This is a genomic window from Paenibacillus xylanexedens, from assembly GCF_017874615.1.
Taxonomy (GTDB): Bacteria; Bacillota; Bacilli; order Paenibacillales; family Paenibacillaceae; genus Paenibacillus; species Paenibacillus xylanexedens.
Genome location: NZ_JAGIKV010000003.1, coordinates 173,014 through 230,684 on the forward strand (window position 1 = coordinate 173,014; position 57,671 = coordinate 230,684).

50 protein-coding genes are annotated in these 57,671 nt (G+C 46.5%); 35 read left to right on the forward strand and 15 right to left on the reverse strand.

Annotation, left to right across the window (positions count from 1 at the left end; all coding sequences use genetic code 11):
• Positions 1-44 precede the first annotated feature (44 nt).
• From J2Z28_RS05250 to J2Z28_RS05310, 14 genes are all read left to right on the forward strand, one after another.
• Positions 45-1,214 (forward strand): glucose-1-phosphate adenylyltransferase, encoded by a 1,170-nt coding sequence (locus J2Z28_RS05250; protein ID WP_017688884.1) that lies wholly within the window; start codon positions 45-47, stop codon positions 1,212-1,214.
• Positions 1,215-1,240: 26 nt separating this feature from the next.
• Positions 1,241-2,344, forward strand: a complete 1,104-nt coding sequence (glgD, locus tag J2Z28_RS05255; RefSeq protein ID WP_211081482.1) for a glucose-1-phosphate adenylyltransferase subunit GlgD — start codon at positions 1,241-1,243, stop codon at positions 2,342-2,344.
• Between the two features lie 314 nt (positions 2,345-2,658).
• Complete coding sequence (locus tag J2Z28_RS05260; RefSeq protein ID WP_211081483.1) at positions 2,659-5,091, forward strand: glycogen/starch/alpha-glucan phosphorylase; 2,433 nt, start codon at positions 2,659-2,661, stop codon at positions 5,089-5,091.
• A gap of 264 nt (positions 5,092-5,355) precedes the next feature.
• Positions 5,356-5,487: a hypothetical protein gene (locus J2Z28_RS31760; RefSeq protein ID WP_415841509.1), complete on the forward strand. Its 132-nt coding sequence runs from the start codon at positions 5,356-5,358 to the stop codon at positions 5,485-5,487.
• On the forward strand, positions 5,484-6,062 hold the full coding sequence (locus tag J2Z28_RS05265; RefSeq protein ID WP_415841510.1) for a GyrI-like domain-containing protein: 579 nt from the start codon (positions 5,484-5,486) through the stop codon (positions 6,060-6,062). Before J2Z28_RS31760 ends, J2Z28_RS05265 begins: the two co-directional genes overlap by 4 nt.
• 40 nt (positions 6,063-6,102) lie before the next feature.
• Positions 6,103-6,561 (forward strand): VanZ family protein, encoded by a 459-nt coding sequence (locus J2Z28_RS05270; protein ID WP_211081484.1) that lies wholly within the window; start codon positions 6,103-6,105, stop codon positions 6,559-6,561.
• 143 nt (positions 6,562-6,704) lie between these two features.
• Positions 6,705-8,396 (forward strand): glycoside hydrolase family 13 protein, encoded by a 1,692-nt coding sequence (locus J2Z28_RS05275; protein ID WP_211081485.1) that lies wholly within the window; start codon positions 6,705-6,707, stop codon positions 8,394-8,396.
• Between the two features lie 98 nt (positions 8,397-8,494).
• Positions 8,495-9,187, forward strand: a complete 693-nt coding sequence (locus J2Z28_RS05280) for a metal-dependent hydrolase (RefSeq protein ID WP_017688878.1) — start codon at positions 8,495-8,497, stop codon at positions 9,185-9,187.
• Positions 9,188-9,425: 238 nt separating this feature from the next.
• Positions 9,426-10,781 (forward strand): C4-dicarboxylate transporter DctA, encoded by a 1,356-nt coding sequence (gene dctA, locus J2Z28_RS05285; protein ID WP_036670619.1) that lies wholly within the window; start codon positions 9,426-9,428, stop codon positions 10,779-10,781.
• Positions 10,782-11,155: 374 nt separating this feature from the next.
• The gene (gene treC / locus J2Z28_RS05290; RefSeq protein ID WP_211081486.1) at positions 11,156-12,877 is read left to right on the forward strand and encodes an alpha,alpha-phosphotrehalase; all 1,722 of its coding nucleotides are present in this window, start codon (positions 11,156-11,158) and stop codon (positions 12,875-12,877) included.
• A 28-nt stretch (positions 12,878-12,905) separates the two neighbouring features.
• Positions 12,906-14,924 carry a PTS system trehalose-specific EIIBC component gene (gene treP, locus J2Z28_RS05295; RefSeq protein WP_211081487.1) on the forward strand — a complete coding sequence of 673 codons (2,019 nt, stop codon included), beginning with the start codon at positions 12,906-12,908 and terminating at the stop codon, positions 14,922-14,924.
• 228 nt (positions 14,925-15,152) lie between these two features.
• Positions 15,153-16,001 carry a chemotaxis protein gene (locus tag J2Z28_RS05300; RefSeq protein ID WP_211081488.1) on the forward strand — a complete coding sequence of 283 codons (849 nt, stop codon included), beginning with the start codon at positions 15,153-15,155 and terminating at the stop codon, positions 15,999-16,001.
• 154 nt (positions 16,002-16,155) lie between these two features.
• Positions 16,156-16,419 carry a YkgJ family cysteine cluster protein gene (locus tag J2Z28_RS05305; protein ID WP_017688873.1) on the forward strand — a complete coding sequence of 88 codons (264 nt, stop codon included), beginning with the start codon at positions 16,156-16,158 and terminating at the stop codon, positions 16,417-16,419.
• Positions 16,420-16,498: 79 nt separating this feature from the next.
• Positions 16,499-16,702, forward strand: coding sequence for a hypothetical protein (locus J2Z28_RS05310; protein ID WP_017688872.1), 204 nt, complete (start codon positions 16,499-16,501; stop codon positions 16,700-16,702).
• A 311-nt stretch (positions 16,703-17,013) separates the two neighbouring features.
• Here J2Z28_RS05310 and J2Z28_RS05315 read toward each other — a convergent pair whose 3' ends face one another.
• Complete coding sequence (locus J2Z28_RS05315) at positions 17,014-18,324, reverse strand: MFS transporter (RefSeq protein ID WP_211081489.1); 1,311 nt, start codon at positions 18,322-18,324, stop codon at positions 17,014-17,016.
• Between the two features lie 77 nt (positions 18,325-18,401).
• Positions 18,402-19,106, reverse strand: a complete 705-nt coding sequence (locus tag J2Z28_RS05320) for an O-methyltransferase (protein ID WP_211081490.1) — start codon at positions 19,104-19,106, stop codon at positions 18,402-18,404.
• A gap of 141 nt (positions 19,107-19,247) precedes the next feature.
• Between J2Z28_RS05320 and J2Z28_RS05325 the strand changes: the two genes are divergently transcribed.
• Positions 19,248-20,144, forward strand: coding sequence for a LysR family transcriptional regulator (locus J2Z28_RS05325; RefSeq protein ID WP_036608744.1), 897 nt, complete (start codon positions 19,248-19,250; stop codon positions 20,142-20,144).
• 117 nt (positions 20,145-20,261) lie between these two features.
• On the opposite strand, the gene J2Z28_RS05330 is transcribed toward J2Z28_RS05325, so the two are convergent.
• Both J2Z28_RS05330 and J2Z28_RS05335 read right to left on the reverse strand, forming a co-directional pair.
• The gene (locus J2Z28_RS05330) at positions 20,262-20,978 is read right to left on the reverse strand and encodes a YoaK family protein (protein WP_211081491.1); all 717 of its coding nucleotides are present in this window, start codon (positions 20,976-20,978) and stop codon (positions 20,262-20,264) included.
• 85 nt (positions 20,979-21,063) lie between these two features.
• Positions 21,064-21,963 carry an alpha/beta hydrolase family protein gene (locus J2Z28_RS05335; protein ID WP_244988127.1) on the reverse strand — a complete coding sequence of 300 codons (900 nt, stop codon included), beginning with the start codon at positions 21,961-21,963 and terminating at the stop codon, positions 21,064-21,066.
• Positions 21,964-22,187: 224 nt separating this feature from the next.
• Between J2Z28_RS05335 and J2Z28_RS05340 the strand changes: the two genes are divergently transcribed.
• Together J2Z28_RS05340 and J2Z28_RS05345 are read left to right on the forward strand one after the other, a co-directional pair.
• Entirely contained in the window at positions 22,188-22,931 is a 744-nt protein-coding gene (locus tag J2Z28_RS05340; RefSeq protein WP_036608962.1) for a GTP pyrophosphokinase, read from the forward strand.
• Positions 22,932-22,937: 6 nt separating this feature from the next.
• Complete coding sequence (locus J2Z28_RS05345) at positions 22,938-24,173, forward strand: multidrug effflux MFS transporter (protein WP_211081492.1); 1,236 nt, start codon at positions 22,938-22,940, stop codon at positions 24,171-24,173.
• A 137-nt stretch (positions 24,174-24,310) separates the two neighbouring features.
• On the opposite strand, the gene J2Z28_RS05350 is transcribed toward J2Z28_RS05345, so the two are convergent.
• Entirely contained in the window at positions 24,311-24,958 is a 648-nt protein-coding gene (locus J2Z28_RS05350) for a hypothetical protein (RefSeq protein WP_211081493.1), read from the reverse strand.
• 420 nt (positions 24,959-25,378) lie between these two features.
• Here J2Z28_RS05350 and J2Z28_RS05355 point away from each other — a divergent pair, with 420 nt between their 5' ends.
• The 6 genes from J2Z28_RS05355 (at position 25,379) to J2Z28_RS05380 (ending at position 33,299) form a co-directional block, all read left to right on the forward strand.
• Positions 25,379-26,377, forward strand: a complete 999-nt coding sequence (locus J2Z28_RS05355; protein WP_211081494.1) for an ABC transporter substrate-binding protein — start codon at positions 25,379-25,381, stop codon at positions 26,375-26,377.
• A 157-nt stretch (positions 26,378-26,534) separates the two neighbouring features.
• A complete protein-coding gene (locus J2Z28_RS05360; protein ID WP_211081495.1) occupies positions 26,535-27,155 on the forward strand; it encodes a flavin reductase family protein in 621 nt (206 codons plus the stop codon).
• A 199-nt stretch (positions 27,156-27,354) separates the two neighbouring features.
• Complete coding sequence (locus J2Z28_RS05365) at positions 27,355-28,509, forward strand: type III polyketide synthase (protein ID WP_211081496.1); 1,155 nt, start codon at positions 27,355-27,357, stop codon at positions 28,507-28,509.
• Between the two features lie 108 nt (positions 28,510-28,617).
• Positions 28,618-30,864: an MMPL family transporter gene (locus tag J2Z28_RS05370; protein WP_211081497.1), complete on the forward strand. Its 2,247-nt coding sequence runs from the start codon at positions 28,618-28,620 to the stop codon at positions 30,862-30,864.
• A gap of 191 nt (positions 30,865-31,055) precedes the next feature.
• Positions 31,056-32,075 (forward strand): dienelactone hydrolase family protein, encoded by a 1,020-nt coding sequence (locus J2Z28_RS05375; RefSeq protein WP_211081498.1) that lies wholly within the window; start codon positions 31,056-31,058, stop codon positions 32,073-32,075.
• A 108-nt stretch (positions 32,076-32,183) separates the two neighbouring features.
• Positions 32,184-33,299: a rhamnogalacturonan acetylesterase gene (locus tag J2Z28_RS05380; RefSeq protein WP_051153931.1), complete on the forward strand. Its 1,116-nt coding sequence runs from the start codon at positions 32,184-32,186 to the stop codon at positions 33,297-33,299.
• 135 nt (positions 33,300-33,434) lie between these two features.
• On the opposite strand, the gene mnhG is transcribed toward J2Z28_RS05380, so the two are convergent.
• Genes mnhG through J2Z28_RS05410 form a run of 6 tightly spaced genes read right to left on the reverse strand, consistent with a single transcriptional unit; the run spans position 33,435 to position 39,343 of the window.
• The gene (gene mnhG, locus J2Z28_RS05385) at positions 33,435-33,827 is read right to left on the reverse strand and encodes a monovalent cation/H(+) antiporter subunit G (RefSeq protein WP_017688856.1); all 393 of its coding nucleotides are present in this window, start codon (positions 33,825-33,827) and stop codon (positions 33,435-33,437) included.
• The gene (locus tag J2Z28_RS05390) at positions 33,811-34,095 is read right to left on the reverse strand and encodes a Na(+)/H(+) antiporter subunit F1 (RefSeq protein WP_017688855.1); all 285 of its coding nucleotides are present in this window, start codon (positions 34,093-34,095) and stop codon (positions 33,811-33,813) included. Before J2Z28_RS05390 ends, mnhG begins: the two co-directional genes overlap by 17 nt.
• Positions 34,095-34,571, reverse strand: coding sequence for a Na+/H+ antiporter subunit E (locus J2Z28_RS05395; protein WP_211081499.1), 477 nt, complete (start codon positions 34,569-34,571; stop codon positions 34,095-34,097). Before J2Z28_RS05395 ends, J2Z28_RS05390 begins: the two co-directional genes overlap by 1 nt.
• A gap of 6 nt (positions 34,572-34,577) precedes the next feature.
• Positions 34,578-36,056 carry a Na+/H+ antiporter subunit D gene (locus tag J2Z28_RS05400; RefSeq protein WP_211081500.1) on the reverse strand — a complete coding sequence of 493 codons (1,479 nt, stop codon included), beginning with the start codon at positions 36,054-36,056 and terminating at the stop codon, positions 34,578-34,580.
• Positions 36,049-36,387 (reverse strand): Na(+)/H(+) antiporter subunit C, encoded by a 339-nt coding sequence (locus tag J2Z28_RS05405; protein ID WP_017688852.1) that lies wholly within the window; start codon positions 36,385-36,387, stop codon positions 36,049-36,051. Before J2Z28_RS05405 ends, J2Z28_RS05400 begins: the two co-directional genes overlap by 8 nt.
• 1 nt (position 36,388) lies before the next feature.
• Positions 36,389-39,343: a Na+/H+ antiporter subunit A gene (locus J2Z28_RS05410; RefSeq protein WP_211081602.1), complete on the reverse strand. Its 2,955-nt coding sequence runs from the start codon at positions 39,341-39,343 to the stop codon at positions 36,389-36,391.
• Positions 39,344-39,644: 301 nt separating this feature from the next.
• Here J2Z28_RS05410 and J2Z28_RS05415 point away from each other — a divergent pair, with 301 nt between their 5' ends.
• Both J2Z28_RS05415 and J2Z28_RS05420 read left to right on the forward strand, forming a co-directional pair.
• Positions 39,645-41,285, forward strand: a complete 1,641-nt coding sequence (locus J2Z28_RS05415; RefSeq protein ID WP_211081501.1) for a sensor domain-containing diguanylate cyclase — start codon at positions 39,645-39,647, stop codon at positions 41,283-41,285.
• A 71-nt stretch (positions 41,286-41,356) separates the two neighbouring features.
• A complete protein-coding gene (locus J2Z28_RS05420; protein ID WP_211081502.1) occupies positions 41,357-41,878 on the forward strand; it encodes a hypothetical protein in 522 nt (173 codons plus the stop codon).
• 103 nt (positions 41,879-41,981) lie between these two features.
• On the opposite strand, the gene J2Z28_RS05425 is transcribed toward J2Z28_RS05420, so the two are convergent.
• Complete coding sequence (locus J2Z28_RS05425; protein WP_211081503.1) at positions 41,982-43,121, reverse strand: GGDEF domain-containing protein; 1,140 nt, start codon at positions 43,119-43,121, stop codon at positions 41,982-41,984.
• Between the two features lie 304 nt (positions 43,122-43,425).
• On the opposite strand from J2Z28_RS05425, the gene J2Z28_RS05430 reads away from it, so the two are divergent.
• From J2Z28_RS05430 to J2Z28_RS05450, 5 genes are all read left to right on the forward strand, one after another.
• Positions 43,426-43,683 (forward strand): YolD-like family protein, encoded by a 258-nt coding sequence (locus tag J2Z28_RS05430; protein ID WP_211081504.1) that lies wholly within the window; start codon positions 43,426-43,428, stop codon positions 43,681-43,683.
• A gap of 100 nt (positions 43,684-43,783) precedes the next feature.
• A complete protein-coding gene (locus J2Z28_RS05435) occupies positions 43,784-43,903 on the forward strand; it encodes a hypothetical protein (RefSeq protein ID WP_017688846.1) in 120 nt (39 codons plus the stop codon).
• Between the two features lie 156 nt (positions 43,904-44,059).
• Positions 44,060-44,563: a ferritin gene (locus J2Z28_RS05440; protein ID WP_076217026.1), complete on the forward strand. Its 504-nt coding sequence runs from the start codon at positions 44,060-44,062 to the stop codon at positions 44,561-44,563.
• A gap of 471 nt (positions 44,564-45,034) precedes the next feature.
• Positions 45,035-45,775, forward strand: a complete 741-nt coding sequence (locus tag J2Z28_RS05445; RefSeq protein ID WP_211081505.1) for a polysaccharide deacetylase family protein — start codon at positions 45,035-45,037, stop codon at positions 45,773-45,775.
• Positions 45,776-45,819: 44 nt separating this feature from the next.
• Complete coding sequence (locus J2Z28_RS05450; protein WP_211081506.1) at positions 45,820-46,728, forward strand: hypothetical protein; 909 nt, start codon at positions 45,820-45,822, stop codon at positions 46,726-46,728.
• Positions 46,729-46,910: 182 nt separating this feature from the next.
• On the opposite strand, the gene J2Z28_RS05455 is transcribed toward J2Z28_RS05450, so the two are convergent.
• From J2Z28_RS05455 to desA, 3 genes are all read right to left on the reverse strand, one after another.
• Positions 46,911-47,510: a response regulator transcription factor gene (locus tag J2Z28_RS05455; protein ID WP_211081507.1), complete on the reverse strand. Its 600-nt coding sequence runs from the start codon at positions 47,508-47,510 to the stop codon at positions 46,911-46,913.
• Positions 47,507-48,655 (reverse strand): histidine kinase, encoded by a 1,149-nt coding sequence (locus J2Z28_RS05460; RefSeq protein WP_211081603.1) that lies wholly within the window; start codon positions 48,653-48,655, stop codon positions 47,507-47,509. The genes J2Z28_RS05455 and J2Z28_RS05460 overlap by 4 nt, the downstream gene beginning before the upstream one ends.
• Positions 48,656-48,742: 87 nt before the next feature.
• Positions 48,743-49,801 carry a Delta(5) desaturase DesA gene (gene desA / locus J2Z28_RS05465; protein WP_211081508.1) on the reverse strand — a complete coding sequence of 353 codons (1,059 nt, stop codon included), beginning with the start codon at positions 49,799-49,801 and terminating at the stop codon, positions 48,743-48,745.
• Between the two features lie 374 nt (positions 49,802-50,175).
• Between desA and J2Z28_RS05470 the strand changes: the two genes are divergently transcribed.
• The 5 genes from J2Z28_RS05470 (at position 50,176) to J2Z28_RS05490 (ending at position 57,507) form a co-directional block, all read left to right on the forward strand.
• Complete coding sequence (locus J2Z28_RS05470; protein ID WP_017688839.1) at positions 50,176-51,015, forward strand: YitT family protein; 840 nt, start codon at positions 50,176-50,178, stop codon at positions 51,013-51,015.
• 659 nt (positions 51,016-51,674) lie between these two features.
• Entirely contained in the window at positions 51,675-52,880 is a 1,206-nt protein-coding gene (locus tag J2Z28_RS05475; RefSeq protein WP_211081509.1) for an ROK family transcriptional regulator, read from the forward strand.
• Positions 52,881-52,916: 36 nt separating this feature from the next.
• The gene (locus J2Z28_RS05480; RefSeq protein WP_211081510.1) at positions 52,917-53,969 is read left to right on the forward strand and encodes an ROK family protein; all 1,053 of its coding nucleotides are present in this window, start codon (positions 52,917-52,919) and stop codon (positions 53,967-53,969) included.
• A gap of 49 nt (positions 53,970-54,018) precedes the next feature.
• Positions 54,019-55,242 carry an MFS transporter gene (locus J2Z28_RS05485; RefSeq protein WP_243391424.1) on the forward strand — a complete coding sequence of 408 codons (1,224 nt, stop codon included), beginning with the start codon at positions 54,019-54,021 and terminating at the stop codon, positions 55,240-55,242.
• 21 nt (positions 55,243-55,263) lie between these two features.
• The gene (locus J2Z28_RS05490) at positions 55,264-57,507 is read left to right on the forward strand and encodes a helix-turn-helix domain-containing protein (RefSeq protein WP_211081511.1); all 2,244 of its coding nucleotides are present in this window, start codon (positions 55,264-55,266) and stop codon (positions 57,505-57,507) included.
• Positions 57,508-57,671 lie beyond the last annotated feature (164 nt).

The following is a 57,671-nucleotide window of genomic DNA, read 5'->3' on the forward strand; positions in this document are numbered from 1 at the left end:
TCTGAAATGAATCAGAACGAATGCACGTGGAGGAGGCTGTAATGATGGCGAAAAAAGAAGTTGTAGCGATGCTACTTGCCGGAGGGCAAGGTAAGAGGTTAAAAGGATTGACCAAATCACTGGCTAAGCCGGCTGTGTATTTTGGCGGCACGTACCGAATCATTGATTTTCCGCTGAGTAACTGCTCTAATTCTGGTATTGATACAGTGGGTGTATTGACCCAATATGAACCACTTGTCTTACATTCCTATATTGGCATTGGCAGTGACTGGGATCTGGATCGGAAAAACGGCGGGGTATATGTACTTCCTCCACATGAACGTGAAGACGGTAGCAACTGGTACCGGGGTACAGCGGATGCGATCTTCCGTAACCTGAACTTTATTGAACAATTCGATCCTGAGCATGTGCTCATTCTGTCAGGGGATCATATCTATAAGATGGACTACGAAAAAATGCTCCAGTATCACAAAGAAAAAGATGCGGATTGCACCATATCGGTCATCGATGTCTCATTGGAAGAAGCCAGCCGATTCGGGGTGCTGAACACCAACGATGACTATAGCATCTATGAATTTGAAGAAAAACCTCCTGAGCCCAAGAGCACACTGGCTTCCATGGGTATCTATCTCTTCAAGTGGGATGTACTGAAACGTTTCCTGATTCAGGATGAACAACAGGCATCCACCTCCTATGATTTTGGTAAAGATATTATTCCTTTGTTGCTTGAAAATGAAAAATCCTTATATGCGTATCCATTCGAAGGTTATTGGAAAGACGTTGGTACCATTCGCAGTCTGTGGGAATCCAATATGGACCTGTTGGACGAAGACACACCGTTTAATCTGAATGATCCGGACTGGCGTATTTTCACACGTAATCCGAACCAACCTGCACAATACATCTCACCTTCGGGCAAGGTGCGGAATTGTATTATTAGTGAAGGTACTGTAGTGCATGGTGAGGTCAATCATTCTGTTCTGTTCTATGGAATTGAAGTTGGCGAGAACAGTGCTGTTATCGATTCGGTCATCATGCCAAGAGTGAAAATCGGGCAAAATGTGCGCATTTACCGAGCGATTATCGCAGAAGGATTGGTTATTCCTGATGGAACACAGATTTCGCCTGCACCGGGAGATGAGAGTGATATATTGCTCGTGGATCAGGAAGAACTGGAACGTCAGCTTCGCCAAGGAATAACCAGCAAGGCCTAATTGAAGTTAAAAGGACGGTGCATGCGATGAAACAATTGATCGGAGTTATTAACCTTGACCATGAACTTGAAGAATTGAAGGAATTGACGTATTTTCGCTGCGGAGCCGCGGTGCCATATGCCGGGCGTTACCGTCTGATCGATTTTGTTCTATCCAATATGATGAATGCAGGCATTGAGAGTATTGGTGTATTTGTACGGCGAAAATATCGCTCGTTGATGGACCATCTTGGTGACGGTAAACCTTGGGATTTGGATCGCAAGCATGGGGGTATGTTTATTTTGCCACCGGACTGGAACGATCCAACAGATACATCACAAGGGGACTTGCAGCATTTCCATAACAATTTGGACTTTTTCCACAGAGGGGCAGGACAATATGTTGTGCATGCGGGCAGTCGCCATGTGACCAAAGCAGACCTCCAGGATGTCTACAGGTATCACATCAGTAAAGGAGCGGACGTTACACTGGTCTGCAAAAAAGTAGATCAGCTGCTGCCTGAGCATGACGCCTGTGTCAAAGTTGACCATGACGGGGACGGTAACGTGGTGGACATTCACCAAAGCGCTAATCACCCGAATATATATACAGAAATTTTCATCATGGAAAAGGAATTGTTCCTGCGTCAGGTGCAACGCTGCATCGATCATGGCGAGAGCCATTTCTTCCGGGATGTGATTCAAAAAAATCCAGATGGATTGAATATCGCTGCGTATGCATATGATGGCTATCACGCAGTCATCAATTCCATTGACAGTTATTATCGCAACAGTATGGATCTGTTGAATACAGGGCAATATGAACAACTATTCAAGGAAGACCCCGTTCAGACCAAAATTAAATATGAAGCCCCTGCCAAATATCTGGATACCGCCGATGTTAAACATTCCCTCCTTGCTAATGGCTGCATCGTAGGTGGAGAGGTGGAGGACAGCATTTTGTTCCGTGGTGTACAGGTGGCCAAGGGTGCCAAAATAAAAGGTTCTATCATCATGCAGAAATGTTACATTGGTGAGGGGACCGTGCTTGAGAATGTCATTCTCGATAAAGATGTGAAGCTGACCGGAGGACAGACGCTGATCGGCGACCCGTCGAATCCATATATTTTGGCAAAAAGTACTATTATCTAATGCCCGCACGTAACCGATATCTTCTATAAATATATATAAAATAAAAATCCTGTAGGATGGATTTAAAGGTTCATGGACGAAAGTTTTTGGTAAAGAGCGTGGGCAGTAAGTGAAGGGGACGAAATCGATTCTGAAGAAGCATAGCGGTCGCCTTTATCACTGTATTTTCACATCTAAATAATAAATTCAAGAAAATACAGGGGTAACAGCGATCATAAGAACGATTCGTAACCGTAACGGGCGCATGCTCAAACCAAATGTTGAGTGTATGAACCGCCACCACCCTGCAGGATTTCCCCGGGAGGAACCTACTTTTGTTTGACAACAAGGAAACGTTCAAGAGTATCTTTACACGGAATCTGGTCAGCAAATTGGGCAAACCGATTGAAGAAGCAACACAGGAAGACGTGTACCACGTACTGGGAAGCATGATTCGTGAATATGCAGGCCAGGATTGGGCAACGTCGAATCAGGGGTTCAAGCAGCGCCAGGATAAACAGGTCTATTACTTCTCGCTGGAATTCCTGATTGGACGTCTGCTCGGCAACAATCTGTTGAATGTGAATGAATTGGAATTGGTGCGTGACAGTTTAGCTGAGCTGGGCTTCTCCTTGGAAGAGATAGAAGAACAGGAGGCGGATGCAGGACTCGGTAACGGAGGTCTGGGACGACTCGCTGCCTGTTTCCTGGATTCACTCGCATCACTCCGATATGCAGGACATGGTTGCGGGATTCGATATAAATATGGGCTGTTCGAGCAAAAAATCATCAATGGTAATCAGGTAGAGTTACCCGACAATTGGTTGGATAAGGGCAATGAATGGGAAGTCCGCCGTCCAGACAAAAAGGTGGAAGTCCAGTTCTGGGGCCGAGTAGAAGCTCATGAGCAGGATGGAGAATATCAGTTTGTTACAAAAGATGCCGAATCGGTTGTCGCCATTCCCTATGACGTGCCTGTCATCGGTTATGGTCAAACTCATGTGAATACATTGCGTCTATGGAGTGCGGAGCCAAAGCGTGAGACTTCACTCGACACCCCTTCGAACTACTACGGTTATCTGGATTATAGCCGATCGGTTGAATCAATCTCGGAATTCCTGTATCCAGATGATTCCCAGTATGAAGGAAAGCTGCTGCGATTGAAGCAGCAATACTTCATGTGCTCAGCAGGTGTACAGAGCGCCTTGCGTACGTTCAACAAGCTGGAGCTACCGTATGATCGTTTGCCTGATAAAGTGGCCTTCCACATTAATGACACGCATCCAACCTTGGTTATTCCAGAACTGATGCGCATCCTGATTGATGTGAAGGGGTATGGCTGGGATGAAGCATGGGATATCACAACTCGTACTGTATCGTATACCAATCATACAACGCTTAGTGAGGCTCTTGAAAAGTGGCCTGTATCCATGATCAGCAGGCTGCTGCCACGAATCTACATGATCATTGAAGAGATCAACAAACGCTTCTGTGGCATGCTGCTGGACCGGTATCCGGGAGATCAGGATCGCATAGGGCATTTGGCGATTGTTGCAAACGATCAGGTACGGATGGCACATCTGGCGATTGTAGGCAGTCATAGCGTGAATGGTGTTGCTGCTTTGCACACCGAGATTTTGAAAGAGCGCGAGATGGCTCCGTTCTATGAACTGTATCCGGAGCGTTTCAATAACAAAACGAATGGTATCACCCATCGCCGCTGGTTGATGCATGCCAATCCGAAACTGTCGGATCTCATCACGGATACAATCGGTAACGAATGGATAACGGAGCCGGGCAAGCTGGACCAGTTGGCTGGTTTTGCGGATAATGCATCATTCCAGGAGCAGTTCCGTTCAATTAAGCGGGATAACAAAGAGCGACTTGCTGCGTATATTCTGGATCATACCGGGACAGCAGTGAATCCGGATTCCATCTTTGATGTACAGGTGAAGAGACTACACGGGTACAAACGTCAACTGTTGAACATTCTGCATGTTATGCATCTGTATAACCGGCTTAAGAATGATGCTTCGTTTGATATGGTACCACGTACGTTCATCTTTGGTGCCAAGGCAGCGCCGAGTTATTATTTTGCCAAGAAAATTATCAAGCTGATCAACAACGTGGCTGACACGGTGAATCGGGATGCGGCCGTGAATGACCGCTTGAAGGTATTTTTCCTCGAAAATTATTCCGTCTCTCTTGCAGAGAAGATCATTCCCGCTGCGGATGTTAGTGAACAGATCTCAACCGCAGGTAAGGAAGCTTCCGGTACGGGCAACATGAAATTTATGATGAACGGTGCTTTAACGATTGGCACGATGGATGGAGCCAACGTGGAGATGGCGGAGCAGGTTGGGGAAGAAAATATGTTCATCTATGGTCTGCGTGCAGACGAAGTACTTGAGTATTATCGTTCTGGCAGCTATCGTCCGAATGAGATCGTGCAGCACGATGAACGCATTCGCGAGGTCGTGGAGCAACTGGTGCATCCAGGTGCATTCTGTTATCGTGACGGGGAGTTCTGGGATATTTATGACTCCTTACTGGCCCATGGTGACGAATACTTTGTATTGCGTGATTTTGCTGCTTATGCCGACGCGCATGCTGCGATTGACCAGGCGTATCGGGATATTCCGGGCTGGACTCGGAAAGCGATATTAAACACGGCACATTCCGGCATATTCTCCAGTGATCGTACCATTAGTGAGTATGCGACAGATATCTGGGGTATTCATCCCGTGTCCGGGAACTGGAAAGGTTAAGCATAGATTGTTAAACAAACAAGTCCCCTTGTTCACAAGAGCTATCTCTGTTGGTAAATCAACCAGCGTAGAGAGCATCTCCTTGTAGAACAAGGGGTTTTTGGCATACAGTGTATCATAGTGTCATTCAACTTGAAGAGAATCGGAACTCGCGTATCTTTCGTCATACAAGTTCGCACACAAAATCAAAAAAAAGATCTGGATCTCAGTCATACTACATAAGAAATCGTTTGATATTTTGAATTAGATAGGGGAGCCGTCACTATGGATCATTACACACGAATTCAGCTTGCTATTGAGTATTTGGAGCAGCATTTGCAAGATGATTTTAATATCAGAGAGACGTCCGCTGCTGCGAGCTTTTCGGCGTTTCATTTTCAGCCTACTTTGGAATGACACCGGCGAAGCTGCGTAAGCTGGAAGTGGATCAGTTGTCTCTTCTGAAGATGCAACAGAGCATTGATTTTAACGATTATCGAACTCGGCTTGATGGAACTTTCCACATGAACACACCCCGTCTGGTCACACGGGAACCGAACTGGATTGTCGGCTATGAATATAAGACCAACCTGAATGACAATCAGCATTATGCTGAAATACCCGGATTTTATCACGATTTTGGCATGGAACAGAAATTCATGGCGATCCCGGAGAGGACACGCCCTGATATGGCTTATGGTGTGGCCTGTCATTTTGAAGAGGATGGAGCATTTTCTTTTATTGTGGGTGAAGAAAGCAGTGGAGCATCGCAGGTACTTGAACCCGGTTTTACTTCGATTGAAATTCCGGGCGGCTTGTATGCAGAGTTCACCGTGGAAGGCTCCGGGCAGGATATTCGGAAAATGATCTATGGCAGCTGGTTGCCGCAGTCGAACTATGAACGGAGGGAAGGACCAGACTTTGAAGTGACGGATGTCTGGAAATCGACCCTTGAACAACTGGACATGAACATATATATCCCGTTAAAATAGACCTACCGCTTCGCGGAATTCAAGGTCGGAGGACGGATGAATGAGCGAAAAGTCAGGGCTTCACTCCAAGTGGATGTTATTAATCGTTGCTTGCATGGCAGCGCTCTACATACTGATTATGGGCATTTTACTGTTTGTCAGTGGACGAACACCTAGCATGTATTATCAATATAATCTCGTACCCTTCGAGACGATTCGTCCACTTCTTATGGAGAGGGAGAGGTACAATACAGATACCTGGGTCAAAAACCTGTTTGGCAATATCGTATTGTTCATTCCGCTGGGCATCTGGATTCCATGGTTGTTTCGGAGGTGTCGTACGTTCCTGACCTTTACATCTACAGTTGTTTTGCTTCTGCTGTGTGTTGAGGTCACACAATTGATTACACGTGTAGGTTCGTTTGATGTGGATGACATTATTCTGAACACGATCGGTGCCTGGATAGGTTACGCCGGATTTAAGTTAATCTTATGCTCATTAAGAAGGACTCGGAATTGAGCCGCAGATCGCGGTCCATCACCGGGTCTTTTTGCATAAGATACCTTTCAAATGTTTACAAGGGAATCATTTCGGATAAAACATATTAACGGCTTATTTATATCGTGAGTAGAGATTATATAGTACACAATGATGAGAGCGAGGTGGGCGATATCGTTTGGTGGAAAGAGAGTGTGGTATACCAGATTTACCCGAGCAGCTTTAAAGATTCGGACGGGGATGGATATGGCGACTTGCAGGGGATTTATGAGAAGCTCGATTATTTGGAGAATTTGGGCGTAGATGTGATCTGGCTTTGTCCCATTTACGATTCACCAGGACATGATAACGGATATGATATCCGAGATTACTACGGCATTTTACGCAAGTATGGCACGATGGAGGATTTTGATCGATTATTGGCAGAGGCCCACAAGCGTGGTCTCAAGATCATGATGGACCTGGTGCTGAATCATACGTCAGATGAACATGCGTGGTTTGCTGAATCGCGTTCATCAAAGATGAATCCGAAGCGGGATTATTATATTTGGCGTTCAGGCAAAAATGGGCAGGTGCCGAATAATTGGGAGTCCTATTTTGGAGGTTCGGTGTGGAAGCATGATCCCGAGACAAATGAATATTATCTGCATCTGTATTCCGAACAGCAACCGGATCTCAACTGGAACAATGCACAGATGGCAGAAGAGATGTATGAGATGGTGCATTGGTGGCTGGAAAAAGGGGTCGACGGATTCCGTTTCGATGCAGTAGCGCATATCGCCAAGGCAGAGGGTCTACCAAGCGCTCACAACCCGCATAATCTGCCGGTGGTTCCCGCGTATCAGCTCTTTTCCAACCTGGAACAGGTACACTCGATCTTGAAGAAGCTGAATAACATGATCCTGAAACCTTATGGACCCATGACGGTTGGCGAGACTTCGGGACTTGGGCCTGAGCAGGCCTTGGCTTATGTCGGGACGGATCGTGATGAGCTTAATATGGTATTCCAGTTTGAGCATATGTTTATCGATGCTAAATCCTCCGGAATTGGTAAGTGGAACTATAAGGAATGGAAATTGACAGATCTCAAAGAAATTATGAGCCGGTGGCAAACGGTTTTGCATGGTAGAGGCTGGAACGCCAATTATATGGGCAACCATGATCAGCCACGACCAGTTTCCCGTTTTGGTGATGACGGTAAATATCGGGTACGGTCTGCTCAGATGCTGGCGACATGGATGCTTACACTGGAAGGGACCCCCTACATCTATCAGGGAGAAGAGATCGGCATGACCAATGTCGCTTTCCCGGATATCGAACAATACCGGGACATCGAGACCAAAAATTATTACAATCATTACATTGGTCAAGGTAAGTCGAAGCATGAAGTCATGCAGGCGATCTGGCTGAAGAGTCGCGATAATGCCCGCACGCCGATGCAATGGGATGAGACGGAACATGCAGGGTTTACCCAGGGTCAGCCGTGGATTCAGGTGAATGATAATTATCTTGAGATTAATGTGGCTGATGCCGAAAGTGATCCGCAATCCATTTTGCATTATTACCGTAAGTTAATTGCCCTTCGCAAACAACATAAAGTACTTATCTATGGTGCGTATGAACTGCTGCTACCGGATGATCCGGATATCTATGCCTATACCCGAACGCTGGAAGATGAGCAGATGCTGGTCATTCTGAATTTCCGTGGGCATGAGCCTGAGATGCACTGGCCGGAAGGTTGGACTTCCGAGCATGCCAAGCTGATCATCAGCAATGTGAGCAGACGTTATTCTACCGATGAAGGTGCGATTCAGTTTCAGCCGTATGAAGCAAGGGTGTATCGTAAGCAGCGATAACACGGAGGCTAGCGTAATTTTGCGTTGGTGAAGAGCTATGATTTATAATAAATAGTGGTTTTCAAAATAATCAAAACATATGTCGGGAGGAATCCAAGTTGTTGAATATTACGTTCCACGGTCACTCCAGTGTACAGCTGGGCACAGAAGAAAAGTCTCTGATCATTGATCCCTTCCTGCGTGGAAACGAGCTTGCCGTCACAAAGCCCGAAGATATTAAGACCGATGTTGTGTTGCTGACACATGCACATATGGATCACATCCTCGATGCTGAACCTATTGCCAAAGCGAATAACGCCAAAGTTGTCGCTATTGTGGAATTGGCTACATATATGTCCTGGAAAGGTCTGGATACACTCGGCATGAACATGGGCGGAACGGTAGATCTTGACTTTGCTCAAGCTAAAATGATTCAGGCGTTCCATACTTCCGGGATTGTGCTCGAAGAAGAACAACGGATCATGTATGCAGGTTTGCCTGCTGGATATATCATTAATATTGGTGGCAAAACGATTTTGCATGCCGGAGACACAAGTCTCTTCGGGGATATGAAAATGATCGGTGATCGTCATGATATCGATGTAGCCTTCTTGCCGATTGGTGGACATTTCACCATGGGACCTGAGGATGCGCTGCAGGCGGCCGAATGGTTTAATGCCAAACTGACGATTCCGGTTCATTATGATACGTTCCCGGTAATTCGTCAGGATGCGGAACACTTCGTGCAGCAGCTGGCTGCAAAAGGGTTGGAAGGACGTGTGCTGGCCCCGGGAGAATCCATTACCCTGTGATGCACATTTAACCGCTGTTCAATAATAAATGGATTTATGGATAAAGACGAATATCACGTCAAGATAACTGACGTGGTATTCGTCTTTTTTCGGTTTCAGGTTCAATTTTCACCAATATAGTTGGTAGAAATGACAAAAACATTGAAATTCCATTGTTGAAATCCCTTTTAGAATGATATAAAAAGTTACACGGAAACCAAACGGAAATCCGAATTGACCGCAAACAGGGGGAGCGTTCATGTCATTTATGAAATCATTATTTTTTCAAATTATTGTAGCGGTAATCATCGGGATTGGTGTAGGCATCCTGTGGCCGGATCTGGGTAGCTTGCTGCAACCGCTCGGAACAGGTTTCATCAAATTGATCAAGATGATCATCGCACCACTGATTTTCATGGTCATTGTGACAGGTATTGCCAAGATCGGTGATCTGAAGTCGGTAGGTCGCATCGGACTGAAAGCCATCGTGTGGTTCGAGATTGCAACTACAGTGGCGCTGGTACTTGGATTGGGAACAGCCAATCTGCTTCGCCCCGGTGCCGGAATGAACGTGGACCCTTCAACCATAGATGCAAGCGGTATTGAAGCAAAAACCAATGGTTCCGAGTTACCGCATACGGTAGACTTTATCATGAATATTATTCCGACAAGTGTTGTGGATGCCTTTGCACAAAATGCACTTCTGCAAGTATTGCTCGTGGCATGCTTGTTCGGGGTTGCTCTGGCAGCAACAGAGAGTAAGGCAAAAGAGAATGTACTGACGCTGATTGAGAACTTGCTCGGCATTGTGTTCCGCATCATCGGTTATATCATGAAACTCGCACCAATTGGTGCATTTGGAGCCATGGCTTACACGGTAGGTGCCTATGGAGCTTCCACATTGTCGTCCTTTGGTCTGCTGATTCTGGCCTGTTACGGTGCAGCGCTGCTGTTTCTGGTCATGCTGGCATTGGCTGCCTGGTGGATCACCGGGCTGAATTTCCTGCAATTTGTGAAGTATACCCGTTCTGAAGTGATGCTGGCGATTGGAACCGGATCATCAGAAGTGGTGATGCCACGCATGATGGACAAACTAACCAAGGCGGGTTGTGATCGTGCGGTTGTGGGGCTTGTGGTGCCAACGGGGTACTCGTTTAATCTGGATGGCGCTTCGATCTATTTATCGTTGGCCACGGTTTTTGTTGCTCAAGCCGTAGGGATTGAACTGACATTGATGCAGCAGATTACGATTTTGCTGGTGTTGATGTTAAGTTCCAAGGGCATGGCAGGAGTACCTGGCTCTGCATTCTTGGCCCTGTCCGCGACGGCAGTGGCTGTCAATGCTTTTCCGGTAGCGGCGGTTGCTCTACTGCTTGGTGCAGATCGATTCATGGATACAATGCGTGTATTCACCAACCTGATGGGCAACTGTGTCGCAGCATTTGTGGTGGCAAAATGGGAAGGTCTGCTGGATCAAAAGCGAATGCGTGCCGTACTCTCTGGTGAGATCAGTGCCGCTGAACTGGAAAGGGAAGAGCAAGCTGCACTATCTTTATTGAAGTTGAATATGCAGGAAAAACAAGGGAAAGCCGTAGTTTCACCGGAGATGTCGTAAGAGGCGTGTCTACGCTGTGGTGATGAAGTCAAGTGACAGCTACTTTATAATAACAATCCATTACAACAGTAAAAAACAGTAGAATACATTTAAAGTTCAACCAAGTTTAACCAAATTAGACCGTCTGTTGCCCGCACCAATGGTGGGAAGAACAGACGGTTTTTTGTTGTCCCAATACAGATATCATTGGGTTCACGAACGCAGGTTACAAAATAAATGTTACAGAGGAAAGATTTATGGGGAATGTGTAGAAGAGGCGGAGAATATACATATTATAGTTTCAACTTGTATATACATGTTTACTTATGTAATATAGATATGAAGTTATCCGAGAACATCACATGAGAGCATTACAATTTATTGGAGGCGTTAACATGAGTTCTAATAACACAACTCCGTCATCTTGGTGGAAGACATCAACGGTGTATCAGGTATATCCGAAGAGTTTTAATGATACAACCGGATCGGGTACTGGAGATATTCGTGGATTAACCGAGAAGCTTGATTATTTGCAGCATCTGGGTATCGATATTGTGTGGTTGCAGCCGGTATATGTATCTCCGCAGCATGATAATGGATATGACGTAGCGGACTATTACCGGATTAATCCGGATTATGGGACGATGGAGGATTTTGACGAACTGCTGAAAGGTCTGAAGGCTCGTGATATGAAACTGATGATTGATATCGTGGTGAATCACTCTTCTACTGATCATGAGTGGTTCCAGCAATCCCGTTCTTCCAAGGATAATCCGTACCGGGATTATTATATTTGGAAAGATCCTGCGCCGGACGGCGGTGTACCGAACAACTGGCAATCCAAGTTCGGTGGACCTGCTTGGCAGTATGATGAACAGACGGGACAATATTTCCTGACTTTATTTGATAAAACACAGGCAGATCTGAATTGGGAGAATGAAGAAGTACGCAAAGCTGTACGGGATATGATCAAGTTCTGGGCGGATAAGGGTGTGGATGGTTTCCGTATGGACGTGATCAACCTGATCTCCAAAGACCAGCGTTTCCCTGATGATGATGGCAGCGTGTCACCGGGTGATGGACGCAAATATTACACGGATGGACCACGTGTGCATGAGTACATCACCGAGATGTATGATGAAGTATTCGGGCCTCACAACATGGTGACTGTAGGGGAAATGTCCTCCACAACACTGGAACATTGTATCCAATATTCGAACCCGGCTTCCCGGGAGTTTTCGATGACGTTTAACTTCCATCACCTGAAAGTGGATTATCCGAATGGTCAGAAGTGGGAACTGATGCCGTATGATTTCGAAGCGATGAAGCAGCTCTTTAGTGAGTGGCAGACAGGCATGCAAGCTGGTGGTGGCTGGAACGCGCTGTTCCTTAATAACCATGATCAGCCTCGGGCACTGTCCAGATTCGCCGATGATGGTGACTATCGTGCCGAGAGTGCGAAGATGCTTGCAACAACGATACACGGCATGCAAGGTACGCCTTATGTCTACCAGGGAGAAGAGATCGGCATGCCGAATCCGGTCTGGAATGACGTTAGCGAGTTCCGCGATATCGAATCAACGAACATGTACCGCCTGCTTCAGGAAGAACGAGGTAAATCCGCTGAAGAAGCTTTCAACATTGTAAAAGAGCGTTCCCGGGACAACTCCCGCACACCGATGCAGTGGAATGGAAGTAAGAACGCCGGATTTACTACCGGAACACCTTGGCTGAAGGTGGATGAGCGGTATCCTTCCATTCACGTGGAACAGCAGCTGGCTGATCCAGATTCGATCTACTATCACTACCGCAGATTGATTGCCCTACGTAAACAGGTTAACGTGCTGATCGACGGTCTGTATGAACGATTGGACGATGCACATCCGGATGTATTCGCGTACGCACGGACCAATGGAAGTGAAACCCTGATTGTTGTATCCAACTTCAGTAAACGAGACGTCACGTTCTCGCTTCCGGAAGCGGTCTGGAATGATCACATTGCAGGCAAATCAGCAGAGTTACTCATAGGAAATACGGAGGCAGCCCCTGCGCTGACGCAGGAAATCTCTCTCAGTCCGTATGCATCCTATATGTGGCTTGTGCCACAACAGGACTAATAACATTTTATAAATAGGAAGTGACACTATGGCAATCGATAAAAAACAGGTTGAGGAGATCGTCCGGGCAGTCGGTGGCAAAGAGAATATTGAAGCTGCTACGCACTGTGTTACACGACTCCGGTTTGCCTTGTACGATGAGAGTAAAGTGGATACTGAAAGTCTGGATCAGAATGATCTGGTTAAAGGACAGTTCTCTTCCCAAGGACAATTCCAGGTCGTTATTGGGCCTGGTCTGGTGGATAAAGTCTATGATGAGATGATTCAGATTACCGGGGGAGATCGTTCTTCCAAAGATGATGTGAAGGCGGTTGCTGGTAAAAAGCAAAATCCAATCCAGCGAGCGATTAAAACACTCTCGGATATTTTCATTCCGATCTTGCCTGCAATCATTACGGCAGGTCTTTTGCTCGGAATTAACAATATTCTGACAGGTCCAGGCATTTTCTTTGATGGAAAATCACTGGTGGATGTTTATCCAGCCTGGAAGGATCTTGCTTCCATTATTAATACGATCGCAAGTACAGCCTTCACGTTCCTGCCGGCTCTAATTGGTTGGGCCGCTGTAAAAAGGTTCGGCGGCAGTCCGCTGCTCGGGATCGTGCTGGGTCTCATTCTGGTACATCCCGATCTGCTGAGTGCCTATGGTTACGCTGATGCTGTGAATAATGGCACGGTGCCAACATGGAATCTGTTCGGTTGGGAGATTGAGAAGATCGGTTATCAAGGGCAGGTTCTGCCAGTACTGGTATCGGCCTATCTGCTTGCAAAGATGGAAATTTTCCTGAATAAAAGGGTACATGATTCGATCAAACTGCTGGTTGTTGCACCAGTTACCTTGCTGATTACGGGATTCCTGGCATTTACGATTATTGGACCGGTTACATTTGCTATTGCAAATGCAATTACATCTGGCTTGATCTATGTATACGATTCATACGCGGCGCTGGGTGGTCTGATCTACGGTGGTCTCTACGCTTTGCTCGTTATCACCGGTATGCATCACACGTTCCTCGCGGTGGATGTTCAGCTCATTGGTAGTCAGGGCGGTACGTTCCTGTGGCCGATGCTGGCATTGTCCAATATCGCACAGGGTTCAGCAGCACTTGCGATGATGCTTGTCCTGCGTGAGAAGAAAATGAGAGGACTTGCGGCAACGTCTTCGGTATCGGCCTTCCTCGGGGTAACTGAGCCGGCGATCTTCGGAGTGAATATCCGTTACCGTTATCCGTTTATCTTTGGTATGGTCGGTTCCGCGATTGGTGGTGTGTTGCTGACGATGAATAATGTTCAGGCAACCTCCATCGGTGTAGGTGGCGTACCGGGGTTCCTGTCGATTTTCCCTAACAAATGGGGCGTCTTTTTCATCGGCATGGCGATTGTCCTTGTTGTACCATTTGTACTGACCGTCCTTTTTGGCAGAGCCAAACTGAGAAAAGAAGATCGTAGTGCAAGCAATGAAACCGTTAATGAGCCTAAAGCGGCTACATCGCAGTCTGCTTCGGGTGTTACCTCTTCAACTGCAAAAACAGATCCAAACCAGCGCACACGTAGTGCAGCTCAAGTAGGGGACGAAGCAGTGAATACACTGGAAATCATGGCGCCTTTAACAGGCCAGGCCGTGTCACTGGAGCAAGTACCTGATCCGGCTTTTGCCGAGAAACAGATGGGTGAAGGTGTAGCGATTGAACCTTCCGGCAACGTTGTTGTGGCTCCGTTTGATGCTCAGGTGGCTCATGTGATCAAAAGTAAACATGCGGTGATTCTTGAACACGCGAGTGGATTACAAGTTCTGATTCATGTCGGGATTAATACAGTATCCCTCAAGGGTGAAGGCTTCAACATGCACGTGGAAGCTGGCGAGCATGTAAAGGCTGGACAAAAGCTGTTGGAGTTTGATCGTAAGGTAATTGAAGATGCGGGATACCCGCTGATTACACCGATTATCATTCCAGATGGTCAAGATATGGTTGAACGGGTGGAAGTCACGACAGGTGATGTTACATCTAATCAAAATGGTGTGTTGAAGGTTCATCTGAAAGGTTAATTGAATACAACAACAAGAAGGGGCTGCGTGATGTGCAGCTCCTTTTTGCTGTATGATCGTTATTTTCATGACGATCATGGTAAACTGTATATAAAATGGAAGAATCACATTTTTAAAATAATGGTGGTTGGAAAGGTTCTTCTGACAAAGCAAGCTTCAGGCATGTTCGAGTCGTGGCGTTCATATGGTGGAGAAAGAGTTCCTAGTCAATCGATGAGGAGGAGAGCCATGACACGTATTGCCGTGATGGTCATTCATGGGCTGGGTATGCGGAAGGATGGGTACGCGGACAAGTTGATTGCTTGTTTGCATAAGGAATTGGACAAGGTAATGGTCTTGCCTGGAGCCTCCAAACAGATGCTGGATATCGAACCTGTATATTGGGCGGATGTATTTGAGGAGCGGGAAGAGGCTCTCTTTCAACAGCTCGTCAGCTCTCCGGGATTGAACTTTCAGGCGTTGCGCCGATTTGTCATCCATTACCTGGCTGATGCGGTTGCTTATCAACCGGTGGAAAATCAAGGCCATAACTACGATGCCGTACATCGAACGTTGAATCAGGCGATGCATACCCTTTCACAGCGCAATGGACCGGAAGCTCCGCTCTGTGTGGTTGCCCATAGTTTGGGTGCCGTAATCGCCAGTAACTTCTTCTACGATCTGCAATATCCGTCCAGTCGTATTCCGGAGGTTGTGGATGTGAACTCGGCTCTGGAGCGGGGGGACACGCTGACCAATTTTTACTCGTTTGGTACAACCCTGCCCTTATGGAGTTTGCGTTATCATGACTTCAGTTGCCCAATTCAGGTGCCCTCTTCCCATGTGAATCAGTATTATGCTGGGCTGGAAGGGGAGTGGGTGAACTTCTACGATCGGGATGATATTCTGGGTTATCCATTACGCCCCATTGATCCCGCTTATGAGAAAGCGGTCAAAGAAGACATTGAAGTGAACTCTGGCGGCGTGGCTATGAGTTGGAATCCGCTAAGTCATGGGGGGTATTTTTCCAATCGAAATATGAATCGGAGAATTGCTCAGGGGCTGGCTCGAACCTGGACCTGGATAAATCGCTCATAATTAAGAGGTAGTTCAAAAAGTCCGCTTTTGATTACGAAGGGTGCTTAATGGCATCATCAGCATCGAATATGGAATTCATCCCATCTTCTTGGTACTGAAAACCGGTCTTTTTGAACATGTATTGTAAGTGTATTGAAATTAGGAGGGAATATGTATGGAATGCAGGACAGGCTGTGCCGCATGTTGTATCGCGATCTCCATATCATCACCGATACCGGGCATGGCTCATGGCAAGCCGGCAGGTGTACGTTGTGTGCAGCTTACGGATGATAATCGCTGCGGAATTTTTGGCCAAAAAGATCGTCCTGCGGTATGCAGTGGATTGCAAGCTGAGGAAGAGATGTGTGGTAGCACCGATCAGGAAGCATTTGATATTCTAACCTGGTTGGAGCAAGAAACTGCACCAAAGGTAATATGAGAGTGGGTTGTTTTAATGAATTGGGATAATTATACTTAATATGGAAGAAGGTTGATCAGAGAGAGGAGACGCGAATAGAATGGGGCTTGTTAAACGTTTTGTATTGGTTGTTGTGAATATGATCGGAGAGTTATGGATGGGATTTTATCGACGTAACTCCGATTATTATGACCATCAGACTTCGGAGTCCAAAAGTAAGATTGGCTATTATGCATTTATTATAGGGGCAACAGTGGTTACGGTGGGCATTGTAGGATGGATGTACAACCGAATTTATTCATAATTAGTCATTATGCTTAAAATTGAATGAGGCAAAATGCTGAAGTAGAGTCTGTACAAATATAAGAGAGTATCCGCAGGGTGTGACATCAAATGGATACTCTCTTTGGCATGGGATCAGACAAAATATGATCATTGAAGATAGGGCTTAGCTTTCTTTTCTTTCAACATATGTACAAGAATCATCTTCAGTACAGAAGAGAAGATGAAGAAAATAAATAGAATCCGAAACAATTGATACCCGGATACAACCGAAAGATCGGCATTCACTCATGGGCCATGATACTCATCTGATCCATCCGTTTAGCCTACCGGTTAAGATCCTGCTAGAGCCGTAGCGGAAGGTTTGGGTTCTCTGAACATTACAAAGTACATCAACGATGAAATAACATATAGACAGCCTGTGATGCTGAAAGTGATCGCATAACCCCAATACGTTCCGTATGTAGTGACCAGATAGGATTGAACAGGTCCCATGGTAGCCCAACCGATCATGAACGAGGTCTGCATCAGTGAATTGGCAATGCCGCGGCGTTTGTCCGAGATCCGATCCACCAGTATCGCTGAATGAATGGGATTGGCTGCGTTCATCAATGCTTGTCTGAATAAGAAACTGAGCGAAGCGATGAACAACAGATTGGTGAAGCCTGTTAATAGAAGGAAGGGTAGCGACATGACCTGGAAAATGACAACGGCTCTTACGCTTCCGACCTTTGCCGCCAGGGTAGGACCAATCAGCATGGATACAATCGTCATAATCTGACCAAGTGCAATCAGTAAGCTCATGCCGCTCAGAGAAACCGAGAACCGATTGGTGAAATACAGATTCAGATACGGTACAACCAGTCCAGAACCTAATCCAATTAACAACTGAGTCACTATAAACTGACCAATCAGTCGGGAATCTTTTTTCTTCGTGATCGAATCGTCCGTGCTTGGGGTATTCGTTGAACTTTCTTTTAGATCCGCATTGGGTTGAAGAACGGGTTGCGCCGGAATTGTTGTCTGCGGAGCAGCCTTGCCTTCGGTTACAAATAACAGTGGAATAAACGCAGCCAGTGTTGCTGCACCACCGACAAATAAAACCGTCTGCAATCCGGTCACTTTGGCGAGTCCTGCCGTATGTAACAAATCTGCGAATACGCCGCCACCCAGGCTACCAAGCACCTGGGAAGCCAGCACAAGGGATGAATAATAACTGAACATTTTCAGCCGCTGGCTTTTCTTGACGTTTTCCGCCAGATAAGGAATGGCCAGTACTTGGAATACCCCAGCGAAAAGGCCAGAGAATACCGAGAACCAGATCAGTCCTGTAGCCGAATAATCGAAGGAGCGTCCGATCAGAAAGATTCCGCTGAATAACGCCCCTGTAATGAGTAATCGCTTGCGGCTGAACAGATCACCGCATAGACCGATAGGAACAAACATAATGGCTGTTGCGAGTGATTGAATACTTACAATCTGGCCGTTCATTGTATCATTATAGCCCAGACCCTGAATGTACAGATTGTACAAGACAGAGAACATGCCATTTCCGATCTGATACAGAATGCTAGCCAGGAAAAACAGTTGAATATTGCGGGACCAGCCGCGAATTTCATCATTAATATGTTGTAAAACTCTCAAGTGGTTCCCCCCAGTCTGCCTGTGCAGTGATTCCAGTTTAACAGGAAAGGGGAATTTGCGGAAGAATTGACCACTGTTTATTTTGGTTCAGGGGCATCAATTACACGAGCAATGACGAATCCATCGTAACCTTTGCTACCCACGGTTTGCAGTGCTGTAGCTTCAAGCCGAGGGTGATCCGCGATCAACTGCAGGAATGATCGAACGCCTTGAACTCTGGGGTCTGTGCTGTCTGTGCGGATCACTTCACCGTCCCTGACGATATTATCACCAATAATAAGACTCCCCGGCCGAGTCAGTCGCAGGGCCCATCTCAGATAATCGGGATTACTCGGTTTGTCAGCATCGATGAAGATCATATCAAATGGTTCCCTGTATTCTTCCTGAACATCGGGAAGAGTGGTTAGGGCAGGACCAACTCTCAGGTCAACCTTGTGCATCAGTCCTGCTCGTGTGAGATTGGCTCGGGCCAAGTCTGCATGGTGTGATTCCGATTCCAGTGAGACGATGCGTCCGTGTTCAGGCAGCGCTCTTGCCATCCAGATGGTACTGTATCCACCCAATGTGCCGATTTCAAGTACACGAGATGCGCCTTGGATTTGCAGCAGGAGCTGAAGCAACTTTCCTTGATTAGGTGTTACGTCATGTGCAGGGAGTCCAGCTTCGGCATTGGTTTGCAGGGTTTGCTCCAGCAGGGAATCTGATGGAATCAGCAGATTATTCATGTAGTCGTCGACTTGGGTCCAGGTATGCTGTAGTTCGGTTGTATTTATATTTTTCATCTTCACATGTTCCTTTCCTTGTTCCTTGTATTGGATTTCTTATTTCAACTATAAATGGAGTAGATATATAAATAAAATATATATTATGTATGATAATATAACTTTAGATTATGTAATTGACGTGAAAGAGGTGGTGTAAACATGAATCTGCATGGATTACGATTATTTCATGCCATCGTGAGATATGGCGGGGTCACTCGTGCCGCAGAGGAACTGAATATTAGTCAGCCCGCGGTATCTTCTCAGGTGAAGAAGTTTGAACGTGAATTGGGAATCCAGCTTTTTGTTTCGGAGGGAAGAAGACTGGTGCTTACGGATGCGGGGATACAGTTGACAGGTTATGCGGAACGTCTGTTCATGCTGGAGCAGGATGTCGAGAATTTTGTGCAGGATTTTCGGGAGGGCAAGAAAGGACTGATCCGTCTTACGGCAACCTACTTGCCTTCGAATTTTCTGTTGCCTGGCTGGATTGCGCGGTTTAAGCAAATGCACGAGGATGTGGAGATTGTTGTGAGCACAACCAACACCCGGATGGCCTTTGACCAGTTGCTTCGTTATGAGGCAGAGATTGCAGTGTATGGTGGAAGTGGCATTACACATGCAGGTGTCCAATGGGATGAATTGTTTGACGATGAGATGTGGTTTGTTGTGCACCCTGACCATCCGTATGCGGGAAAAGAAATCGAGCTGCATGAGATGATGGCAGAACCGTTCATCATGCGCGAAGAAGGCAGTGCCACGCGTGAGCGACTCGTATCCCTTTGCACAACAAATAACCTGGCCGCTCCCCGCATTGCGCTTCAGTTCAACGGGCTGAACGAAACGATTAGTGCGGTGAAGGCAGGTTATGGGGCCAACTTTATATCTTCTTTGGTTGTGAACGAAGATGTGCAGCAAGGCAGGCTGGCACGAGTGTTTGTTCGAGGTGTACAGCTGAGAAATACGGTTGCCGTATGTACACGAGCAGGGGAAGTGTTGTCGCCTGCTGCGCAGCATCTGGTCAAGCTTATCCGCCAAGAAGCTGCTTTGATGAAATAAATAGCGTGATTGTACTTAAAATAACTTAAGGTCCATGTTCAAAAAGACCCGTTTTCAGTGCCCTATAGTGGACTTTTGAACAGCCTCTTAAAAATGAATAGGTTGCTTCTCCAACTATTAACTTTCGCTTTGTTGTGAAGTTCCCCAAGCATGTAATCGGACGTATAGCGTTACGCCGCCAATGATCAGGACAGGAATCCAGACTGCGATCATGGGCTCGCGGCGGAATAACAATGCGGCTGCAATGACGCCGATCAAATAGATGACAACAGCACCTGCACGAAGGTAGGAGTCTGTGGACAAGGCTTTGGCTAACGATCGGATATTGGCATGTCGCAGCTTTTTGAGGATGCTTACAGTATCCTCAACCACAGCGGCCAAATTATTGGTGAGCACGGTTGTTGAGATGCCGGCAATTCCAATGCGGCGTGCCGCAGTTGTTTGCATCCCCATTGCAACGGCTAGAATGACAATTAACAGATAGGACAGTTGTTCTGAAAATGGACTAATCATGGCGATCGCGAACAGCAGCAGCAATATGCTTTCAACAGTTAATACGGCTGTGACCTTAGAAGACCAGCCATTTTTGGTCTGCACAGGTCCAACCATATGTGCTGCAATGGCATTGCCGGCAATAAAACCGATGAGAGCAAGCAATGACCGCAGCACGACAAATTCCTGAGCACGGGCAATGGCAATACCGAGCAGTACAATATTTCCCGTCATATTGGCTGTGAGCACATGCCCCAGTCCCAGATATCCGATTAGATCCACCATTCCGGCAGACATGCAGAGAAGCAACATGGCGTATTTTTGGAGGGTGCTTTGATTCATCCTATCCGTCCTTTCAAAAAACGTAGCCCCTCCAGTATACAGCCATAACCCACGCTTCTTCAAAATGAAATTCATCGCGCAAGACTTAAGGTGCAGCGAGCCAATCAAACATATTGTTCAGCGCTGACTCATGTATTTTCTCGTGAAAATGATGATCCTGCCCGCCATAGGCGTGAAATGTGACATCCGCACCTCGGCGCTTAAGCCAGTGATACATCCGGGTTCCGTGACTATAATTCACCTGTGTATCTGATGTACCATGCATGATTAGCACGGGACAAGAAAGTTTGTTCGCTTTCGACAGGGGAGAACGGGCGAGATAAGCTTCCGGAACTGCGCGTGGGGAGCCACCCAGCACCCGTTTCAATGTGCGCCTCAGGTCGGTTCGCTCATGGTAAGTGCGTTCCACATCGGAGACACCGCTCCAAAGAACTAACTTATGTACTCTGTCCGGTCCCTCATTATAGGCAGTTGAGGTATGTACAGCATTAATGGCTCCGCGGGAGAACCCCATTAACGATATCCGAGTCGGATCGACAAAAGGCAAACGTTGCACTAACCGGTAAGCGGCATGCACATCTTCGGCATCTCTTCCGCCATACTCGTCACGACCCTGACCGCCTTCGTTGCCACGATAGGATGGGGCGAACACGATATAACCTTTATGTACAAACTGCTCAAGCCAAACGGTATTAACCCCGCCATAGCTGCCAAGTCCGCCGCGACAATAGATCAGAACCGGCCACTGTTCCGGTATGTTATCCGTATCATGCATTGTTGCAGCAGGGTAGTGGCTAGCGAGTGGTTGCAAATGTAGAGATGTATGTATGGAAGCGAATTCCGGAAAGGCAGAGGAGACAGAGCCGGGATGAGAAGTTTCATATGTCGTGATATCAGGTAATGAACACCCTTGTGGCAGGTATAAATAAGCTTTAACCCAAAGTGTATCGGATGAATACGTCACTTGATAGAGCAGTAAAATCAACCTCTTTCATCGGTAATAACAGGCCAAATGACAGGGATGCTTCTATAGGATGCGCGTAAAATAAGTTCCCATACCTTCCAGGCTGAATCGCCAGCCCAAATGTAAGAAATTCGTTTATTGGCTCCATATGATTTATAATGGTTCAGGAGACATGTGGATTGACCGCTTGTCCTCATATTCATAAAACTAATTTTAGTGTGCAGAAAGAAAGGGAGAAAGCCATGATGAACGCCCCACATCCAATCGATCAATTCAAGAAATTCAAATATGAAATTACCAGATTTATGATGATCTATAAATTTGCTCTGGATCAAATGGAGACCAAGATTGAAGTCCTGAAGGAAGAATTCCAGTCTTTGCATGATTACAGTCCAATTGAGCATACAAAGTCCAGACTGAAATCACCTGAGAGCATTATGAACAAGATGTTCCGCAAAAATCATGAGTTAACGTTTGAGAGCATCAAGCAAAATATCAAGGATATCGCCGGGGTACGGATTACATGTTCCTTTATCTCGGATATCTATCGTATTAAAGATATGCTGTGCAACCAGAGTGATCTGCGTGTACTGGAGGTCAAAGACTACATCGAGAATCCGAAGCCAAACGGCTACCAAAGCCTTCACCTTCTGGTGGAAGTGCCTGTGTACATGTCCAATGGCGAGGAACGAGCATGTGTGGAGATCCAGATCCGTACAATCGCGATGGATTTCTGGGCGAGTCTGGAGCATAAGATTTTTTATAAATACAATAAGGATGTTCCCGAGCATTTGACGAGAGAGTTAAAGAGTGCGGCAGATTCGGCAAATGCGCTGGATCAACAGATGGAGCGACTTCACCGGGAAATTCAGGAGATTAAGGACGCCGATAACGAGCGGGATGAAGAAGAATTGCGCCGTATTATTATTAACAATCAACAGTTCACACTGCCATCCAACCTGCTCAAGCTGCTGGGTAGCGGGGAGTAGTATTTGATGAAAAGTACTACATCTTCATTGAACACAAACTCCACATCTCGTGTACGGATGGCTTTAATTCTGGGGACATTGTCGGCCTTCGGGCCGTTGTCCCTGGATATGTATTTACCCGCATTGCCCACGCTGGCTGATGAGTTTGGTTCATCTACTTCGTATGCTCAACTCAGTCTGACGGCGTGTATGATTGGACTTGCGGTTGGACAGTTGCTTGCCGGGCCTCTAAGTGATATACGTGGTCGGCGAACACCGCTCATTGCAGGGCTTGTGCTCTATACCATCGCCTCGATACTTTGCCTGGTCAGCCCGACGATGGGCTCTTTTGTTGTGCTGCGGTTCATTCAGGGTGTAGCTGGAGCGGCAGGGATTGTCATCTCGCGCGCAATCGTCAGAGACGTATATTCGGGCCCGGAACTGATACGGTTCTTCTCTCTGTTAATGCTGATAAACGGCGTAGCCCCGATTGCTGCACCAATCATTGGTGGACAATTGTTGACGTATACATCGTGGCGCGGCGTATTTATTTTGCTCAGTCTCATCGGTATACTGACGCTGTTGGCTGTCATTTTCGGTCTAGGAGAGACCTTGCCTTCCAATCGCAGATCAAGCGGGGGATTGAAGCAGACATTACTTACATTTCGCCAAATCGCGGGGGATCGTCAGTTTATGGGTTATGCGTTAACCCAAGGGTTTGTAGCTGCTGGCATGTTTGCGTACATATCAGGTTCACCGTTTGTGCTTCAGAAAATATACGGGGTGTCCCCGCAAATGTTCAGTGTCTGCTTCGCCATTAACGGGTTAGGCATTATTCTGGCCAGTCAGATTGCCGGCAGACTTGCCGGTAAGGTATCTGAAACCCGCCTGTTAATTGCGGGGCTGCTAACCGCGGCGCTCGGAGGAACATCTCTGCTCATCGCCATTCTGGCTGGAGGTAATCTAATCTCTGTACTGATCCCATTATTTTTGGTGGTATCCAGTGTGGGGCTGGTCAATACCGCGTCCTTCGCCCTTGCAATGGCTAATCAGGAGAAGTCGGCGGGCAGTGCGTCTGCGCTTATTGGAGTGATGACATTCCTGTTCGGAGGTATTGTCGCTCCCCTCGTAGGTCTCGGGGGAGAAGGAACAGCTGTGCCAATGGGAATCGTTATTGCGTGTGCTGATCTCGGTGCCTTGGTGATTTACTTCCTAATGGTCAGTAGAGGCAGGAAGCGCCAGAACGATCAAGTGTTGAGTTAAATGTACTGATTCTGTTGTCAGTGCTTTTGCGGATTTTAGTAGTCTAAGGCTGCTTCTGATTAAAAGAACGAATAAAGAGCCCCACTTGGAAGGAATCATGCTTCCAAGCGGGGCTCTTGCTGTAGGTAAGGACAAGTTTAGCAGAGCGCAAACAAAATCTGTGTATTGGACAGTATACCTGGCGTGAGGAATGGATAGAAGTACCCCACCACAAAACCAAACAGATTAATCGCAGGCCACATCAGGTAGACATCATTGTATGTGAAGACAAGGGACCATCGGTTGTAGCAAAAGTTGGGCAGTGCACGTTCTTCGTTCTCTCGAGGTGCCGCTGCACCAGTCTGTGCAAATTGCACAGCTTGAGTGAGACTTTGCGGCTGTTGCTGGAGGAAGAGCGGAAGCAGACCCGGGCTGCTTTTGATCAGGTTATACAGAAAAAGCATTTCTGCCGGAGGCTGACCTACCGGACGAGGATAGGCACTAAGCAGGGTGGGCAGATTGCCTTGAGTCAGTTGCGCAGGTACTCCCGGTGCTGTACCCGGGATTGTACCTGGAATGCCTCCGGGGATATATGGACCGGGTCCTCCGCCTGGAATGTATGGAGGATAGGAGCCTTGACCGCCAGGTATACCCGGAAACGTCGGACCACCCGGTGTGCCGCCGCCACCTCCTGGGAACAGTGGAGGCAATTGAAAGGAACGGTCTTCTCCATAACTTAGATAAGGGTTATATTCGTAATACATATACAGAACATCCTTCCTGTCGTCGTATTCTGCATTCAGCATATGGCGGCATCCGCCTATAGGTGAATTTCGTCAAGAAGATTTTCTATGATCTATATAGTTAACTAATCCTTTACACAAACGGAGAGGATAGAAAAAACCTGAAAAAGCGAAGCGCTCGCATTTATCACCGGATTTTCCCTTAGAGAAAAGGGAATCGAAAAAATCTGGGGATAACAGCGATGGGAAGGTTGTTCTATCATCGTAGTGTCAGTGTAAATAAATTTTAGTTCAACTGTATAGCGCAGAGCATAATCGAATTGACAACTGAACTGATAACAATTATCATTGTCAATGGAATCGGACAAATGTACATACGGATATTATATGTATCAATAATAGTGTCAATATTTTTGAACGTTGATATCTGTCACAATAGCGCCGAATAAGGTTTTCATAATGAATTGAAAGGGGATATATCAAGTGTTTAAGAGAAATAAAAAGATGATCATGCTTCTAATTACGGTGATGGTTATGTCTATCTGGTTGGCCGCGTGTGGAGCGAAGCCTGCAGAGAACGGAGCAGCAGGAGAGAACGATACAACAACGGAGACAGAGACACAAACAGAAGCCCCGACAGAACGCACATTAACGGATGCAATGGGACACGAGGTTACCATCCCGGCTAACCCTGAACGTGTCATCGCGTCTTATCTGGAAGACCATCTCGTTACACTCGGTGTTAAGCCAGCGGCACAGTGGTCCATCAACAACGGCAGTGGTTTGCAGGATTATCTGCAAAATGATCTGAATGGCATACCTGGTATTGCAAGTGATCTACCTTTTGAAGCCATGGCTAGTTTCTCACCAGACCTGATTATTATGGGTTCTGAAAGTACAGTTGAAGGGGAGAAATACGAACAGTACAACAAAATTGCCCCTACGTATGTACTCGGAGATGAGGTCAACAAGGATTGGCGTCAGGCTCTGCTCAAGATCGGCGAGCTTCTGAACAAATCGGATGTAGCGCAGAAGGCGCTTGATGATTATGATGCCAAAGCAAAGGAAATCAAAGAAAAAGTAACTGCTGTTACTGGAGGAACAAAATCCGCCGCAGCGTTGTGGTTATTCAATAACAAGTTTTATGTTGTAAGCAACAATGTTTCCAGTGGTGAAGTGATGTACAACGAACTTGGACTTGCAGAGCCTAATGTTGTGAAGGAAGCATCCGCGAAGGCAACGGGTAACTGGTCTGAGATTTCATTGGAGAAGATCGCGGAAATGGACGCAGACTATCTATTCCTGGTGAACAGTGACAAGGGAGCAGGCTCAGAAGCGCTGAAAGATGCCGTATGGCAGAGCATCCCTGCTGTAAAGACAGGTAATGTGTTTGAATTTGAAAGCACAAGCAGCTGGTTGTACAGTGGCGTTCAAGCAAATACGCAAATTCTGCAAGATATTCAAAGCAGTATTGTGAAGTAACAACCAAACATGTGCGAAACAGTCATTTGAACGCTTTGATGCCATGAGCATCAAGGCGTTTTTTGTTTTTTGAACAGATATGGATATATAATAACGAGGAAGTAAAGTAAGTGAACCACGTTTAACGTAACACGAGCAAGGAAGGGGATATTTACATATGTACACATTGGATCCACGTGAAATAACGGGAAGAGACAACTATAAACTGATGAGTGGTTCGGTGGTGCCACGTCCAATTGCTTTTGTGACGACACTTTCAGATGAGAATGGTGTAATTAATGCAGCGCCTTTTAGTTTCTTTAATGTGGTTAGTTCGGACCCACCGCTGTTATCCATATCCATTGCACGTAAAGACGGTATCATGAAAGATACTGCACGTAATGTGCTTGCTCATCAAGAACTGGTCGTGCATATCTGTGATGAAGCAATCATAACAGAAGTGAATGAGACAGCAGCCATACTGGAACCCCACGAAAGTGAGCTTGAGCGGACAAAACTGACTACAGTGCCAAGTACCAAGGTTGCTGTGCCAGGAATTCAGGAAGCACTCATTCGGATGGAGTGTGAGCTGTATCAGCACATTCCCATCACGAATGATGAGGGCAAACCGGTGAGTGACCTGCTGCTGGTACGCATTGTACAGTATCATTTCAGCGAACAAGTCTACAATCCGGACAAGGGCTATATCCTGATGGATCATTTGAAACCAGTCAGTCGACTGGCGGGTAATGATTATGCCAAACTTGGGGAGAGATTTACTATAATTCGGCCTGAGTAGTTCTGACAGATAGCAAAGGCGGACAGCACGTGCGAAACTCGCATATGTTGTCCGCCTTTGCTTGTTAATATGAACATAAACAGGACAGGTAGTGAATAGACTTGTACTATATCCTGCACACATGTCATATGAACCTATTTTATATATAGGTTGTTTAAAAAGCCTACTTTTTAACACGTACTATAAGGGGGTTAAGCCGATGAACCAGCTTGAGGCAAATACTGGGGCAAGTATTATGGGAATAGGAACGGCGTGGCCTGCCCACCGTATTGAGCAAAAGGATGTATCTGCCCGTCTCGCGCAAGCGCTGGAACATGAGCCAGATGCGAGAAGGTGGGCCAAACGAATCTTTAATCAGTGCGGTGTAGAGACTCGGTATACGTGTGAACCGAATCTGCTTGAGCCTGTTGATTCTTGCCGATATTTACCCTTTACCAATGCGGACGAGGTTCCGACTACATCCGAGCGTATGGGCAAATACAAAGCTGCTGCTGTTCCACTAGGTCTCGCGGCGGCCGGACAGGCACTTCAGGATGCAGACGTAACGTCCTCGGAACTTACACATCTCATTACGGTGAGTTGCACGGGGCAATTCCTGCCCGGACTTGATGTTCGGCTGATCCAGCAGCTTGAACTGTCACCGCAGATCAACCGGATTCCACTGGTGTTTCAAGGATGTGCAGCCGGTCTGAAGGCGATCCAACTGGCGAATTCCATTGTAACGACAGAAAAGAAGGCTACAGTTCTCATCGTGTGTGTGGAACTATGTACACTTCACTTTCAGCCATCTGCCAAACGGGACGACCTGTATGCCGCATCGTTCTTCGGAGACGGCGCCTCTGCCTGTGTTATTGGTGCGTCCGGAACAGACCGCAATGAATGTTTTCGACTGGGTCGTGGGCACTCAACGCTGCTCCCGGATTGTGCAGAAGAAATGATCTGGGAAGTGGGCAATACAGGCTTTGATCTCTACCTGTCACCACAGATTCCGAAGCTGCTTGGTTTGCATCTCGGTCCAGAGGTAGAACGGTTGCTGGAGGGGAGCGGTTTACCGGAAATATGGGCGATCCATCCGGGAGGCAGAGGCATCGTGGATGCCGTTCAGAAGTTGTATCAGTTGACAGATGATCAGGTCTCCTACAGCCGAAACATCCTGCGGGATTATGGCAACCTGTCGTCCGTGACGATTCTTTTTGTTCTTCAAGCCATCCGCGAGGATTACAGACAGAAGGAAGAACATTCCAGCGGGATAGCGCTGGCCTTTGGCCCGGGATTGACGGCAGAGTTACTTCCTTTTACATACATCCCTGCCCCCATAGCGAACAGAACACCTGTGAATCATGGCATCCAATAGTTCGCGAACCCGAGTAAAGGAGATATACACTGCAAGTATATGAATGTGCTTATGATCTTACCGATGAGCATAATCGAATGACTAATCTGATCGCAGAGGAGCTTAGGTATGGGTTATCGCAGTCTTGCTGCCTTCATCAGCCGATATCCGCGGTTCATTATTCTCTGCTGGGTATTTATCATCGGGATGTCAGCGGTCTGGGCATGGAAGTTACCTGACATTGTTCAGGATCACGGATTGAAACGGGTTCACGGGGATGCGCAAGAAGTTGATGCTGTTCTGGAGGACGAATTCGGTTCTCCTGCTGATCCGGTTATTCTGGTTTTTGAGAAAAAGGAAAATACCTCGCCGTTACAGTTCCGGCAGTGGATCAAGGATCGTTTGACACAGGTTCAAGTGTTGCCTGCGGTAACTTCTATCACCTCCCCTCTGGATGCTAGCGAAAGGGTGACGCTGCAAGATCAAAGGGCATATGCCCTTGTGAAAATGGATGTGCCCGCGCATCAGATGGGTCCCCCACTGGAGCAGTTGCGCGCCGTGCTGGCAACAGACGGTCCAGGTACGGTGCAATTGACGGGAGAGGCAGTCGTGCAGCAAGATGTCAATCATCTGAGCTTTCGTGATCTGGAACGGGCAGAGATGGTGGGCCTGCCGATTGCCCTGATCGTTTTGTGTTTTGCATTCAGGGGGCTATATGCTGCATTGATTGCTGTCATGATGGGGATCAGTGCTGTGATTACCGCGATGGGAGTCACGTCACTCCTTGGTTATCATCTGGAATTGTCCAACTTTATCATTAATGTGATTCCCATGGTGGGTATGGCACTGAGTATAGACTTTGCCCTGATCATCCTGAGCAGGTACAGGGAAGAAGTTCAGCGGGCCTGTAAAGATGGAGGCCGAACTAATGTTCAGGGCAGAAGTCTCTTTATTCAGAACGAGGTTTTGCGGAGCGAGATTCTTCAGCGAACATTGCGTACAGCAGGCAGAGCGGTGTTGTTCTCGGCAGCTTGCGTGCTCCTTGGGCTGCTGGGTCTGCTCTGGATCAGACTGCCGATGTTTCTGAGTGTCTCCTTGGGGGCCATTATTGTTCTGCTCCTATCGCTACTGTTAAATGTTACGTTGCTGCCAGCTCTGCTGTCACTGTCTGCGGATCGGGTCTTCAGGCGAAAGTCAGTCCATTGGTTACCCAGACGCTCGGTCTGGTATCGATGGTCAGCAATGGTCATGAAACGACCCGTCCGTATGGCCATTGGAGGTACGGCTGTGCTGCTCCTGTGTGTATATCCAGTGACCCGGCTGGAACTGTCCGTCCCGGATGCTTCTTCACTGCCAGAGAGAATGGAGTCCCGCCAGGCAGCAGAGCAGTTGCAACATGATTTGGGGCAAAAGAATACCTCTACCATCGAGATGGTGATTGGCGGACAGCAGGAACTGTTGACTGCCTCTCACTGGCAGATGGCCCACAACAAAGCCCATCAACTAATGCAGGACTCAGAAGTATTAAGCATTGTTTCACCATGGGGCCTATTACAGCCGAATCAAAATGACTCGCAGAGCCTTTTACAAATTCCACCGTCGGCGCTCACTCCTTCCATAGAAGGCAAGGAGTCAACAAGGACGGCATGGCTGCGTTCAACGGTCTCTGACCATTCCATACGATTGATAGCCACCGTGCACGGGGAGCCTGGGTCGGAACAGGTTGCAGACTGGCTGGACCAAATGAGGAATAGCGATCATGCACCAGGTTCCAACAAAGTAAAACTACGTTATGGTGGGGAAGCTGCCAAGCAGTATGAAATAATGCAGGAGGTCACAAGTCAACTGCCCAAAGTGCTGGTATTTGTAGTGGTCACCAATTATCTTGTGTTACTGGCGGCATTCCGATCGATGCTCATTCCAATCAAGGCAATTCTGATGAATCTGCTCAGCTTAGCCGCTTCATTTGGCATATTGGTGTGGGTGTTCAATGAAGGACATCTGGGCATGGAGCCGTCAGCCATTGCCATTATGATTCCTGTATTCATTGCAGGATTGGTGTTTGGCATATCCATGGATTATGGTGTGTTTATGCTGAGCCGTATCCAGGAAGTGTATAGACGAACCGGAGACAGCGATGTGGCTGTCCAACAGGGATTGGCTTCTACAGGCCGTCTGGTCACCTCCGCAGCGGCAATTCTACTTGCAGTGACTGTGCCGTTTGCCTTTGCTGAAGTCGCAGGTGTGAGGCAGTTAGGGATCGGAATCACGGCAGCGGTGTTGATTGACGTTACATTAATCCGTCTAATACTGGTACCTGCATTGATGAAATTAATGGGCAGGTGGAACTGGTGGTTGCCAGGTCAGATGAAATGAAGGGTATTTCCGTAACCTGTCTTCAGGTTGGAGATATCCTTTTTTTGGCTAGAAATCGTGTGATTCCATTCAAAACAGGCAAACATGTTCAATTCATGTGTGACCTAGATGTTCTATAATGGATGGGATTAATTCCATATGACAGTCTTACATCTACGTTATCCTACGAAAAACAGGAGGGACACAGGCCCATGTCGGATATTGAAGCCTATCTACAACAACAAACGAATCTCCGTGGTCGTTCCGCGTATCATGCAGATCAACCCCTGGATTTATGGCGCAGTCAGTTACGTACACGTGTGAAAGAACGGCTGGGTGGTTTTCCCACGATGGCGGCCGCACTGAATCCTGTCTTACTGGAGCGCATTACATGTGACGGATATATTCGGGAGCGAATTGAAATTACGACCTATGCAGGACTTCGCATGCCTGTGTATTTATTAATTCCGGGTGATGGAAGCATTACCGAAAACAAGAGACCTGCTATCGTTGCTTGTCATGGGCATGGCTACGGTAGCCGAGAGATATCGGGTATGGAACCGGATGGGTCACTACGGACAGGCGAGCCCGGATTACACAAGGACTTTGCAGTAGCTCTTGTGAAGCGTGGATATGTGGTTGCGGCTCCAGAGTTGCTCGGATTTGGTGATCGAAGACTGGAAGAGGACCGCGATGCGCCACCAGGAGCAAGTTCCTGTACGAAGATTGCTGCGCATCTGCTCATGGTGGGGAAGTCCCTCGCCGGTCATAGGGTGTATGAAACAACACGTGTACTGGATTATGTATCGACTCGGCCAGAAGTGGATTCGGAGCGAATTGGAAGCATGGGTATCTCGGGCGGTGGGCTGGTGACCGCATTTACAGCCGCGTTGGATGAACGGTTCAGGGCAACTGTGGTAAGCGGTTATGCAAATACATTCCAGGGCAGCATACTGGATCGGAACCATTGTCTGGACAACTATGTGCCAGGTATCCTGCGTGAAGCGGAGTTACCGGATATCATCGGCCTGATTGTGCCTAGGCCACTTTTTATTGAAGCCGGAAGTGATGATCAGGTGTTCCCAATCCATGCAGCGAGAGAGGCGTATGCCCGTTTGACACACATATATGAGCAGGCGGGAGCATCAGAATCACTGGATGCGGATTTCTTTACAGGTGGACATGAGATTAGCGGAGATAAGGCTTATGACTGGCTTGATCAAGTTCTGTGAAGTTGTGCATCATGCACTAATATAATTCTGATTCGAGAGGAGAATTCAGTGATGAAATGGTCAATATCGGTTAAGCTTCTGCTCTGTTTTGTTCTGTTTGCGAGTACAATGGGCATCGGTCTGGGAAGCAGTGGAGGGCAAGTCGCCGAAGCGGCAACGGACAATTACAGATTTGATTTTGGTTCGGGTGCTGTTGAGAGCGGTTACACAGGCGTGTCCGCAGGAGATGCCTATACGCCTACGAAAGGTTATGGCTTCAACACACCTGCACAGATGAGGAATGTGTCTGCCTCAGGAAGCGGGGTTAAGAGTGACGCTGTGCAGTTTCTGACTTACGGCACCAAGAGCACCAATACCTTCAATGTGAATCTGTCCAATGGTCTCTATGAGGTCAAAGTGGTTCTGGGCAATACAGCCAGAGCGAGTGTGGCTGCAGAAGGTGTCTACCAGATCATTAATATGACAGGCAACGGGGCAACGGACCAATTTCAAATTCCGGTGACTGACGGGCAATTAAACCTGCTGGTTACGGAAGGAAAGACAGGCACCGCCTTCACACTTAGTGCACTCGAAATCCGGAAGTTATCCAATCAGACCGTTACCAACCGCACAATCTACATTGGTGGTGACTCAACGGTATGTAATTACTATCCGCTGGGTAGCAGTGTACAAGGAGGTTGGGGACAGCTGTTTCCGTCCTATGTGAACAATTCCACCTTCCAGGTTCGAAATATGGCGTCAAGTGGTCAATTTGCGAGAGGCTTCCGCGATGATGGTCAGATGGAGGCGATTCTGAAGTATATTAAGCCGGGAGATTATTTTATTTTGCAATTTGGAATTAACGATACCAATGCCAAGAATAATACAACGGAGGCGCAGTTCAAAGAGATTATGCGGGATATGGTGCGTCTGGCAAAGAACAAAGGAGCGACGGTCATCCTCTCCACGCCACAGGGCCGGGCAACGGACTTTAATTCATCCAACGTACATCAAGCGGAGAACCGCTGGTACAATCAATCCACCCGTGCACTCGCTCAGGAAGAGGGGGTTACCCTTGTTGAACTGAACAAGCTGAGCTCTGCCTATTTCACGTCTATTGGTCCTGCGGCAACACTTGCTCTGTATATGACAGGGGATAGTCTGCATCCGAATCGTCAAGGGGCTGCGGAGCTTGCGCGTATTGTGGCTGCGGATCTGAGAAGACAGGGACTGAATGGATTCTGACTTTACTACTTAATCAGTCTGCATAATCAGTGCTTGATAAGATCCGTGTATGCAAAATAAAAAAAATACCCCCGGGAACAACCCGCGAAAAGGGCGGCTGATCCTCGGGGGTATTTGTTATGCCTAGGCTCGGGATTACTCCATCATATCCTTGGCTTCATGGTTCACTTTTTTTCCTTTTAACAAGGGTTCCAGTTCATCTTGCACGCTCTGCTCCCACAGCGGTACATCTGTGCGATAGGCGGCCCGACCATTCAGATGTCCAGCGACCGGAGCCGTGATGAATACAAACAGGATACCTAACAACAAGCGGGCACTGATATAGTTATCGAAGTACCAGAAGTAGAAAAATGTAGCGCTTAATACACAGAACACACCAAGCGTCATACTTTTGGTTGCGGCATGGGCACGCAGATATACATCAGGCAGACGAATAAGTCCGAATGCACTGAGTGCACTGAGTAGTGCACCGAGCAGTACGAGTAAACCTATAGCGGTTTCAGCGGCTACTTTAACGATCTCCATCATTTTTGAATACCGCCCCCCGTTCAATATAACGTGCAAATGCCACTGTGCTTAGAAAGGCCAAAATACCAATCAGCAAGATAATATCCAGATAGGCTTGGGTTTGCAGCATCATCGACAGAACGGCAACGATGGCAATCACATTGATACCAATGGTATCCAGTGCCGTGATCCGGTCAGCCATGGATGGTCCCCGAAGCACCCTGTACAAGCAACCCAGAATGGCTAAGGAGAGAATAAGCAATGAGATGAACAACAGTGAGGATAACATTAACGCGTCACCTCCATAATTGCTTTTTCAAATGTATTTTGGATATCATCTCTCATTTTCTGTTCATCCTTGATATCCAGTGCGTGAATAAACAGTTTACGTTGATTACCCGAGATCTCAAGCGGCAGGGAACCTGGTGTCAATGAGATCAGTAAGCAGAGCAGAGTAACCTCCCAATCCGAGGACAATTGAGTTTTATACGTAAAAATACCGGGCCTTATATCTAGCTTGGGCTTGATAATCTGGCGTATAACCTCAATGCTCGCTCGCACCAATTCCTTGAACAGCAGATTAATCAGTTTGATGATGGCCCAGACTCTCACAATATAGAAGCGCTGGGGGAAGAATCGGCGCATCCCCCCGATGAGAAGCAGTCCGAGCAGGTAACCTATGAGAAAACCAACACCATTCCAGGCGTTGTTCAGAAACATCCATACAAAAGCAATGATAAGATTCAGTACAATCTGAAAGGCCATAGACATCTACTCCTTCAATACGGCATCAATATAAATATTGGGATGCAGTAGAATATCGCCTGCGCGGGAGGTCAATTGGAACATGCCTTCAGCCCCCACACCCATTACGATGATGAATACAAACAGAATTCCGGCAGGAATCAGCAGGCCGTTCACCGCGTAAGGGCGTCTTGTAACCCCGGCAGGTGGTTCGCCCCAGAACGCTTGTATGAAAATGCGTAGTACCGAATATAACATCAACAAGCTCGAAAGCACCGCAATGCCGGTCAGACCATACAAGCCTGCCTGCAAGCCTCCTTCAAATAAGAGCAACTTCCCCGGAAAACCACTGAATGGTGGCAAGCCCGCCAAGGCAAGTGCGCTAATGAAGAACATCCAGCCGAGCAGCGGATAACGATGGATCAGCCCGCCCATGTTGTCGAGTTTTGATGTTCCGGCAACAGCGATCAAGGCACCGCCGAGCAGGAAGAGCAGTGTTTTGATCAACATATCATGCAGCATATAGAAGAGCAGACCTTCCAGTGCAGGGCGACTGGCGGAGGCCATACCGAAAGCGACAAACCCCACACCTGCGACCACGTTATAGATAAGAATTTTGTTCACATCACGGTATGAGATCGCACCGATGACACCAAGGACCATCGTTGCACCAGCCATCCATCCGATCAGTGCATGGAAGAAATCAGGATCATGATAGAAGATCAGTGTGAATGTTCGCACAATCGCATACAAGCCAACCTTCGTAAGCAATCCTGCGAACAATGCAGTGACGACAGCAGGTGGTGCGGCATAAGAGCCCGACAGCCAGAAGAACAGGAACAGTCCGGCCTTGATGCTAAATACGATCAGGAAGAGTACGGCAATCAGGGTAATGACCCCGCTCTGTCCCACTTCAGCAATTTTGACGGACAAGTCCGCCATGTTCAGTGTGCCAGTAATGGAGTAGAGGAAGCCGATGGAAGCGACAAACAGTGCTGAAGAAACGATGTTAATCAAGACATATTTGATCGTTTCCCGAAGCTGTCTTTCCGTACCTCCCAATACGATCAGTGCATAGGAAGAGATGAGCATCAGTTCAAAGCTGACAAACAAATTGAACAAATCTCCGGTTAGGAACGAACCGTTAACTCCCGCGATCAGGAAATGAAAGAACGGATAGAAGTGGTGCTCTTCCCGCTCCTTGTTCACACTGCGGAACGCATACAGCAGACATGCCAGTGCAATGATGGAAGCAGCAACAACAAGCAACGCAGACACCATGTCCGCAACGAGCACAATACCATAGGGAGGTGCCCAACCGCCCATATTAAGCGTTAGAACTCCAGTTTGAGTCACGCGAGTAATGAGTATCGTTGAAACTGCTGCGGTAAACAAAAGTCCGATGACACTAATGATCCGCTGAATATTCGTTTTCCGGAAAAACAGCAGAGCCAGTACACCTGTAATCAAAGGCAACAGAATCGGCAGAACGACGAGATTATTCATATGGGCGCCCCCTTACTTCTTCCATATCATCTGTTTTCAGCTTCAGATAAGAACGATAGGAGAGAACAAAGAAGAACGCAGTGAGTCCGAAATTAATAACAATCGAAGTTAGTATCAAAGCCTGGGGAAGAGGATCGACATAACGTTCAGCCATCTCCCCAAGCAGGGGTGGTGCCCCGGTTTTGAGACGTGACATGGTGATCAAGAGCAGATGCACGCCATGAGTTAGTATGGACATGCCAAGTACGATGCGGAGCAGGCTCCGCGACAAGATTAAAAAGACGGCAACCGCAAACAGAATGCCAACGGCTATACACATCAATATTTCCATATCAGCGATCCTCCCCGATCTGTAGAATGATGGTCATGGTGACACCCAGGACAGCGAGATACACGCCAAGATCAAACAGCATGGCCGTGGCGAGTTCTGTCTCTCCCAGCAAAGGAAGTTCGAAATAGCCGAAGGTTTGACTGAGGAACGGAACTCCGAAAATAAATGAACCCGCGCCCGTCAGTAAGGCTATACCCAATCCGATTCCTGTTAGAATACGGAAGTCAACGGGTAAGGCTTTGCGTATCGTATCAGTACTGAATGCCAGAGCGATCAATACGAGCGCTGCCGCTGTGACTAAGCCGCCGATGAAACCTCCGCCGGGATTGTGGTGACCTGCAAAGAAGAGGTGCATAGCAAACGTCAGTATGATGAACACCACGACTTTGGTGGTCGTTTGCAGCAATACATCATTACTCTGCAAGGGGACGGTATCCCACGAGGATGAGCTGCGTTCCCGATTACCATACTTTTTCGTATTGTCTGTTTCATCATCCAGATCGGGCTCGGAATCCTTAGTTTCGTCTTTCTTACGGAACTTCAATCGGGCTCCGAGATCCTTCGCTTCGAGGTTCAGATTAATCATGGAGTAGATGGACAATGAAGCAACCCCAAGCACCATAATCTCCAATAACGTATCGAAGCCTCGGAAATCCACCAGTAACACATTCACAACATTTTTACCACCAGCTGAGTCATACGCTTCCTGAAGGAAAAAGGTAGAAATGCTGTCCAGTGATGCTGTTCCGCTTGCGGCCAATGCTACAAAAGTCATCACGATCCCGACTGCAATCGCTACGATCACATTTACCGTGAGATAACTGCGGCTTGATTTGCCACGTTGAAGCTCAGGCAGATGGTAGAAGCAGAGCAGGAACAATGCAACGGACACCGTCTCAACAATCATCTGTGTCAACGCCAGATCCGGCGCCCGGAAGAGTACAAACAGCAGGGTTACGAGGTAACCAACCGCTCCGGTCATAATGACTGCTGACAGTCTGTTCTTGGCAAAAGGAATTGAAACTGCAGCACCGATGAGCGTGACTAGCAGTACCACCTCATAGAATGAGTACGGTGCATTGCCCTGCAGATTCCAGGTAATATTTTCTCCTGAACGGAAGAAGGCATAGACCAGCAACGCGACCGTGAATGAGAAAATGTAAACGAGATAATTACGAACCGAGCCATTCATATAGGCTTCCGTCCATTTGCGTGCATAATGCTGAAGATTATCCAGCACGACATGGTACATATTGTTAATTGTTAATCCTTGTGGATAATGCTCATAAATATTCCTCCATCGTGGCAACAGCTTGTAGAGAGTGATTCCGAGAATCACAACTCCGATCGTCATAATCAGTTCCGGAGTCCATCCATGCCACAGGGAGAAATGTACATCGAAGCGCTCATTCCCATTCAAGAGAGATGGAAGAACAGCGGCCATTGCCGGTTCAATCAGTGATCCGGCCAGCAGATTCGGGAAGAGTCCGAATACGATGACAAGAACACCTAGAACAACAGGCGGAATGAGCATGCCAGCGGGCGCTTCGTGCAGCTTCTCGGCAGGGATCTCGCTTTGGCTACGACCGAGGAATGTTTTGAACACGATAATAAGCGCATAGATCAGGGTAAACACACTTGCAAGCCAAGCGAATACCGGCAATAGAACACTCCAGGACCCAAGTCCAAAGATTCGCAGATGCGTGACTTCCACCATCGCCTGGAAGAATAGCTCCTTGCTCAGGAATCCGTTGAACGGCGGAATACCCGCCATGGCAAGTGAACCAATCAATGCTACGGTGAATGTAATTGGCATGAATGAAGCAAGTCCACCGAGCTTCCGAATGTCACGTGTACCCGTTTCATGATCAACAATCCCTACGACCATGAACAGAGCGGCCTTGAAGGTCGCATGATTAAACAGGTGAAGCAGCGCAGCGGTTATTGCCACAGTGTACATCGCAGATGATTCGCCATATCCGAAGTAGAGAGCAGCAGATCCAACCCCTAAGAGGGACATGATCAGACCAAGTTGAGAGATGGTCGAATAGGCAAGAATCGCTTTGAGATCGTTTTTTTTCACCGCCAGGAATGATCCATAACACAAAGTCAGAAGACCAACGCCGGTAACGAGCCAGAACCAGAGTCCCTGTCCACCGAAGATTGGTGTAAATCGGGCGACAACGTACAGTCCGGCCTTGACCATGGTGGCTGAGTGAAGATAGGCACTAACAGGTGTCGGAGCTTCCATGGCATCCGGCAACCAGATATGAAATGGGAACTGAGCTGACTTGGTGAAAGCTCCAATCAGGATCAAGATAAGTGCGGGTAGAAATAGTGCGCTTTCCTGAAACTGACCCAATCCTGTAATGGTTGCACGAATACTGAATGTTCCGGTAATGAGATACATCATCATGAATCCGGTAAGCATGGCGAAACCGCCAAATACCGTAATCAGGAAAGATTTTTGTGCTCCTGAAGTCGAGGCTTTACGTTTGTAATGAAATGCAATCAACAGGAATGACGTAATACTGGTCAATTCCCAGAATCCGTAGAGCACGATCATATTATCAGACAGCACTACGCCCAACATGGCTCCCATGAACATCAACAGATACAGGTAGAAACGGTTCAGCGCTTCTTTCATATCCATGTAGAAGATGGAGTAGAGAACAACGAGGACACCGATTCCGGTGATTAGCAGTGTCAACATGAGGCTCAGACCGTCCAGATACAGGTTAAATCCAATGTCCAGTGAAGGAATCCACGGGATATTTCCGGATACGGTATTGCGCTGTGACACAGCGGGTATGAGACTCGCAAAGGTTACAAATAATAGTGCCGGCACAAGGAGAACCGGCCATCCCAAATGTAATTTACGGAAGAAACGATGCAGCATGGCAAGAAGAATGCCAGCGGCAAAAGGCAGAATAACAGCAACATGAAGCAGGCTCAACATTACACCCCCAATGTTTAGTATTTCGATTACTCTCTCTGTGACATACAGGCGCATGATCCTTTGAAGGATATGCTTGCTCTCTATATTCATAACCCAAGTATGTATATACAGAATCGTGTCTATTCTTTGAATGGAAGAAACACGGTGAAGATTTCAGTATAATATTGTATGGGCATGTATAATAAAAAAACACACAAGTTCCGATAAATATGAAAACGATTAGGTGACATTCCGTGTACTCTTTACAGCATAGTTATGTTGAAAAGCAAGATGGTTTCACCGTGTAATGGAGGAAGTAATGTCATTCAAAATTAGAACTGTGCTTACAGTTATCTTCGCTGTGTTATCCTTGCTGGTTACTCTGACAATTGGGTCTATTTTTAGCCAAAAGTCATTTGTTGCTGTAGAGACTGAGATTGGTCACTCACTTACAGGCACGGCCTCACAGGCTTCGGACAAGCTGGATCGATTCATGTCCGCTCGCGCGGGTGAACTGGACCTGCTGGGCCGAATGGCTTCGTTGGAAGATGGATTCCAACCTGATGAGATTCAGATGCTGCTGGATCAGTTACAAGATAGCTTTCCCTCATTCTCATGGGTTGGATTCATGAACCCGAAAGGAAAAGTGTTAGCTGCCACGGATGGTATCTTGTTGGGGGAAAATTTATCAGAGCGACCTGTGTATCAGGAGGGAATCAAGGGTAAATTCATTGGAGATGTGCATAATGCAGTACTTCTTGCCAAGCTGCTTCCGAATCCAACGGGAGAGCCGTTGCAATTTGTCGATATCAGTTTTCCGCTGAAGGATAGCAAAGGACATATTCAGGGTGTGCTCGCTGCACATTTAAGCTGGGAATGGGCGAAGGAAGTCGAGGAATCCGTGCTTGCCCCATTGAAAAGGGAAGAAAAGGACATTGAGTTTTTTATCGTGAGCAAAAAGGAACATACAGTGCTGCTCGGGCCGAAGGAATGGGTCGGTAAACCGTTGGTATTGCCTGGCATCGAAGAGGCTCAGCTCAACAAAAGCAGTTGGTCCATTGAAAAGTGGCCTGACGGTGATGAATATGTGACAGGGTTTGCCTACAGCCAGGGCCATCTGGATTATCCCGGATTAGGCTGGACTGTAGTCATTCATCAAGTCAAGTCATCTGCTTTTGCTTCTGTGTTTGACCTGATGTGGTTTAATGTGTGGTCTGGACTCGCCGTTACCGTGCTGTTTGCACTGATTGGCTGGGTTGTCTCACGTCTGATCTCTGCCCCACTTGTGCGTCTTACCAGAGTAGCCAATCGACTGCGTGCAGGGGAAGAGCTTGAGATTCCTGCGATTAAGGGGATTAAGGAGATTGAAGTGTTGTCCCGTTCGCTTCGGGATATGCTGACCTCTCTTATGAATAAAAACTCAGAGCTGGTCGTGATGCAGAATCTGGCGCATTTTGATCAGTTAACCAGTCTGCCGAATCGCACTGCCCTTGAAGTGTATCTGGAGGAGTCTCTTGAGACCGAAAGTGAAAATCACACGCTGACATTTCTCTATCTGGATCTCGATGGATTCAAACGGGTCAACGATACACTTGGACATCAGACTGGAGATGTGCTGCTACAGAAAGTGGCCCAGCGACTGTCTGCTCTTGGTCAGGTGAAGGGTATAACAGTCCGATTGGGCGGAGATGAATTCCTGATTGTACTTCAGTCTGTTGGAAGTCATCCGAGGGAAGAAGCCATGGCTTATGCAGAAGCCATCATTCAAAGTCTTAACAAGCCGTTTATTATCGAATACGAGCGAATTAGAATTGGATGTAGCATTGGAGGTGCTGAATATCCAACCAACAGCGACAACCCAAGTGAGATTATTCGGATGGCGGACGAAGCTTTGTATGAGTCCAAACGTGCAGGCAAGAACAGAATGACATTTTATTCCGAGTTGAAGCAGGATCGTTAGCGTATAATAACAATAGCTGGGTTATCCCAATTACCTTTGTGCGAATGTGCGTATAGACAAGGAGGGGTGAAATGTCTGGAAATTATACATCTGTACCTTATGGTTATGAGCCACCTGCGGCCAGCCGTAAAGGCACACTGACTTTTTATGACTCGTTCGAACACGTGACCGATGAGCAACTTGAACGCGCCGCTGCAACGGCGGACACCCGTTCATTCGTACAGCTCGTGCTGTATCCTTTACACGAGAGCACGTTTAAACGAATGAGCAAGGATACCATACGGGCATATTACAAAAGAGAAGACCGCCTGCATGATTGGCGGCGGGAACATCCAACTTCACGTATACGTGTGGAGGGGCTGGAGGGCAAGAGAAAGAAATATACACCTGTGGATAGCGCCCTGCGCCATATCACTGCGGAATATCCAGCCCCTCACTTTCTTTATTTGACGATAGAGATGGCAAATCTGTTTGCTTCATTTGATTCCTTCAAGGATTGGATTAAAGAGCTGCGTCTCATCATTGACGGATCGTCCGAATACCTGCATCCTAGGCTGGAGCAAAATCGTCATCGCTGGGAATGGGCGGAATGAAAACATAGACGTATGAAGAAGATCGGCCTGCTGATCGTATTCAGACCCAAAAAAAGTTGTGTTGTACAAACCGGAATTCCGGTGTACAGCACAACTTTTTTATTTATATTTTCTCTGCCAAGGACGAAGTCAGATCAAGTGATGTTACGGTTTTATTTTTACCTGTTCGTTTGGCGGCATACAGACAGGCATCCACTTCCTCGAACAATTTGTCTTTGGTTAGATTAGGACTGTAGCTTTTGAGACCGATACTCACCGTGATGGAAGCTCCTTCAAGTTCCAGATGGCCCATCAGGGCAATCTTCTGACGAATCTGTTCCACCAAGGCATAGGCCTGCTTGAAAGATTGCTCAAACATCAATAAGGCGAACTCTTCGCCCCCGTACCGTGCTGCAATATCACTTGAGGTAATGGTTTCCTGAATGATCAGGGACACTTTCTCCAGAATGATGTCTCCAACCCGATGACCATAAGTATCGTTAATGGATTTGAAGTCATCAATATCGATCAGGGCCAGATGCAGACTCATGCCACTGTTGGCATACTCAAATGCTTTTTCGTAATAATCCTTGAATGAGCTTTGATTATAAAGGTTGGTTAAACCGTCTGTTTTGGACTGTTTGGTCATAATTGCATTTCGCACAATAAGGTCCTGCTTGGCAAGCATACTGGCCTGAAGATCATCGAGCACCTCAACGCCGCTGGTTACGATAACCTGTGCTACATATGTACCTAGGATTAGAAAAGCAGGAATGGATACCATGTCAAATGAAGACAGGTACAAGCGGTAGGCCGGATCGAACAAAACCAGAAGGTAACCAGTCATTTGCATCAGAAAGACAATCCAGACTCTTTTTTTACTGAAGAACAGCACCGAAGCAAAGATGGGCAACAGACAGATTGCTAATATAATCCGAATGTCATAATTGACATGAATAATCGTCCAGGCGATAACCGTGCTGGCTATAGACATGGTGTAAAAGGAATATGAACTGAAGCGCCGATCAACCCAACTCGCGAACAAAATGCATGAACTGCTGACGGCCGTAGGCCAGAACAGCACATTCATCAAGAAATCTATCGGTGTGCGATCATACTCCAGAAACAGGAAACAGCCAATCTGAATGGCGAAATGTGCAATGATGACAACCCAGTAGGCATGGAGCATTTTTTGAATCCATTTGGAATGCTTGAACTCGTATTCTGTTGGAATGTGGCTATTGTGCGTATGGAAACCTTTCATATATCACCGCTGACTGCATCATAATGGTACGACAGAATCACTCTCGTATATGATGATTATAAATCACAATGAACAAAACGCAAATTAATATATTTGAGCATGAGAACTAAGCTTACATTATATTACATAGAGGATAGAGTATGAAGTACAGGGGTAGCATGGTTGGCTATAACGTATCTGAGGAATTTGTTCATTCTTGGATGCCATGAGATTACACGAACGTAAATGAATGGTATACTAATTGAATATGAACTCGGCAATCAACCCGTGGAATCGGGACGTCGGAGTAGAGGAGGCAGCCACATTGGCAAAAGCAAAAGTAGCAAAAAGACCTACACGGGATGAGTTTGAACTTGAAGAGTTGGGAAATCAGCTCGTTGAAGCCTTTCGGGAACGTTCGGAAGTACTGTTGACGGTATGGGGCAAAGAAGATCAGGTGCAAGGAGTCATCGTCAAAATGGACTCCCGTACACGACTCGTGCATGTAGAGTATACCGAAGAAGATTTCACGGCGAAGGTGCCTTTTCTGGATATCATGCGTGTGCAATCTCCCCGGTACTGAACGAAAAAAACAGCAATCTGAATAATTAGGGCATCCGCCCTGTCAAAGTCGTTCTTCCTGCATAAGATAACCCATACCTGTTGCAGAGGAGGTACGGTCAATGAGCGAAGTATTAGGTGGAGAAACAAGAGGCTACGGATACGGAGGTTTCACTTCTGTAGGTGCCATTCTGGTTCTGTTCATCCTGTTGGTTATCATCTCCAAAGCGTTCTTGGTATAATTGCATATCTCTAAAGAATGAAAGAAGCTCTGCCATCGCGGCAGAGCTTTTTTGTTCGTTCAGTCATTGGCGAATTTTGTAGAAAATCGGTGTTAGTCCTGCTTACGTTATGTTAGAATATAACCATCCCTAGAGAAAGAAAGAGGTGTTTTGATTATGAGCCAAACATTAACAGAATCTTTAAATGAACAGATGAACTTTGAGTTTTATTCCGCTCATGTATATCTGGCTATGGCAGCCTATTGTTCCAGCAAAAGTCTGGATGGATTTGCGAACTTCTTCATCGTGCAAGCGGAAGAAGAGCGATTCCATGGCATGAAAATATACAAATTCCTGAATGATCGTGGACAACGTGCCACACTTGCGGCTTTGCCAGAACCGAAGAATGAATATGCTTCGATGCTGGATGTATTTGAGCATGGTTATGCTCATGAACAGCAAAACACGAAAAAATTCTACAATCTGGCTGACATCGCTCTGAATGAACGTGAACATGCAACGATGTATTTCCTGAAGTGGTTCATTGATGAGCAGGTTGAAGAGGAAGCTTTGTTTGACAATATTATTCAGAAGCTGCGCCGCATTGAAAAAGACAGCAATGCCTTCTACATGCTGGATGCCGAGTTTGGCAAACGTTCGTTCACTGCTCCTGCTGAATAAATGCACATTGGGAGTCGATAAGATTCCAGCGTCAACACACCATTTACATACAGCATGAGGTAATGATCCTGAAAGCAATGGGGGCGATCCCCTTGCAAAGGATGATGGTTTGATGCCATATGCTGATTGGAGACAAAGAAGCCTGCACTTGTGCAGGTTTTTTTGCATGCACAGATATTGAATGATTGTATTGATTTGCTTGAATTGGAGTAAAGGTCTATCAAAATTCTGAATGTGGGTAATAGAGGATATGTCACAATTGATCTATCCTGACGGGATCTTTTTTTGCTCAAATCTATCAAATTCGTATTAAATTTTAGGTTTATCTGACAAAAGTGTAACTCTACCGTAGTTTTTGGAGCGAGAACAGGAGCCACTATCTTTGATAGTATTAGGATTAATCGCCAAGGGATGAAGGTAGAACAACATGGACACCCGGGGAAATATAACACATAAGGGAGACTTTTAATTATGCTACATATTCGTAAATCTATCATGGTCACACTTGCAATTCTATTGATCATCCCACTATTACTGCCGCAGTCGGTATCTGCCAAATCAGCCGCATCCAAGGATGGTGCAAGCAAAGCAAATTCCAAAATCATATACCTGACGTTTGATGATGGGCCAACCGCTCACACGGGTCAGTTACTCGATATTCTGGATCAATATCATGCGAAGGCAACCTTCTTCATGCTGGGTCCTCAGATGGAGCAATTTCAGAAGGCTACCAAACGAATCGTAGCTGACGGGCATGGATTGGGTCTGCATGGTGTGACTCACATTCCAGGCAAATTCTATAAATCTGCATATAGCGGATTGAAAGAGATACAACAGGCCAATGTAAGTCTGAACAAGGTTGCCGGAGTTAAAACAAGTCTCGTGCGGACGCCATATGGTAGTAAACCTTATCTCAAATCGGCATTCCGTAATGTACTGCTGGGCCAGGGTGGATTCCATCTATGGGATTGGAATGTCGATTCGGAAGACTGGAAATACAAGAAAGATCACCAGAAAGTCTATAACAGTGTAATGAAGCAGATTCACAATGTGCAAAAGAGCGGAACAACGCCGGTTGTGCTTATGCACGACCAGGAAGCAACGCTGAAAGTATTACCACAAGTATTAAAAACATTGAAGGCAGAAGGGTATCGTTTTGAAGTGTTAAGCAAAAAAGTGCAACCGGTTAACTTCTGGAACGACAAGCGTTAATCTTTTGGATTTTTAGATTGGCTACAACGAAGGAGGTACACATCATGAAGAAACAACCATTATGGATCACCATTCCGGTAACGACAGCCGTTTTACTTGCTCTGGCAGGATGTGGCGGACCGGATTCAAATGCAGCATCACCAGAGAATAATTCTTCACCAACGACAACGGTGGGTGAGCAGACCGAGACCGGCAGCGGTGGTGCTGATTTCTCTAATGAAAATGAGACGGGAACCAAAGAGAATGCAAACACAACAGATAATGAAGACACATCAGGATCGAAGGCAAATGACAACCAAGATGCGACTGGTCAATCAGGTATGAATGATATGATCAAGCAAGTTCGCAACCAGTTGAAGATGAAGGATGCAGCGTTACCCACTTCATTTTCATTGGACAAGGGTACATCTTTGGGTGCGGCAATACTGTCCAATACTGCTGATGCATTTAAGGTAAACTTCTACGCTACCACTCAGTCTGTTGCCATTAATGATCAATCTTTGACTGCATCCGACAGTAAGATACCTGTACTGGCTTCCTATGAAGTGAAGACCTATAAGGACCCGGATCAGCCAGAAATATTCCCTGAGACGGACCTGAAAGATATTCCAGCAGATATGGCTGTGGATCTAGGACATGGAATAAAAGGCATGAGTGAAGGTGCCGCAGGCAGTCAATATCTGACTTGGCAAGAAGGTAGATGGACGTTGGAAATTCGTTCGGTATCCGAAGATGAAATGAATAATCCGGGCATAGCGAAGAAAATGGTGGAGTACCTGGAGTCACATACCTTGCCTGTACCCAAAGATAAAGGGTATATCAAGGTTGAATATCCAAGTGGTGGAAAGTCTGTCCATGTAACGATCTCATGGCAGGACGGTAACAAAATTCATCAGCTTAAGACTGATCAAGTGCCATTAGAAGCTCTTGGCATGGCTGTTTCTGTGAAGTAATGAGTGTTTTAGGCATATTCTGCAATGTAGAAGAGATGAGTGTAGGATTGTTGCGATACACATAAAAAAGCTTGGCTCAGCAATTTTTTCCTGGGCCAAGCTTTTTATTTTGAGCATGTTATCGCAGCTTGTGCAGCCGGGGGACATGCTTATTTTTGTTTCAATGGGTTGAAGCGGTACTTTCATTTGAACCACCCTTTTTCCTTGGAGCGAGTGATGGCCTCAATGCGGTTACTGGCATTTAACTTGTTGAGAATAATGGAGATGTAGTTACGCACTGTGCCCGTTGTGATGAACAGATGCCCGGCGATTTCCTTGGTGTTCTTCCCATCTGCCATGAGGCCTAGGACTGCATTCTCCCGTTCTGTCAGGGGGTTTTCTTCTACATAAGCTTCATCTACCAAGTCGGGAGCGAAGATGCGTCTGCCATTCATAACTTGGCGGATCGACTCGGCAAGTTCTTCAATTGGACTGTCTTTGAGCAGGTAACCACGGACACCGCCCTTTAGGGCACGTTCGAAATATCCGGTCCGGGCAAAAGTGGTCAGGATAATGACCTTACAGCTCATTCCTTTGAGTTCTTCTGCGGCTTCAAGGCCGCTTTTCACGGGCATTTCGATATCCATCAGACAGATATCCGGGGTCAGTTCTTTGACAAGTGCCAAAGCTTCCTGTCCATTGCTTGCCTGTCCTACCACCTGCATGTCTTTTTCCAGATTGAGCAGGGAAGACAAGGCGCCCAGCATCATGCGTTGGTCCTCGGCGATTACAATGCTGATCATGTTGTATCCTCCTTCATTGGTTTGCGTGTCAGCTTAGGCACCTGGATAACGAGTTGTGTACCTGTTTTATCTGCTCCGGGGCGAAGATCCAGACAACCGTTCACAAATTCAAGTCGTTCCTTCATACCCAAAATGCCGGTACCGCGTCGATCCTTGTTGCGCGTGCGTTCTAAGCCTACACCGTTATCCCGAACAGTTAAAATGTTATCAGACTGTGTCTCTTTAATGATGATGGTGCATACCGTGGCCTGACTGTGCTTGACTACATTGGTGACGGCTTCTTTCAAGCACATGCCGATCACATTTTCATTCAATTGCGATGTATCTTGCAGCTTTGGATTGCCTTCCAGCTCAAATTCAATCGAAGCGGCCTTCAGAATCTGCTCCGCCCGGAACAGTTCATCGACCAATTGTGTACCACGCATGGTGGTGACCATTTCCCGAACTTCCTTCAGAGCTGTACTTGCCGTTTGTCTGAGGTCATTCAATTCGACCTCGGCCTGATCGGGATTATTGCGGAGCAGCCGCTTCGCCAGATCAGTTTTCAGACCGATCAGTGAGAGCTTCTGTCCAAGGGTATCGTGCAGGTCACGAGCGATACGCTGTCGTTCTTCCATTTTCACAAGATCATCCAGTCGTTTGTTGGCATTCTCCAATTGGCCTTCCAATTGTTCAGTTTTGTTTTTGTTATACGTACTGATGGGAAGCAGAATGGAGGCCATCAAGCTGATGAATACAAACGGGAACTGACTCACGAGCATTGAACTCTGATTGATAAAACCATAATTAATGGTTAGGAAACTGGCTCCCAGGTTCACCGAGTAGAGGGTGAAGAAACCGGCTTTATTTTTAATATTCCCAATAAAAAAAGCAAGAAACAATGAAAAGTAGGCATAATCATAGGCGATCGTCATCGTAATGGATATGGCAATGAGCAATCCAATCCACATGTATACCTGCCAGCCCTTGGTGATGAAAGCGAGTAGATAACAGACGAAGAAAACGAGAATGATAATAATGCCTGTTACCATCGTCCATAATTTGGAATATTGTGATATAAAATAGAAGGGCAGGATGAAAAAGGCGAGCCATACATAAAGGTTCAACCCTGTTTTTTTATAAAAATTTTGCATCCACTTTTGAATGGAATTCTCCTCCTCAAACTTGTACTCAACTTTAGCATGACTGTAGCATGACTATGGCTTGAACACAAGAAAACGAATCCGACAGAGTTAAGGCTTCTCTGTCAGACCCGCTGGATTGGTTACTCGGATAGGCGGTTGAACATACGGCTTGCGGGATAGCTTTTTGAGCTGTCTGAAGCTAATAAACTGTTTAGAATCTTCATCCCACAGACGGAAGCGCAGGGCAACCAAACTGGAACGTAGTGTAATAGTAGTTGCTTTTTGCAAGGGTGGTGTTGCGTTATGTGCTTCTTCCAAGAAATAGTTAGGTACACGTGGGCTCAAGTGATGCACATGGTGAAACCCGATATTACCACTGATCCATTGCAATAATTTTGGCAATTTGTAATAAGAACTGCCTTCAACAGCTGCTTTTACATAACTCCACTCATCTTCATGTTCAAAATACGTCTCTTCGAACTGATGTTGAACGTAGAACAGCCAGATACCAAAGAAACCGGAGAAGAAGAAGATAGGTGCCTGCACCATTACAAAAGCCTGCCATCCGACTAACCAGGACATGAATGCATAGAGCACTACGATCAATACGGTAGTCAGGTGTGTATTGATACGTTCTTTACGTCTAGCACCTTTGCGGTTAAAACGGTAAGCCAACAGAAACACGTAAATGGGCCCGATACAAAACAATACAAACGGGTTACGATAAATCCGATAGAAGAGACGACCCCAAGGAGAAGCTTCTTTGTATTCGTCAACCGTCATAACCCAGATATCACCTACACCACGTTTGTCAAGATTACTGCTTGTTGCGTGATGGATAGAATGCTCGTTTTTCCACTGTTGATAGGGTGTAACTGTCAATACACCAGTAATGGTACCGAGAATATCATTGGCGCGTTTGCTCTTGAAGAATGAACCATGACAGCAGTCATGAAAAATAATAAAGGTCCGAAGTACAAATCCGGATGCCACCAAGGCAATCGGGAAGGTCAGCCAGTAGGAAACCGATAAGCTAAAGTAAGCTGCAGCCCATAACAAGAAGAGCGGGAGCAATGTATTGATTAACTGACGGATACTTAATCTGAGATCATTTTTTTCGTAAGGGGTAATTTCTTTTTTTAAGGCCATTTCTTTTGATCTGTTCATAAAATTGTGTCCTCCTTCAATCGTTATAACTGTAATCAGTTACAACTTGGCGTTTCCCGCTAGACTTTCCTGTAGGAAGCGTTTTTATCATTGTAAAACAATCCGAACATGACAGTAAGTCATAAACGTCAGCCTTCTGTAATGACGAATATCAATGATGGACCATGACATTTGTCATGGGTGTATGATACTCAATAGCTCTGCAGAAGACAGAAGAGCAGGTTTTAAAAATTCCTTTGCACAAATTACGCAACAATTTGTATTATGTATACAAATTTTGTTGAGAGCATGGTAAAATCTATCCTTGAGTGATTATGACAACTTATGAGACGGGTCGATTAGGTTGATTTCTGATGGATTGGATGGAATGCATAATGAAGAAACGAATTACGGATATCCTATTTATTATGGCAGGTGCATTTCTGTTTGCACTGGCGGTGAACCTGTTTGTCATCCCGAACGATTTGGCTGAAGGCGGCGTCACGGGTATCACGATTATTTTGTATTACCTGTTTGAATGGTCCCCTGGACTGATGAACTTGATCCTGAACGGTATTTTGTTAATTGTGGGATATCGGTTTCTTGATAAAACGACTACGGTATATACGATTATTGCAGTGGTATTCAACTCGTTGTTCCTGCATCTGACGGAGAGTTGGACGATTGCATCGGATGAACTCTGGATCAATACCATTTTTGCCGGATTATTTGCCGGTCTTGGTATTGGCTTGATTGTTAGAGTGGGAGGCACAACGGCGGGAACAGTGATCCTGGCCCGACTTGCCAACAAATATCTGGATTGGAATATCAGTTACGGACTTCTGTTCTTCGATCTGATTGTGGCTTTCTCCTCATACTTCATCATTGGACCGCAAGGATTAATGTGTACAATTGTCTTGCTGTTTGTAGGGACCAAAACAATGGAGTTCATTATTGAAGGGCTCAATCCGAAAAAAGCCGTTATGATTATCTCTTCCAAACAGGATGAAATCGCGAAGCAAGTCATTGAGAAGATGGATCGCGGAGTAACCGTCCTGTCCGGTCATGGCTATTACACGAAAAATAAGAAAGAAATTCTATACATTGTGATTAGCAAGCAGGAAGTTTCTATGCTGAAGAAGATTGTACGAGCAGAAGATGAGATTGCTTTTATCACCATTCATGACGTGCGTGATGTTTTCGGTGAAGGATTTATTGAACTCTCTAAAACTTGATGAATATATGTATATAAGGAAGAAAAAAGTTGCGGTGAATATCACCGCAACTTTTTTGATAGGTTAATGGTATCCGTTATTAATCTAGTTCAATAAGAAAGAACCCTTCTCCGAAGAGAAGGGCAAAAGAGGATTAGTAATGTCTTCTTTTTTTGACTCCACAATATTCAACAGTGACATGACAGTGTTTTTTACACTTTGTAGGGACATATTTCACTTTGGTAACACAAGTTTTCGTAATTTTTTTGTAAAAACACTTTGGTCTTGGATGATGACATTTATGATGCTTTCTATACATATTAAAACCTCCCTGATCGTGATAAGGTATTCTATGAACAGGTCACTGTTTCGGAAATGTATAAACGTCTATTATTGTATAATAATTCCTTTATTAGGCTTTTGTGTTACAAGTGAAAGTGTGGTTCTTTCTAGTAAAAGAGTGCAATGACAAAAAGCTGTACACCTACAAAGCACGATGATATATTTAATTTAATCAATTTGTTAATAAACTTAACTAACTAAGTATTTAGCATAATTTCCAAGAGCGTTTTACAATCAGCAAGATATAGATCGAAACGGTGTTATTCGTCTATATTTTGTACCCGAGAGCGACTTTAATCGAATTATGAAAAATGCTGACTATAAAGGGAGGCGATAACATGGCTGGCACACCGCAGTATATCCGCAATCTGAATGAAAATCTCATTATGGATGCTCTGATAACTCAGGGAACCATGTCGAGAGCGGAAATCAGCCGTCAGACCGGACTTAGTAAACCAACAGTATCTTTGGCAGTCGAACATCTGATTGACCGTAATCTGGTGAGGGAAATGGGGCCAGCTGACAACGCTCAGGGTCGAAAAGCAACCCTCATTCGTTTCAACGAAACGGCTTATTATGTCTGTGGTATAGATATCGGCGCAACACGTATTCGGATTGCATTATCCGATCTGAATGGAGAGATCATTGCCTATCGAACATATCCCATGGTTGTTCAAGAAGCTTATGAGCGAGCAGAAGCGACGATGTTGGAGCTTCTTCGAAGCCATATGAACGAACTGCTTGATGAGAATCATCTGAACTGGGATCAGATTCAGTGCATCGGGTTCGGTATACCAGGTGTAGTGCTGCCTGATTCAGGGCGTATCCATCGTATTGTGGACCCTTTAGCCGGTCTGGAAGAAGCTTTCTCTTTAGAGTCGTTGTCAGGAGCTTTTCCCTGTGAAGTAATTCTGGAAAATGATGTGAATCTTGCAGCCCTTGGGGAGTATCGGAGTGGTGCAGCAGCGGGATATCCCTTGTTTGTTTTTTTCTCCATCGGTACAGGGACGGGCGCTGGCATCATGGTACATGGCCAACTGCTTCGAGGTTTAGGTGGCTTAACTGGAGAGATCGCGGAGATGCTGGTGGACGATGACCGACGTCTGGAGGAAGTGCTGTCCGCTGATGGTCTGATGCAACTGGCGAAAGATTATCTAGATCAGCATGATGAACTATTATTGGAGGCTGCAGATTCGGGTGCAGATGATCTTCACAGACACCTGACTCCCGAGAAGTTATTTGAAGCTGCACGCAGTGGAGAAGTAGAGGCGTTATACATTCTACAACAATACAGCCAGAAGATTGCATCCGCGCTGCGGCAGATTAGCGTTGTGCTTGCTCCAGATCTCATTGTGCTTGGCGGAGGTATAGGAGGGAACGGTGATGTGTTATTGCCTTTACTGAGGCAGATCATATCTGAGCAATTCCCGGTGCAACCACAGTTAATCTGTTCGAAGCTTGGTGAGCAGGCTGTTGTCACTGGCGCGGTACAGGTAGCCATACAACAAACGATGCTGAACCTTCAGCAGGAAGCCATGGAATAAGAGATTGGATATACAACATGTGAGGAGGGAAAAGGCATGACAGAATTCGTGAAAAACGTAAGTAATAATTATCAGACCAATCAGGATGGTACGGTTGGAGGTGATCCATCCGGCTGGATTGCAGGTATTGACATTGGAGGCACCAAAACATTAATGCTCTTGTCATCACAACAGGCTGGAAATGAAGTTCATGAACGGATCTTGCCTACGCTTGCCAGTGATCAGCCGGATGAGTTCTTCCGATGGTTATTCGCTGAACTGGAAACATTCTGCCGCGAAGTTGGATGCAGTCTGGATCAACTTAAAGGTGTAGGCTTGGGATTCCCTGGTGTGGTTCTACAGGAGGAGGGAATACTGCGAAGTGCTCCGGCTTTTCAGTGGCCTGAGCAAGATATTCGCCCTCTGATTGCGAAGTATTACAGCGGGAATATCATGTTGGATAATGATGTGAATATGGCCGCGATGGGAGAATATGATCAAGGGGCAGCGCAGGGACATCAACATTGTGTGATGGTCACGGTTGGAACAGGTATTGGAGCTGCTCTTATTCTGAATGGACAGCTCTACAGCGGCCAGAATGGAGCAGCAGGTGAGATTGGGCATTTCATTGCAGGAGACGAAGGGCTTTATACCGGTTACGTTGCGGATGCGGATTCCTTTGGCGTATTTGAGCAAGTGACTTCAGGTACGGGAATTACCGAACAGGCGAGGCGTTATTTTGCTGCTGGAAAGGGAAGTTCCTTATCCCTGATCATGAGTCTGGCAGGAGGGGAAGCGGAACAGATTGAAGCCAGGCATGTATTCAAAGCAGCCGAGTCGGGTGATCTTGCTGCCCTGGAGATTCTGGAACTACCCATGCGTTATATGGCGAGAGGTCTGGCGAATATTACGGCTTTACTCAATCCTTCCATTATAGTGATCGGTGGTGGCGTGGCTGCATCCAACCCATCCTATTATCTAAATGAAGTGCGCACACGCCTCCAACGTTACACTGTTCTGCCTACACTTTTAGCTGTAGCTGAACTGGGGAACAAAGCAGGAGCAATCGGGGCATTGGCTGCAATCAAGTCGAGTCTGACACGCACATAAAAAGAGAGAATAGGCGAAGCAACTACAGAAATAAAGGATGGAGATCCGGATGAGAAGTAGACATATGAAGGCTTACACAGAGAAAATAAAAGCCGATTCCAATGATGCAAAACGTGTTTTACTCCAATTGCAGGGCCTATATCTGTTTATGGGGCTTGCCGGGGGGATGTTTAACCCGTACATTAATCCCATATTGGTTGCACAAGGTTTTTCCAGTAAAGAAACCGGATTTATTATGGCGTTTGGCACACTTGTATCTATTATTCTTCAACCTATATGGGGAATTCTGGTAGATAAGTTTAAAAAGACACGGTTCGTACTGGTGATAAGCCTGCTTGTTCCTGCATCGTTAGCGTACTTCTACAATATTCAAGTGTACTTTATATTAATATTGATTTATACTTTATGCACTATATTCCAAGTGACTCAAATACCTGTGGCTGACTCCTATGCGGTTACCGCCGCGAGAGCCGCGAACACCTCATATGGCATGATCCGACTCTTCGGCAGCATAGGAACGGGAGTTGGTGGATTTGCCGCAGGGATGTATCTCTCCCAGTTTTCCATTCACATGTTATGGCTACCATTTCTCCTGTTTAACATTCTGAGCGCTATACTGGCAAGTACACTTCCCCGGCAGACGAGTATATCCTCGTCCTCGGTAACCTTCTCCGTAGGTTTGGCAAGATTGCTCCGAAACCGGACATTCCTTCTATTTCTAACAGGTTGTTTCCTGGTTAACCAAACGCTCACTGCGTTTAACTCCTTTTTTGTTATTTCATTTCAGATGGCTGGCGGTTCTGTGACCATGACAGGTACGGCGTTGTTGCTTGCGTCGATTACCAATGTTCCATCCATGTTGGCAGCGGCATTCATACTCCGAAAATGGGGGCATGAACGGACGATGCTGCTTGCAGCGGGGGCGTATATGTTACGTTGGGGGATACAATGGCTATGGCCGACGCCTGAGGTCATGATTGGCGTTCAGGTGCTGCATGGGTTATCCTTCGGATTCTTCTATATCGCAGCAGTGGAATATGTGGCTTCCGTTACGGGACGGGAGATGCAGGCCACAGGTCAAAGTTTATTTAACATGGTGTTTGCTGGCCTGGGCGGAATTGTTGGTAATATGCTTAACGGATATTTACTCGATTCCGGCGGTCCATCACTGATGTATCTGGCTTGCACGATCAGTGCGGCACTAGGATCGGTGATTCTGTATATCGTCAGCAGGCAGGCCAAAGAACAGAGAAGAGCATACTCATTAGAATAGAAACGGAAGGAGTTGGAGCCTATGAAAGTAAATCTGAAGCGGAATTGGCACACCAAGTTGATGTATTCGTATTTTCCTATTTTTCTGCTTACGATTTCCATTCTGATCTTTCTCTCCTTCCTGATTGTCAACGAACTCTCACGTAATGAAACAAAAAAAGCCGACATGATCTCCACACGCTATATTGTGGATACACTGGAGCGCTCCCTAAGCGACATTGAACTTCGGTTGCTTGAAGACATTGGTGCAAACAAAACATATAGTCGCTTTCTGGAAGCTGGACAGGGACAATTATCGAGTCAGTTCATCTATGATGCGGCAAGTGGGCTGGGACGTATGCTGGATCAGCAGGATATGATTCAATCTATTTATCTCTATCGTATGTCCGATTCCCAGATTCTTACGCCCAGAGGCATGATGCGTTTGGAAGATTTCGAAGATCGTGCCTATATTGAGCAAGCCTTGAAAGATCGGGAGAACCTCGGTTGGAATCTGCCGCGTGATTATAAGGAACGTTCCTTCGACGTACCTTCACAGGTGATTAGCATGAATAAGTTGCTTCCTTTACCGTGGGGCGGGGAAGGTCTGCTCGTCATTACCATCCGCATGTATGCAGTGGAACGGCAGATTGATAACATGACCAATGAAAAGTTATCTGTTCTTCAGGTTCGGGATAAGAGCGACAATCTGATCTATACCGCGCATCAAATGGACCCTTCAGCAGGTGAAATTCTTAATCGTGTGACTGCGGACAAGCTTGGTCTGATCTTCGAGAGTGGTATTCAATCCGGACAACTGTATTCATGGGTATCCCTTGTTTCTTATGTGTGGATCGGTATTGGATTATTAACGATCGTTGGTGCGGTGGCGGGACTAATCTACATTACTCGCAGAAATACACGCCCCATTCAGCTGATCATGAATCGAATTCAGGCGTTACAGCCACGTGCCGAGGAGGATGAAGCTGCTCCATCCGTCAAAGATGAACTGGCACTTATCGACCGTGCGCTGGAACATTTGATTGCTCAGACGGTTGACTATGAGAAACAACATCATGAAAACTTGCTGATTCATCGCAGACAGTTGCTCGTTGATCTGATGGAAGGGGAGCGGATGGATTCGTTCCGTCAGCGACTTCGCCATCTGCAACCGCTAGAGGAACGATTCATGGAACCGAAGAGTGTTGCTGTCCTCATTGCGGAGATGAATGGTGACGATCTCTCGACCAATCAGAATATTCTGAAGATTGCGCTTATGAACGTAGTGGAAGAACTTGTGCAGAATGAGACTCAGTTCGGCGGTTGGGCTGAATGGTTTGGGAACCGCAGGCTTATTGTGGTGATTGCATCGGATGAGCAGGAAGGATTGGACCGTGAATTGCTTATGGATCTGGCTAAGCAGATGCATATGTGGATTGCGGAAAACTTTCGCCTACGGTTTACGTTCGGGATTGGACGAACCGTATCGGGATGGGAAGAGATTACTCGTTCCTATGCGAGTGCAGATGCGGGTTTGCAGCATAGACTTACCCTTGGTAAAGATGCCATCGTTCTCAGTGAGCAGCTGCCGGATCGTATTGAGCTGCAATCGTACAAGTATTTGCAGATGCTCGCAGACTTTGTCCGTGAATTCAGACTAACCGGCGATGGTTGGCGAACGCAGCTGGATCAGATGTTTGTTGCGTTCGGTGAAGATCAGATTACAGATAACGATATTCGCATGTTGCTGCAGGCATTAATCCAGATGTTGTCCCGTGAATTCGGGGAGCTGTCTGAGCGGCTGCAAAGCCAATTTGCCGAGGAAATCCTGACTCGTCTTCGCAGTGATATCCAGCAGGTGGAGACACTGGAGGGTATTCAAGAGATTTTGCAGGAGTGGCTTAAAGAGGTCTATCGCAATTATGTATCTGTAAATGAAACGAAAAGTCATCGCGCGATGATTAACGAGCTGCGGATTTATATTGAAGAACATTTTGATGATCCGGATCTGTCGCTGAAACATCTGAGTGATCGGTTCCAAATCTCGGGCAAATATGCGAGTTATCTGTTCAAGGAAGAGTTTGAGATGAAGTTTGTTGATTTTCTGGTGAAACTGAGGGTCGAAAAGGCCTGTCGTCTGTTGTCTGCATCCGATATGGCTGTTCAGGATATTGCTCTGCAAGTGGGTTATGCCAATGCCATCTCTTTCGGCAGAGTATTCAAACGGATTATGGGCGTGACACCAGGGGACTATCGCAAGCAGAGTGGAAAACAAGGGGATCAATAACGATCGATATTGGACGTGTCAGACAACCAAGCATCGCATGAAAAGCAATATTCTTAGGATATTTCATGAAATCTCTTGTATGAGGGGATAAGATTCGTGCCTTATCGTCCTTTTACAGGAGATTTTTTGATTTTTAATACAAGATCATAGGCTCATTAAGCTGG

Bases quoted from the DNA above. Each gene is read 5' to 3' on its own strand.
- J2Z28_RS05415 (WP_211081501.1), top strand. From the start codon at position 39,645: ATGTCATTCAAAATTAGAACTGTGCTTACAGTTATCTTCGCTGTGTTA.
- J2Z28_RS05445 (WP_211081505.1), top strand. From the start codon at position 45,035: ATGCTACATATTCGTAAATCTATCATGGTCACACTTGCAATTCTATTG.
- J2Z28_RS05450 (WP_211081506.1), top strand. From the start codon at position 45,820: ATGAAGAAACAACCATTATGGATCACCATTCCGGTAACGACAGCCGTT.
- J2Z28_RS05365 (WP_211081496.1), top strand. From the start codon at position 27,355: ATGAACCAGCTTGAGGCAAATACTGGGGCAAGTATTATGGGAATAGGA.
- J2Z28_RS05435 (WP_017688846.1), top strand. From the start codon at position 43,784: ATGAGCGAAGTATTAGGTGGAGAAACAAGAGGCTACGGATACGGAGGT.
- J2Z28_RS05370 (WP_211081497.1), top strand. From the start codon at position 28,618: ATGGGTTATCGCAGTCTTGCTGCCTTCATCAGCCGATATCCGCGGTTC.
- J2Z28_RS05455 (WP_211081507.1), bottom strand. From the start codon at position 47,510: ATGATCAGCATTGTAATCGCCGAGGACCAACGCATGATGCTGGGCGCC.
- treC (WP_211081486.1), top strand. From the start codon at position 11,156: ATGAGTTCTAATAACACAACTCCGTCATCTTGGTGGAAGACATCAACG.
- J2Z28_RS05360 (WP_211081495.1), top strand. From the start codon at position 26,535: ATGTACACATTGGATCCACGTGAAATAACGGGAAGAGACAACTATAAA.
- J2Z28_RS05390 (WP_017688855.1), bottom strand. From the start codon at position 34,095: ATGTTATCCTCACTGTTGTTCATCTCATTGCTTATTCTCTCCTTAGCC.
- J2Z28_RS05425 (WP_211081503.1), bottom strand. From the start codon at position 43,121: ATGAAAGGTTTCCATACGCACAATAGCCACATTCCAACAGAATACGAG.
- J2Z28_RS05420 (WP_211081502.1), top strand. From the start codon at position 41,357: ATGTCTGGAAATTATACATCTGTACCTTATGGTTATGAGCCACCTGCG.
- J2Z28_RS05310 (WP_017688872.1), top strand. From the start codon at position 16,499: ATGGGGCTTGTTAAACGTTTTGTATTGGTTGTTGTGAATATGATCGGA.
- J2Z28_RS05400 (WP_211081500.1), bottom strand. From the start codon at position 36,056: ATGAATAATCTCGTCGTTCTGCCGATTCTGTTGCCTTTGATTACAGGT.
- J2Z28_RS05380 (WP_051153931.1), top strand. From the start codon at position 32,184: ATGGGCATCGGTCTGGGAAGCAGTGGAGGGCAAGTCGCCGAAGCGGCA.
- J2Z28_RS05375 (WP_211081498.1), top strand. From the start codon at position 31,056: ATGTCGGATATTGAAGCCTATCTACAACAACAAACGAATCTCCGTGGT.
- mnhG (WP_017688856.1), bottom strand. From the start codon at position 33,827: ATGATGGAGATCGTTAAAGTAGCCGCTGAAACCGCTATAGGTTTACTC.
- desA (WP_211081508.1), bottom strand. From the start codon at position 49,801: ATGAACAGATCAAAAGAAATGGCCTTAAAAAAAGAAATTACCCCTTAC.
- J2Z28_RS05330 (WP_211081491.1), bottom strand. From the start codon at position 20,978: ATGAATCAAAGCACCCTCCAAAAATACGCCATGTTGCTTCTCTGCATG.
- treP (WP_211081487.1), top strand. From the start codon at position 12,906: ATGGCAATCGATAAAAAACAGGTTGAGGAGATCGTCCGGGCAGTCGGT.
- J2Z28_RS05270 (WP_211081484.1), top strand. From the start codon at position 6,103: ATGAGCGAAAAGTCAGGGCTTCACTCCAAGTGGATGTTATTAATCGTT.
- glgD (WP_211081482.1), top strand. From the start codon at position 1,241: ATGAAACAATTGATCGGAGTTATTAACCTTGACCATGAACTTGAAGAA.
- J2Z28_RS05350 (WP_211081493.1), bottom strand. From the start codon at position 24,958: ATGCTGAATGCAGAATACGACGACAGGAAGGATGTTCTGTATATGTAT.
- J2Z28_RS05325 (WP_036608744.1), top strand. From the start codon at position 19,248: ATGAATCTGCATGGATTACGATTATTTCATGCCATCGTGAGATATGGC.
- J2Z28_RS31760 (WP_415841509.1), top strand. From the start codon at position 5,356: ATGGATCATTACACACGAATTCAGCTTGCTATTGAGTATTTGGAGCAG.
- J2Z28_RS05320 (WP_211081490.1), bottom strand. From the start codon at position 19,106: ATGAAAAATATAAATACAACCGAACTACAGCATACCTGGACCCAAGTC.
- J2Z28_RS05405 (WP_017688852.1), bottom strand. From the start codon at position 36,387: ATGGAAATATTGATGTGTATAGCCGTTGGCATTCTGTTTGCGGTTGCC.
- J2Z28_RS05265 (WP_415841510.1), top strand. From the start codon at position 5,484: ATGACACCGGCGAAGCTGCGTAAGCTGGAAGTGGATCAGTTGTCTCTT.
- dctA (WP_036670619.1), top strand. From the start codon at position 9,426: ATGTCATTTATGAAATCATTATTTTTTCAAATTATTGTAGCGGTAATC.
- J2Z28_RS05305 (WP_017688873.1), top strand. From the start codon at position 16,156: ATGGAATGCAGGACAGGCTGTGCCGCATGTTGTATCGCGATCTCCATA.
- J2Z28_RS05300 (WP_211081488.1), top strand. From the start codon at position 15,153: ATGACACGTATTGCCGTGATGGTCATTCATGGGCTGGGTATGCGGAAG.
- J2Z28_RS05440 (WP_076217026.1), top strand. From the start codon at position 44,060: ATGAGCCAAACATTAACAGAATCTTTAAATGAACAGATGAACTTTGAG.
- J2Z28_RS05475 (WP_211081509.1), top strand. From the start codon at position 51,675: ATGGCTGGCACACCGCAGTATATCCGCAATCTGAATGAAAATCTCATT.
- J2Z28_RS05340 (WP_036608962.1), top strand. From the start codon at position 22,188: ATGAACGCCCCACATCCAATCGATCAATTCAAGAAATTCAAATATGAA.
- J2Z28_RS05490 (WP_211081511.1), top strand. From the start codon at position 55,264: ATGAAAGTAAATCTGAAGCGGAATTGGCACACCAAGTTGATGTATTCG.
- J2Z28_RS05250 (WP_017688884.1), top strand. From the start codon at position 45: ATGGCGAAAAAAGAAGTTGTAGCGATGCTACTTGCCGGAGGGCAAGGT.
- J2Z28_RS05470 (WP_017688839.1), top strand. From the start codon at position 50,176: ATGAAGAAACGAATTACGGATATCCTATTTATTATGGCAGGTGCATTT.
- J2Z28_RS05395 (WP_211081499.1), bottom strand. From the start codon at position 34,571: ATGGCCTTTCAGATTGTACTGAATCTTATCATTGCTTTTGTATGGATG.
- J2Z28_RS05345 (WP_211081492.1), top strand. From the start codon at position 22,938: ATGAAAAGTACTACATCTTCATTGAACACAAACTCCACATCTCGTGTA.
- J2Z28_RS05480 (WP_211081510.1), top strand. From the start codon at position 52,917: ATGACAGAATTCGTGAAAAACGTAAGTAATAATTATCAGACCAATCAG.
- J2Z28_RS05485 (WP_243391424.1), top strand. From the start codon at position 54,019: ATGAGAAGTAGACATATGAAGGCTTACACAGAGAAAATAAAAGCCGAT.